Raw genomic sequence first — 57,671 nt, forward strand, 5'->3', positions numbered from 1 at the left:
TGCCGATTGACGAGGCAATTGTTTCTTAAGAAGGAAGAGGCTGAGTAAATCAGCCTCTTTTTTTATATTTTCGTGTTAGACTTTTTTGCTGCGTTTTCTAACTTGCTCTTTGGTTCCTCAGCAAATTCAGCATCCTGCCCATAACCCTGCGGTGTTACTCCTGGGGCCTTTGTTCCACGGTCGGAATTTTTATTTTTACTCAAAACGATCACCTCCTGTTTTGTTAGTATTTCCATCAAGAATAATAAAACACATCTTTCTTAACAATAATGGAAGAGGTGATGAAATGAATAAAGGTGTTTATTTAGCTCTATTTAGCATTGGGTTAGCCCAAGGATTAAAAATTCCTATCCATTATGTTAAAAAGAAGGAATGGCGTCCTGAACTATTCTTTCAAACAGGTGGGATGCCGAGCTCCCATTCAGCAGGGGTTTCTACTTTAACTACGTACATTGCATTAAAAAGAGGACTGCCCACCTTTGATTTTGCCCTTTCACTAGTATATGGGTTAATCGTTATGTATGATGCACAGGGCATTCGCCGTCAAACGGGGGAGCTCACCTTGAAGGTTAATTCCATGAATGATTTAATAGAGAAAATCCATAAAGAAGAGAGCCTTGAATTTAAACAAAATACTCCGAAAAGACTGAAAGAAATGTTAGGACATCAACCCGAAGAAGTAGTCGGAGGGGCGCTTTTAGGTGTACTCATTGGGATTGTGGGCCATTTATGTACAAAAAATCATAGAAAACCAAAGAAATTTACGTTAAGATTTTAGAGGGAATTTTTTTAAATAGAGAGGGGAAAGTCAGTGCAGTCGTTGGAGGATTATTTGGATTATCTGCAGGGAAAGGGCTTCCAATTACACGAAGATGCGATTGGATTTATTTATTTCGGAAAACGTTATACAAATGCTTCCGATGAAATAATCAATACAGCAGTAGAAATAACGTTAAAAGCGCAAAAGAGCTTTGATGGAAGTTTTTATATTTCTTTACTTGAAACGCTCATGGTTAACAAGGTAAAAAACAGAAAAGATGCAATTCAGTTTGTAAAGGAAAAAGAACTTCTTGCTATTTAGTGACAAAAAACTCCCTTTTATCAGGGAGTTTTTTGTTTTATCCTTCAATGGTTTTACTTTTTCTTAGAAAAGAAAATTTATCCGTAGGAAATTCAGCAATAATCATTCCCGCAAAAATAAGGATACAACCGAATAATGCGCTGATGGACAAACGGTCATGTGCCCAAAAATAACCTGCTACTGCAGCAAAAACGGGCTCCATGGCAAAAATTAGAGCAACTCTTGTTGCAGTTGTATATTTTTGAAAATTTGTTTGAATCAGAAATGCTGCAGCTGTTGCAAACACACTAGTAATAATGATGGCAATTAGTACATCATTGGATAATAAAATACCAGGCTCTAAAGATCTTTCCCAATCTTCAAAAATGAACGAAGAAATGATGGAAAGGACGGCAACCGTTGTAATTTGAATGACTGTTAATAAAAGGCTTGGATACTTACTGCTAAATTTGCCGGTCATGATGATATGCATTGCAAAACTTATGGCACAGACCAAAACAAAACCATCGCCAATATTAAGGCCTGTTACATCCGTCATTGTCAGGAAAAATAAACCAATAGTTGCGGTACACACACCAAAAATGGCATTACGGCTTGGATATTGTTTTGCTAAAAAAATCGACAGTAATGGCACCAAAACAACACTTAAGCCTGTAATAAAACCTGCTTTCGAAGAGGTTGTATATAAAAGGCCGATTGTTTGAGTTGCATATCCAAGAAATAACCAGAATCCGATAAAAACACCCGATAATAACATTTTACCATTAAGCAGTTTCAGTTGTTTTTTGTCAAAAAGGATAAGACAGATAAAAAGTAACAAAGCTGCAATTAAAAACCGAACTCCATTAAAGGAAAAAGGTTCTAGCAAATCAATTGCATTTTGGACTAAAACAAAGGTAGTTCCCCATACTAATGTAACAAGCAGCAAACTTATATCAGCAATAATCGGTTTTTTCATAATGATTATTGTTCCCCCACGTTATTTTTTCGGATTGCAAGCCTTGCTAGCTCATCTGCAACTTTATTTTCAATGCTTGGAATCCATTTCATAAAAAATAAATCGAATTTCTTCGATAGCTGCAGTGCTTTTTCTAACAACGGAACATAAAGTTTGTTTTTCGCAAACTCTTTTTCAACAGCTTTATTGACTAATTCCGAATCGGTTCGAAACGATACGACTGTATTGGTATAGCCTTTTTCTAAACAAATTTCTAATGCTTTTATAAAGGCATGGTATTCAGCTTCATGGTTGGACATGACCCCAAGCGGAATCGAATATTTATCTACAGTTCCCTGTCCTTTTATAAAAATGCCGGCTCCGCTTGGTCCAGGATTACCGGCACTCGCCCCATCAATATAAACTTCAATCAAGATAATTTCCTCCATTTGTAAGCTAATGAAAGTTTATCATAATTCATGACCATATTGGAGAAAAAGTTTTTTCTATCACAACTATTAATAACTGGGTATGATAAGAACATATCAACATAAGGTAAAATGAAGGATTAATATTTAAGAACGTATAAGTTGTTGCTTTAAAACCGAAATAGTATAAGAAAGGCTGGAAAAAATGAAATATCGAATTGAGTGGAAATATCAACCTAAGGGAAATGAAAAGGTACATTTTACCTCTGACTGGCTTTCCTCCGAATTAGCCATTCAAACTGGCGAAGAACTTGATAAGTCTGGAAAAGTATCAGAATTAACATATTATGATGAGATGGGGACATCATGGACTTTAAAGGAAATAAAAAAACTGACCGTTGAAATCGAAGAAGACCCCCATGAAGTGACGGTTTATTTTGATGGGGGATTTCACAAAGAAACAAATCGCGCCGGTCTTGGAGCCGTTATTTTCTTTCGGCAGGGCAAAAAGAAATATCGAATCCGGGCTAATGAACATATAGATCAAATGGATACCAATAACGAGGCAGAGTACGCTGCATTCTATTATACCCTAAATATTTTAGAGGACTTGGGCGTGCATCATTTACCTTGCGAATTTAAAGGGGACTCTCAGGTTGTTTTAAAGCAGCTAGAAGGAGAATGGCCATGCTATGAAGAAAATTTAAATCGCTGGCTGGACCGAATTGAGGAAAAAATCAAAGCTTTGGGAATCCAGCCGAGGTACACAGCTATTTCCCGTAATGAAAATAAGGAAGCAGATAAATTAGCTACACAGGCGTTGGACGGAAAAGAGATCTTCGCTAAAACACAAATTCTTTAAGGATGGGGGAGTAGAGTCAAGTGAAGGGTTCAGCACGAAAAGAAGTATTAACGCATGTAGAAACTCTGATGGCTCAATACTGTGAAGGGTGTTTTTTGCATCGCCAATTAATTAAAGACGGCGGGCGCAGGAGAGCGCATCAATTTTGTATTTCACAATGTACCATCGGGGAACAAATTAAGGAGTTTGGGAAAAAGCTTTCCTAAATGGCAAAATAAAAAGGCTGGCAAATGGCCAGCCTTAGATTATTTGAGATTATAGTTTTACCACGTTAGCAGCTTGTGGTCCACGGTTTCCTTCAACGATTTCAAAAGAAACTTCTTGACCTTCTTCTAAAGATTTGAAGCCTTCACCAGTGATAGCGCTGAAGTGTACGAATACGTCGTCTCCGCCTTCAACTTCGATAAAACCAAAACCTTTTTCATTGTTGAACCATTTTACTTTACCGTTTTGCATGTACTTCTTCCTCCTAAGCCTATCAAGACACATTCTTTAGTGCCTAAGTTAAATAATTATCATGCAGCTAATAGGGCAAAATTTTGCCAAGCAATTATATAACATGATGCTTTAAATATACAATAACAGAATTGGACAGTCAAGGAATGAAAGCGGTTTTTTATCCAAATTACAAGGGACTGAAGCTGGGAGGGACAACATCAGCGCGTTTAAACATAAAATTCAAGATTCAACATATGTATAATTATAAAAAAGTCTATGAAACAGGGTGAGGGGATGTTCCGATTTTCCATTGATGGAGAGGATTGGATATTAAGATTCTCTCCGCATTTACAAATCGAAACAGATGAAAAACAGGAAATTATGATGTCTTTGCTCCATATCGGGAACCATTTATCCAATTTTTCGCATGGTGAAGCATTTATTATGTTCTCCAAGAAAATTGGAGCGATTGTTTTTGAAGTTGAGAGAGTTCCGTCATTCATTCTGACGGTCTCCAATATTGTCGATGAAGACCATTGGTATATTCAGGATACCACTATTCAATTGAAGAGAAAATTGTAACTTTGGTAAATCCTTTCCAGAAACTAAGGTAACTGGAAGGGATTTTATTTTTTGAGTGATTTTTTACTCTTTACGTTGCGGGGGCAAAGTGGGAAAATGAATGTCGGATAGTTTGTAAAAAAAGGGAGCAATCTGCATGAAATTAATTATTGCCGAAAAACCGGACCAGGGCTCAACGCTTGCTTCAATTTTTAAGCATAAAAAACAAAATGGCTTTATTGAAATATTTCCTAATGAAATTTTTAAAAATGGTGCCTACGTGACTTGGGCTATCGGTCATATATGCCAATTAGTTTCACCCGAAAAGTATCAACCGGGCTGGAAAAAATGGTCGCTGGAATCCCTGCCAATGATTCCTGAACACTTTGAATATGAAGTGACAAGAGATAAAGCAAAGCAATTTGCAGTCATTAAAAAGTTAATCTCTGATCAGGCAGTTAATGAAATTATCCATGCCGGGGATGCTGGAAGGGAAGGGGAATTAATCATCCGGAATATACTTCGGTTAACTAGATGTAAAAAACCGATGAAAAGACTGTGGATCTCTTCCTTGACTGCAAACGCAATAAGAGAGGGTTTTACCAAGCTTTTAGATGAAAATGATACCAGAAGCCTGTATTTTGAAGCCTATACCAGGGCATGCGCCGATTGGGTAGTAGGGATGAACGCATCCCGACTTTATAGTCTTCTCCTGCAGAAACAAGGCTTTTCAGATGTATTTTCGGTTGGAAGAGTCCAGACACCAACCTTAGCCCTAATAGTGAAAAGAGAACTGGAAATTGAGAATTTTAAACCCGAACCGTTTTGGGAAGTAATCGCTCATTTTTTAATTAACGGAAAACGTTATAGCGGTAAATGGCAGAATGATGGAGAAACACGAGTAAAAACAAAGGACTTAGCCGAAAAAGTAGCTGCATTTTGTAAGGGAAAACCAGCTGAAGTTGCTGAGGTGGTTTCTGAAAGAAAAGAATTTTACCCACCGCTTCTTTATAATTTATCAGCCCTGCAAGCGGAGGCAAATAAACGTTATAAATTCTCACCGAAAAAAACACTGGATGTCCTTCAAAAGCTTTATCAAAAAGGAAATCTTTCCTATCCACGTTCCGATTCGCGCTATGTTACGAAAGAAGAGGCAAATATCTTCCCGGAAATATTGGGGAAATTAAGTCATATAAAAACATATCAATCATTCTTCCCTCTGCCTAATCCTTCTCTAATTGATAACAAACGGTATGTGAATGAAAAAAAGGTAACCGATCACTATGCCATCATACCGACTGAACAAATTCCCAATATTGAGAGACTGGATGCGGATGAACGAAAAATTTACGATCTGGTAGTAACAAGCTTAATTGCTGCTCATTATAACAAAGCAATTGCTGAATATACAACGGTAACGACATTAGTGGACGGGCGTGCTTCTTTTCAATCAAAAGGGAAAGTGCAAATCGAAGAGGGGTGGAAAAAGGTTTTACAGCCTCCAAAGGAACATGAGGATGAACCGTCACTTCCATTTTTAGAAAAAGGCGAGCAGGGCAAAACGGAAAAGATAAATGTAAAAGAAAGTCAAACACAGCCTCCAAAGCGCTATACTGAGGGCCAATTAATTACATTAATGAAGACGGCAGGTAAGCATATTGAGGATAAAGAGCTCGAAAAAGTTTTGACAAGAACGGAAGGACTTGGAACAGAGGCAACAAGAGCAGGAATTATCACTATGTTAAAGGACCGTCTTTATATTCAAGTGACCAAAAACTTGGTTTACGCAACGGCGAAGGCAAAAATCTTAATTGAGGCGATTGGACAGCAAATTCTGGCCTCACCGGAAATGACGGCAAAATGGGAGCAGAAATTAAAAGAAATCTCTGAAGGATCCGCATCACCCAAGCATTTTATGGAGCAAACCAATAAAATGGTTGTACATCTTATCAATACAAGTGTTGACCAATCAACAAATTGGAGCTTTTCGGATGAGATGAGGGACAATTTTTCACCGGGAAAGAAAAAAACAAAAACGGTGACTAAACTAGGATCATGTAAAAAATGTGATGGGTCTGTGATCGATAAAGGGAGCTTTTATGGCTGCAGTAATTTTCGTAAAAATCAATGTGATTTTACTATTTCAAAAAAAATTCTTGGGAAAAATATCACACAAAAAAATATTAAATTACTGCTTTCTGAGGGAAAAACGGACCTGATTGAAGGGTTTACAAAAAATGAAAAAACCTTTAATGCTCGGCTTTATTTAGATGACCAGGATAAAAAAGTGAAATTTTTATTTGATAAAGTTCCGCAAAGATAATCCCATAAAGTGACAAAGAACCTTGTCACTCAAATCTATCTATAGTACACTTTTAATGATGATTTATTTGGAGGGAACGGGATGCCAACACCAAGTATGGAAGATTATATTGAACAAATTTATAAACTGATTGAAGAAAAAACATATGCTCGAGTCTCTGATATTGCGGAAGCGTTATCAGTACATCCCTCCTCAGTAACAAAAATGGTTCAAAAGCTAGATAAAGATGGATATTTGGTTTATGAAAAGTATAGAGGTCTGACTTTAACTATAAAAGGACGGAAAATAGGAAAACGGTTAGTTTTTCGTCATGCACTTCTTGAGCAGATGTTAAAAATTATCGGTGTTAAGGACGAAAATATTTATAATGATGTGGAAGGAATTGAACATCATTTAAGCTGGGATTCGATTGACCGGATTGGCGATCTTGTTCAGTTTTTTGAGGAAGACATTTCAAGAATCGATGCATTAAGAGACATTCAAAAGCAGAATGAAAACGAATTGGAATAGCCGTAATTGCAAAAGGGAAGCACCTGGTTCGAAAGCCAGGTGCTTTTTAAAATAAATTTGGATACTGGTCAAAGGATTGTTGTAGCCCAGAGGTTAAGGTTAAATTGCCTTCAGAATCCTCTTCTGTTTGTATTCCAGCTATTAAGCCATTTTCAGCCTCCATTAACGCTTTCCGGTAAGAAATGACCCTCCCTTCCGAAGTAACGAAGCTAATAATTTCGCCAAAATGATTCCGGTGAAGCCCGACAATCGTCTCCATTCTTATTCCTCCTTTTTCCATTATTCTTTCTAAATGGTAGGGATAATAATCAAGAAGGGAATTTTTAATTTGAAACGAATTATAAATATAAATTCATTTTTGGAGGTTTAATGTGGAAATGCAATGGGTTGATGAAGCTGAAAAACAATGGGATAATCGGGCAGATAGCTGGCATTCCAGCAGCAGAGGGATGTGGGAAACGGGAAGCAGGAAGGACATCATCCCTTTTTTGAAAAAATATCTGCCTGATGAGTCTGCGATTTGTGACTTAGGCTGCGGGGATGGCTATGCTTCCGTTAAGCTTGCTAGAATGGGTCATCACGTAACAGGAATCGATTTATCAGAGCAAATGCTTGAAAAGGCATCAGTGCTGGCAGTGGGAAGTTCCGTTCAATTTATCAAGGCAGATATTTCAGAGGTTCCTCTGGAGCCAAATTCTCTCGATGCCGTTATGGCCATTAATTCTTTAGAATGGACAGAAAGTCCCTTAAAGGTTCTCTTCGAAATAAAACGGATCGTAAAAAAAGACGGCTTGGCTTGTATAGCCATTTTAGGACCGACCGCTATGCCGCGAATCAATAGCTTTCGAAGACTTTATGGAGAAAAGGTCATTTGTAATACGATGATGCCATGGGAATTCGAAAAGCTTGCAGAGGAAAATGGCTTTAAAAAAATAGCCGAAATGGGAGTGTACAAGCGTGAGGCAGAAAAACTGCCTGTTGAAAATCTACCACTCGAATTGCGGCAGTCCTTGTCCTTTATGTGGGTATTTATGTTCAAGATAAAATAAAACGAAAGCATCGGTTCACTCCGAACCGATGCTTTGTTTAATCCCATAAAAATGGTGTTTCTTGATAGACGTAATAATTCAGCCAGTTTGAAAAGAATAAATGTCCATGTGAGCGCCAGCGGTTTACCGGTGGGTTGCTTGGGTCATTATTTGGAAAATAATTTTCTGGGATATGGATATCCAGCCCTTTGTTAACATCTCTCGTATATTCTTCTGCCAATGATTCAGATTCATATTCTAAGTGACCTGTGATCATTACATGCTTTCTGTCGCGGGAGGATATTAATAATGGCCCCGCTTTTTCTGATGCGGCCAACAGCTTTAATTCAGGATGTTCTTTTATCTCTTCGATGGATACATCTGTATACCGAGAATGCGGTGCGTAGAAAACATCATCAAATCCGCGCAATAAGATATCATTCGCATCAAAAACCTGGTGTGAATAGATACCAGAACATTTACGCGGCAGCTCAAATTTACCAATATTAAAGTGGTAGTAAAGCGCAGCTTGGGCTCCCCAGCAAATATGTAACGTCGACGTCACATTGGTTTTTGACCAGTCCATTATCTCTGTTAACTCCTGCCAATACTTTACTTGTTCGAACTCTAAAAGTTCGACTGGAGCACCGGTAATAATCATCCCATCAAACTTCTGCGGCTTAACTTCGGGAAAAGTGGTATAGAATTGTTCAAGATGCTGTCTACTTGTATGGGTAGATTCATAGGAACGTGTTTTTAAAAATTTCACATTCACCTGAAGCGGTGAATTTCCTAATAATCTTAATAGCTGTGTTTCTGCCCTTTCCTTTATGGGCATTAAATTTAAAATTAAAATATTTAACGGACGAATGTCCTGGCTGATCGCACGTTCATCATCCATGATAAAAATATTTTCTTGTTCGAGTACTTCCCGTGCGGGTAAAAGCCTTGGAATATTAATAGGCAAGTGACCATCTCCTTCTTCTGTTAAACAAAATCATGTCTTAATTAAATATAAATTTTTAATATTTGGTCAATAACATTATAAACATTATCTCTCTTACAGAAAAGAAAATAATTTTAGATACAATAACAGTAATAAATTAAAAGAGGGTGAAATCTATGTTTGATCCAACTGCTTTCGATAACATGAAAGTTGTCATTGAGGGTGCTATATATGACTTAGACCTGGGCGGCGAAATCGTGATTACCGATCGCAACGATATCATTAATATGGCAAAAATGTCACGGAATTTTGATGTTTCTTTTAAAATGGCTGAATCTTCTGGGAAGAGTCCTTCGGTTAAAATTGAACTAGAATCTAGTATGGTAAATTTAGCAGCAGAACTAATTCCAGTAGTCGGGTCAGAAAAAATGGCGGGCTGTTCCCTGAAACTTGAATTCTGTTACGAGAGTCCCAATGTAGATCATAATGAAATTGAGAAACTATTTTCAGATATATGGGGACCTTCGAGAAAAATTACGCAATGGGTACAAATGAATCCAATTCACAAGGAAATAGAAGGGCTGCATACCGTTACGGTTGAATTTGATCGGATGGTACGGGAAGAACAATTAGATGATTTAGTTGAGATGATTGAATATATCATTTCATCGTTAAAGAGGCTTGAAATGCTAATTTAAAAGGGGGAAATAAAATGGCAATTTATGAATTTAATGCTAAAACTATTGATGGTGCTGACGTTTCACTTGAACAATTTAAAGGGAAAGTATTATTGGTTGTCAATACGGCAAGTAGGTGTGGATTTACCCCGCAATTTAATGAGCTTCAGCAAATCTATGAAAAGTATAAGGACAAGGGATTTGCCGTATTAGGTTTTCCCTGCAATCAATTTATGAACCAGGAACCTGCCAATGAAGAGGAAATCAAATCATTTTGTGAATTAAATTATGGTGTTACTTTTCCGATGTTTGCAAAAGTGGATGTAAATGGCAGTCAGGCACATCCGTTATTCAATTATTTAGCTTCACAAGCTCCCGGGGTCATGGGGTCTAAAGCAATAAAATGGAACTTTACCAAATTTTTAGTGGATCAAACTGGGAATGTCCATAAACGTTATGCTCCTAGTACAAAACCGATTGAGATTGTTAAAGATATTGAGGGTCTGTTATAGGTTATTTTGAAAATTTTAAATATTTACAATACTAATATGAGAGGTTACCATTAAAGTAATGATATTCCTAAAGCTATAGAGTATTGGGATAAGGAGTGATCATTTTTGTTCAAAACGGCTTGGGTAACCGACAGCACAGCATTTTTAGATGATGAACTAAAAAAACATCCGGATTTATATACGGTTCCGCTTTCGATTGTTCTTGATGGCGAGGAATATTTAGATGGCATAGATTTAACGGCGGGACAGCTTTTTGAAAAATTAAAAACATTAAAGACACCGCCAAAAACTTCGCAGCCCTCTGTGGGAGCCTTTAAAACGATGTATGAGCGATTAGAGAAAGAGTATGATCAGGTCATTACGGTACTCATCTCCGGAAAATTAAGCGGCACAGTTTCTTCAAGCGTTCAAGCGAGTAATCTAGTGGCAATTCCTGTCACGACGATTGATTCAAAAATTCTAACCTATCCACTAGCTGCCTTGATTAAAAAGGGGATGGGATGGCTCTCGGAAGGAAAAACCTTAGACTATGTCGTGAACAGGCTGGAAACGATTAGGGAAACAAATGAAGCCTATGTCTTGGTCGGCAGCCTAGAGCAGCTCCACCGCGGCGGCAGGATGACAGGACTGCAATTTTTCCTTGGCAGTATGTTGAATGTGAAACCTATTATTTCAATTGAGGACGGTGCTTTAACCGTTAGGGAAAAGGTCCGAAGCGAGAAAAAAGCAAAAGACAGGATTGTCGACTATTTGCGGCACTCCTATGAAAAATATCAGATGAAGGAAGTTTATATTTTGTATGGATTGCATGAGGATCAGGCAGAAGAATGGAAGAAGGAGTTAAGCAGACAATTCCCGGAACTTACGATTCTCCTCTGCCCACTGGGAGCAGTAATCGGCGTTCACGCGGGCGAGAACACCCTAGGAATTAGCTGGTTTAACGGAATGGAATAGTTGGTTGAATCCGCAGACTCCCTGCGGATTTTATTTTTTGAATTAGGAAGGTTTCATCCAAAGTTTTTCAACAATCCTTCTTTTTCATGATAGAATAGCAAGGATGAGGGTAGGTGTTTTATTTGAAAAAACAAATCATTGAACAAGCAGAAATGTTTGTCCAAAGTGAATTAGGTGAAGATGCGACAGGTCATGATTGGTTCCATGTCGACCGTGTCCGCCGTAATGCATTATATATAAACGAACAAGAAAAATCAGGAGATCCGTTCATTATTGAAATGGCAGCGCTCCTTCATGATATACCGGATGAAAAACTAAATGAAACCACAGAAACAGGCGAAGCAAAGCTGGATGAATTTTTAAAAACAATTGAATTATCAAAAGACGAAATACAGCAAATTAAAAAAATCATCGCTTCCATTTCTTTCAAGGGTGGAAGAAAGGTAAAGCTTGATTCAATCGAGGCAAAAATTGTCCAAGATGCGGACCGACTAGATGCAATCGGCGCCATCGGGATTGCCCGTGTCTTTGCCTATGGGGGAAAAAAGGGTCAGCAGATTTATGACCCATCCTACCAGATAAGAGAAGAAATGACGATAGAGGAATACCGAAAAGGGAAATCAACCAGCATTCATCATTTCTATGAAAAACTACTAAAATTAAAAGACTTGTTAAATACAGAAACGGCAAAAAAAATGGCTGAAGGCCGTCATCAAATGATGGAGATATTTTTAGAACAATTTTATCAAGAATGGAATGGTCAATCATGAAAATGCTCACAGTGGAAAACGTCACGAAGACCTATGGGGAGAAACAACTTTTTAACGATATCTCTTTTACAATCGGTGAAAAAGAGCGTGTCGGCCTAATCGGGGTAAATGGAACGGGAAAATCGTCCTTATTAAAAATCGTCGCAGGCTTGGATCAGCCGGACGAGGGGAAGAGTATTGCCGGTAAGGATTATACTATTGCCTTTTTGGCTCAGCAGCCCGATTTTGATGCAGACCGGACGGTACTTGAGCAGGTCTATCATGGAGAAGCTCCGATCTTAAAATTAATGCGTGATTATGAAAAAACGCTTCAAAGGCTCAACTCCTCTCCTAATGACTCCAAAATTCAGGACGAGCTATTTCACTTACAAAAACAAATGGATGCTCTGAATGCTTGGGATGCGAGTACGAATGCGAAATCCATTTTAACGAAATTAGGGATTGAGGATTTTGGAAAGAAGATAGGTGAGCTTTCCGGGGGACAGAAAAAACGTGTAGCAATGGCGCAGGTTTTAATCGCTGAGCCTGATTTACTTATTTTAGACGAACCGACCAACCATCTTGATTTTGATACTGTCAAATGGCTCGAGGATTATTTGAGCAGATATAGCGGTTCAATTTTACTCGTCACCCATGATCGTTATTTTTTAGACCGTGTTGCAAATCGAATGTTTGAATTAGATGGCGGAAATCTCTACAGCTATAAAGGAAATTATGCGGCCTTTTTGGAATCCAAAGCTATCCGAGAAGAAAATGAGGCAGCAACATTTGAAAAAAGAAAAAATCTTTTCAGACGGGAACTTGAATGGATCAGAAGAGGTGCAAAGGCGAGAACAACAAAGCAAAAGGCGCGGATTCAGCGCTTTGAGGAGCTGGACGATAAGCTTGCAGGCGGGAAACCCTCTGGGGAGAAGCTTGATATTTCTTTAAATGGGAGCCGGCTGGGGAAGCAGGTATTTGAATTAAAGGATGCTTCTAAACGATACGGGGCGAAAACAATCCTTAACCATTTTGACCTATTGGTGAAGCCTGGAGACAGATTCGGGATTATTGGACGAAACGGAACAGGAAAGTCAACTTTGCTCAATATACTTGCTAAGCGAATTCCACTTGATGAAGGGGAATTCCTGATGGGGCAAACGGTAAAAATCGCTTACTACACACAGGAAAGCGAAGACATGGATGAAAACATGCGGATGATTGAATACATTAAGGAAACGGCGCAAATTGTCGAGACTTCCGATGGAAAAACAATTTCGGCAGCGCAAATGCTTGAGCGTTTTCTATTTCCGCCGTTTAGTCACGGGACACCCATTCGAAAGCTTTCCGGGGGCGAGAAACGCCGTCTATATCTATTAAAAATATTAATGACAGCACCTAATGTTCTACTTTTGGACGAGCCGACAAATGATCTTGATACACAAACATTAACCGTTCTTGAAGATTATTTAGAGGAGTTTCCTGGGGTCGTTATCACTGTATCACATGACCGTTATTTCTTAGATAAGGTCGTCGACCAGCTGCTAGTTTTACAAGGGGATGGTGCAATTGATTCATTTTTTGGCAATTACACAGAATATCTTGAAAAAGAATCGATAGTTGAAGTGCAAAAAACGACTGGCGCCACCGCCCAATCAGCAAAATCTCCGGAAAAGGAAAAAAAGAAAAAAATGACTTACATGGAGAAAAAAGAGTGGGAAGAGATTGATGACGTGATTGCTAAAACAGAGGAGAAACTGGAAGAGACTTCAGCGGAACTTGCAAAGGTTGGCAGTGATTTTACAAAAGCACAGGATTTGATGAAACAAGAAGCAGAATTAAATGAGAAGCTTGAGCAGTTAATTGAACGTTGGACCTACCTCGCGGAGCTAGCAGAAGGACAATAATAGCTTTTGTACAATAAAAAAGTTGACGCAGATTCAATATCTGGGTCAACTTTTTTTGATTCGCAGATAAAATGGGTAGAACCGCTGATAAGGCCTGAAAAACCGCTGATAAAAAAAGTTTGAGTGTAACTTTACACCGAAAACCTGGACTTATTTTGCCTACATCGCCAATGTCAACGGATAGTAGTAGAAAATAAACGTAATGATGATGATAATAACGCCGCTGATCATTAAATAGGCAGGATATCTTTTTGTGATAGCCATTTCTTCTTTATCGTCTGCTTCAATCGGCCGTGTTAATATATTTGCTTGGAATTCTCGTTCTGCCGCAGAAATATCACCAACTTTAGAGCCCAACCAAAGAGCGATTAAACTTAAAATGACTCCAATAATCACTGGATCTAAATAAACAGGCAGTTTTACACCGTATTTTTTCAGGGATTCGCCGAGAATTACTCCTAAAAATCCAAATATGATACTCCACAGTGCACCTGTTTTGGTTACCTTTTTTGAGAATACACTTGCAAACGCAACAGGGCCCCAGGAAGCGGCAAATAACGTCGCCGCAAAATAGCCAATCCACATGATGGATGGCGGCTGCCAAAGCCCGATAAGAAGAATGACAATACTAGCAAGAATCATTGAAAATCTGCTAGTAACCAGCAGGCGTTTATCTGAGTATTTTTTGTTTCGGGACTGTTCCATGATATCTCGTGTAATGCTTGAGCCAATAAGTTGCAGGAAGCTGGCACAGGACGATAACGCTGCAGCCATGATTCCACTCACGATAATAATTCCCAGCCATTTAGGGACGATATTCATTGCTGCCCAAATGAACACTTTTTCCGTTGGTTTAATATCCGGATTAATCGTAGTGATCGTAGAAATGCTGATGTGAAGGAACAAGTAGATCGTAATGATAGAAATGGTTGCCCATACACCAGAGCGAATCGCGACATGTTCATTTTTAGCCATTAAATAACGGCTGCTTTGCCAAGGACTAATGGAAATAACCGCCGACCACACCAAACCTAAGATAAGTGCCCAAACAAAAGCTTCCCATGGCGCGCCCATATAGTTATTTGGACCGGTAATTCCATGCCAGCTTAATAAATCAGGACGTGCCGGGTTTGACGCTGCTTTCACAATCGCGTCCGGAAAACCTCCAGCAGAATGAATGATAAACGGGAAAGCTAAGTAGGTAGCAATCGAGAAGATGAAAAACATGATGGTATCATTAACCATAACCCCTTTTGCACCGGAAAGAACTGTAAAAGAAGCATACACAACCCACATAATCAGTAAAGCAAATGCGTAAGAGATTCCGGAAATTTCCGAGAGCAATACTGCAGCACCTTGTGTAACAGCGACCAAATAGGCGGCAATACCAAGAATCGTTGTGATGGCCGCGGCCATTCGCACTTTATTTGATTGGAAGCGGTTACCGAAATATTCAGGCACAGTCAAGGATTTACTCCGTCGTAAATACCGTCCGAAAAAGAACACACCCACTACATAGCCGGTTGCATTGAAAATAACCAGGATGAGTAAAAGGATCGGGTAGCCTTCATAGGAAAATCCAGCTTCGCCCATAAAGGAGACGGTACTTAAAAACGAAGCAACCAACGTACCAGTGACCATCAGCGTCGAGCCTTTTCTGCCGGAAACATAATATTCCTCAGAATTTTTAACTCGTCTGGAAAGAAAAACACCGATAAGGATGTAAACAAGGAAGGAGACAATTATACCGATTGTATAGATCATCTTTACATCCCCGCCTTTTCATCTTTTGATATATTTGTTGTGGTTATTACATCTTTTTCCATTCTGCTGACGAAAAATTTGGTAATAAGACCTAAAATAATTAGTGAACCTCCATAGCCAAAACAAAAAAGTAATTCTCCCACTCTCATCACTCCCTGTCATTTGATTGTTCACTGAAATATAATGCAATTTTTGTGCCAATATCTAAAAATTCAGTTAATTATAACAATCAAGTCGTTTCATTTGAGGTCATGTGATACTTATGTAGTTTTCTCATTATGGTGGTTTGATTTACTCCTAATGCCTTGGCCATTTTCCTTGTCGATTTATATTTCTTTAGTGCATAGGAAAGAACTTGTTTCTCTGTTTCTTCTACAGCCCTTTTCAATGGAAGCTGCTGCAATGAGAGACTGTTTTCATGAGGAATACGATGATCGATTGCAAACGGTAAATCTTCAATACTTATTAACGGTTTACTTGCAGTGACAACAATTTGTTCAATAAAATTCTCTAATTCTCTCACATTTCCACGCCATTCTTGGAGCTGCAGAAAGAGTTTGGCATTCTCATCTAGTTCAATTTGCTGTGAATATTTTTGATTAAATTGATTTAAAAAATAATCTGTTAAAACTAAAATATCCTGCTTCCGTTTTCTTAACGGAGGGATTCTTAATGGAACAACGTGAAGGCGGTAGTATAAATCCTGACGGAATTTTTTTTCCTCAATCAATTGTAATAGATCTTTATTGGTGGCAGAAATGATACGGATATCAACGTGCTTTTCAGTGGTTCCTCCCACTTTTTTAAAAGTTTTGTCCTGAACTAAATGGAGGATTTTCACTTGAAGATCAAGTGGCATTTCCCCAATTTCATCTAAAAACAATGTCCCGCCATCTGCCATCTCAACCAAGCCGGCCTTTCCCCGTTTGTTCGCCCCGGTAAATGCCCCAGCCTCATAGCCAAATAATTCTGATTCTAGTAAGCTTTCAGGTATTGCCCCACAATTCACTTGAACAAATGAATGCACATTTCTTGGGCTATTTTCATGAATGATCCGTGCTAATACTCCCTTTCCTACACCTGATTCACCATGTATGAAAATCGAGGAGTCTAAAGGAGCCACTTTTTCAGCTAATTTTAGTGTGTTGACCATGTTTTTAGATTGCGTAATAAACTTTTGGCGGCCAATCACTTTTTCGATTATGGCTTCATCAAGATTTTCCTGCTGTAAAGCATGAATCTCAGCCAACCTTCTTTTCATCTCAACTAATTCCGAAATATCACGGGAATTTGTGACAATCCGATACAATTTCCCTTCATCATCAAAAACAGGTTTAGCTGTCGCCAGAACGGTTTTTCCATTAGGGTAATTTTGTTCATACGATTGTACTGTCTGGGTTTGCATCGTTTTAATCGTGACCGAGTCGGTAATGATGCCTTTCTCCACTAATTCAAAGATATTTTTGTGGATAAAGGCTTCAGGCGGGAGTCCAGTAAAATATTTACAAGAATCACTTACAAATAAAACATTTCCTTCTGAATCTGTTACAAAAATTTCATCATAGGAGGAATTCAATATTTGTGTTAGTTCCTTTATTTTTCGTAATGCAATTTCTAGCTGTTCCTGAAGAGATACATTTAATTTCTCGATTCCAATAATTTTTTGTTGAAAGTTCCATTCAGTGATCATCTATCCAGCCCTCCTTTTAAAAGTGAACACATTTTGCAGCAACTTTAACCATGATTCCCGTATAAATTTGGTTTTAATAGATTATTAGGGGGAGTAAAGTTGCGGTGAACCTTTTTTGCACCGATTGATGCAAAAAACATTCACTTATTTCTTTTATTATACAATTAGTTCTAGTGAAAATTATGAATTTTTAAAAAATATATTGAAATGATGGCAACCTTACCGATTGGCACGTTTTTTGCTAGGTTACTTGTTAAATACAAACCAATAGGAGTGAGTAGCCGTGACGAATTATAAGCATTTATTTAGTCCAATCGAAATTGGTCACACAGAATTAAAAAATAGAATTCTTAGTACAGCACATCAGACAAATCATGTTGCCAACGGGATACCCACGCCGGAGATGACTGCCTATCATTCGGCCCGGGCAAAAGGTGGAGTGGGGCTGATTGTTTTAGAAGCAGCGGCTGTACACGAATCAGGAATGTTGACGACCCATACAATTGCAGGGTTTGATCAAAGGATTGTACCGGCCTATTTAGAGCTCGCAAATGAAGTCCATCAATTTGGAACGAAGCTATTCAGTCAATTATTTCACGGGGGAAGAGAGGTTGTTTCAAGTGATTATCGCACGGCAGCATTGGCTCCTTCTGCCGTGCCAAGTCTCCGGTTCGGAACGATGCCAAGACCGATGAGTATTGAGGAAATTAAAGATGTAATCAAAGGCTTTGCTCGATCAGCAAAACTTGCGAAGGAAGGTGGTCTGGACGGGGTAGAAATCTGCTGCTCTCACGGATACCTGCCAGCACAGTTTTGGTCCGGCCAAACCAATCATCGTACCGATGAATATGGCGGTTCGTTTGAAAAACGAATGAGGTTTATTGTGGAAGTGATGCAGCGGGTTTGGCAGGAAGTCGGCGAAGATTTCACGGTTGGGATCCGAATGAGTGCCGATGAAATGACAATGGATGGTTTGGATGTTAAGGATTCCGTAAAAATTGTTGAGTATTTAGTGGATCAAGTTCGTGTAGACTTCATCAATGTTACATCGGGTGATTCTAGTACTTTTGCAGGGTCAACACATATTGTGCCGCCATCTCCAATCAAACATGGCTATAATTCTCCGCAAGCTTTTAAAATCCGCATGGCGGGCGCAGTTCCCGTGTTTGTTGGTTCCCGGATTGTCGACCCAGTCGAGGCGGAGCAGATTGTTGCCACTGGGAAAGCAGATGTCGTTGGGATGACCCGTTCCTTAATTGTTGACCCTGAAATGCCGAATAAAGTAAAAGAGGGAAATCATCAATTAATTGATGCCTGTATTGGTTGTCTCCAAGCATGTATTGGCCATTATCATAAAGGATTAGCCATTGGCTGTGTCCAAAATCCAACAGCAGGGAAGGAACTGGAGGTGCAAGCACTTCAGAAGACACAACGTGAGAAAAAGAAAGTGCTTATTATCGGCGCAGGCCCTGCAGGGTTAAAAGCTGCCTTAACGTTAGATGAGCTTGGCCATGAAGTCATTTTAGCAGATAAATCAGATGAGGTCGGTGGGCTTTTGCATACCCTAAGGCGTGCTCCAATGCGACAAGAGCTTGCTGAAACGATGCTTGACAATTTTATAAAAAAAGTGTCCATCAGCAATGTAAGTGTAAAACTTGGCTGGAACATTGAACCCGAAGATATTAAGGAACTTGGCCCGGATGCGATTATTTGTGCAGTTGGCTCCCGCCCATATATTCCGCTAATCCCTGGGATAAAAGATCCAAGAGTTCGTACAGTTGATCAATTATTTAACCAACAAAGCAAAAATATTGGAAAAAATGTCTTGGTGTTCGATTTCGGCGGGGATTGGCCGGGAATGGAGTCAGCCATTGATTTGGCAGAAAAAGGGCACGAAGTAACATTAATTTCTTCAAGGCTATATATAGGTGAGGAAGTTCATCAATATTTAAGAAATGAATATTTAAAGAAACTCTATCAGTTAAATATTAAAATGATTCCTCACTATGATTTAGGCGAAATTAAAGAGGATGAAGTGGTAATTCGAAATTTATTTTCTTATGAGAAAGAAACCATTAAAAATGTGGACTCCATCATTCTTTCACTTGGGCGCGTTCCAAACGTGGAATTGTATGAGAAAATTAAAGATTCTGCTTCTGAAGTATGGCAAATCGGTGATTGCCTAGCCCCAAGAACACTTGAAGAAGCAACATTTGAGGGGCTAATGACCTCATTACAAATCGGACTTCAGGGCACAAAAAGTTTGCAAGTCAAACAATAACATAAATAACAGGAGAGTTTATCACCGCAAATGTGATAAACTCTCCTCTTTTTTTATGCCATATTGAAACAACTTGAGCGGAAATCAAACCAATTTTAACATTGCCTTTTAAGAACAGTATTTTAGGTATATGCATCAATAGTGAATTCAACTTATTCAATATGCTAAACTGTTTACAGAATACAAAGTAGGTGATCCTGTTGAAAATAAAAGCAATTGAACCAACTCCTAGTCCAAATACAATGAAAATCCTTTTAGATGAAGAACTCCCAATGGGAAAAAGTCATAATTATAAAAAAGAAACCAGCGCAGATGCACCAAAGGTGATTCAAAAGATCTTACAAATTGAAGGAATCAAAGGCGTATACCATGTAGCTGACTTCCTGGCAGTTGAGCGAAACGCGAAATTCGATTGGAAGGAACTATTGCCAAAGGTACGTCAGGCATTTGGTGAAAACGCTGAAGATGCTGCTAAAAATGAAAAAGTCATAGATGAGCATTTCGGTGAGATAAAAGTTGAAATCCAAATGTTTAAGGGAATTCCTTTGCAGGTTAAGCTCACTGATGGCACGACAGAAAAAAGGTTTGGGATGCCAGAATATTTTTTAAAGGCAAGAGAGCAGGCGCAGCTTCCAGAAGATAATTATATTTTATTGCGGAAATGGCAAAATCAAGGGGTACGGTACGGTGACTTTGATCAAATTGGCCAGGAAGTCGTCGAGGAATTGATTGCCGCTTATCCACAAAACCGGCTTGAAGCCTTGGTTGAAAAAGCACATTCAGGGGAAACATCTGATAAAAAAACAGTACTTTCACGAAAAAAAATCACAAAGAGCGATTTAAACAACCCAGATTGGCAGGTGCGCTATCAACTGCTTGAACAAATGGACGATCCTGAGCTTGAGGATTTGCCTGTTTTAGAAACGGCATTATCCGATGAAAAACCATCAATTAGAAGACTTGCAACGGTGTACCTTGGAATGATTAAGGATACCAAAGTTCTGCCGCATTTATATAGAGCGCTAAATGACAAAACTGTGACTGTCCGCCGGACAGCTGGAGATTGCTTGTCAGATTTAGGGTTCGCGGAGGCACAAGACGAAATGCTTAAGGCCTTAAAGGACCCAAGTAAATTGGTGCGCTGGCGGGCTGCAATGTTTTTATATGAAGTAGGAAATGAAAAAGCGTTGCCTGCTTTAAAGGCTGCTGAAGACGATTCTGAGTTTGAAGTCAGCATGCAAATAAAAATGGCAATTGAACGAATCGAGGGCGGCGAGGAAGCAAAGGGCTCAGTTTGGAAACAAATGACCGAAGCAAGGAAATTGGGGGAGTAAGCCCGGATTGCAATATAGCGATTTTTTATAGTATGCTTACACTGAAAACAGGAGGGATTATTAATGTCAAATGCCTATGAAGAATTTATGAAACAAATGGTTGTACCTATGCGACAAGAATTAACTAGAACAGGCTTCGAGGAATTAACTTCGGAAGAAGATGTGAAAAATTTTATTGATAATGTGAAGGGGACTACTCTTGTAGCAGTGAATTCCGTGTGTGGCTGTGCAGGTGGATTAGCCCGTCCGGCTGTTACTCAGGCAGTGTTGAACAGTGAGAAAAAACCGGATCACCTTGTAACGGTTTTTGCTGGCCAGGATAAGGAAGCAACAGCTAAAATGCGAGAATATTTTGCGGGTCATGAACCGTCATCTCCATCATTTGCTTTATTAAAGGATAAAGAAGTCGTCCATTTTATTCCACGCCATGATATCGAAGGCCACGCAATGGAAGAAGTCATGCAAAACTTAATCAATTCGTTTGAAACTCATTGTAAATAAGGATGTCCGCCGACATCCTTTTTTTCATTCAAAAGCTTATTTATATTAAAGAGGGATAATATGTTTGTTACAACAGCAGGACGAACAAACGAACAGATGATAAAAAAAGCAAGAAACTTAGCCGAAACACTCGATATTTCCTATATCCCTAGAAAAAAGAAATCGATTAACCAAATTCAAAAAGAGGAAGCTGGCAGCTGTCTTATTGTCGGCAAAGAACGGCTTGAGCTATATAATCAGGAACACAAGGAACCTTTCTTCTTTCATCCTAATTCTGCGATGTTTCGGATAAAAAGACTAATAAACGGGGAGAAAGATCCGTTTATTGAGGCCGCATATTTATCGATTGGAATGTCCATGCTAGATTGCACGCTCGGTCTCGCATCAGATGCCATTGTTGCTAGTTTTGTGGTTGGGTTCGAAGGCTCGGTAACAGGGATTGAAGGACAGAAATACCTTTCCTTTCTCGTAAAAGAGGGACTTCAATCCTGGGATTCTGGTTATTTAGAAATCAATTCTGCAATGAAAAGAATAAAGGTGAACACGTCTTTTTCTTTGGATTATTTAAAGAGTCAGCCTTCCTCATCTATAGATTGCGTCTATTTCGACCCGATGTTTGAAGAAAGCATTCTTGAATCGGATGGGATTAGGTCGTTAGGACATTTCGCTCTCCAACATGATTTGAATGAAGAAACCATTTCCGAAGCACGAAGGGTTTGCAAACGAAAAGTCATTTTAAAAGACCATTATAAAAGCCAGCGTTTTGAAAAATATGGCTTCACAGTTTTTCGAAGAAAAACCGCTAAATTTCATTTTGGGATACTTGAAAAATAACAACTGAGAGCCATTGGCCCTCAGTTTATTTTTTTATATAATTCGAAAAATATCCAATTCTATTTTTTCCAATTTCCATAAAAAAGAAGTATAATATTTTGTAAGAATAAAAATGGACTTCTTTACCCTTCCATTTCAAAAAGGGGCGTTTATTTTGAAGAATTGGATTCGTAAATCTTTTGTGGTGATGGTGTCGATTTTGACCTTTGGTCTTGTTTCACCATCCCAATTAATGAATAATATCAACGCAGGAAAACCATCAAACCAGGCTGCAGCACCTTCAGGCAGTTTTGTCCAAACTCCTACTCTTGCAGAAGAAACGGAGTTTAATCGGGACCACTTTATGGAAGAACTACTCAAACAAGCGGAGGAACAATCCTATCAAAAATTCGGAAGCAAAATAAAACCAATAATCGAGAACGAGTTTCGCACGATTATTTTACCTAATATTGAACAAGCCATTACAGAAACTGCCGCCCAATTTCCCGAGGAAGATTTAAGGAATCTTGCCATCACGGAACAGCCGAGCGGAGGACACTCAGAAAAAATCTTTCATATCAAAAACAGTGTAACAAACAAGGATATCCTTAGATTTCATGTTAGAAGGGATCAGCCGCCGCAAGAAGGCTACTGGTTTAATTTTCATTATCATACTTACCATGATGAGTATCAAAGCCATTATAATCTCGGTTCGATTTACTGGGCAAAAAATACACCTCCTAAATGGATGAGTTGATGATAAAATTTGCGAAGCAGTGGTAAAAAAATTTATTATAATAAATGAAACCTTTTTAAGAAAAACTCGTAAATAGATTATTACCTAAATTGGAGGAATGGAAAATGGCAATTAGTTTATCAAAAGGACAAAAAGTTGACTTAACAAAAACCAATCCGGGATTAACAAATGTCGTTGTTGGTTTAGGCTGGGATACGAATAAATATGATGGCGGTAATGACTTTGATTTAGACTCATCCGTATTCCTACTAGGAGAGAACGGGAAGGTTACAACTGAATCTGACTTTATCTTCTATAACAACCCTAAAGGCGCTAATGGTGCTGTCGTACATACTGGAGATAATCGTACTGGTGCAGGTGACGGTGATGACGAACAAATAAATATTAACCTAACAGCTATTCCTGCTTCTATTCAACGAATTGCTTTTACGATTACGATTCATGATGCAGACAGCAGAAATCAAAACTTCGGGCAGGTTTCAAATGCCTATGCTCGAATTTTTAGTGAAGCAACTGGGGAAGAATTGATTCGCTATGACCTTGGAGAGGATTTCTCTATCGAGACTGCATTAGTTGTAGGCGAATTATACCGTCATAATGGTGAATGGAAATTTAGTGCAATCGGAAGCGGCTACCAAGGTGGACTGGCAGCGTTAGCAACTGATTTTGGATTACAGGTTGGCTGATAATTAAAATAAAGAGACCCACCTTTTAAGGCTGGGTCTTTTCTAAAAACATATAGAACATCTGGGAGGAATTTTTTTAATGTCGGTTTTACAAGGAATATTAGACACATATTCACATTTCTTTGAGTGGGATATGTGGGTGAAGGTTTTATCAGATCCGGTAAGTTGGGGATTAATTGGAACTCTAATTATTCTAGAGGGATTGTTGTCTGCAGATAATGCCCTCGTTTTAGCGGTAATGGTAAAACATCTGCCTCCGGAAAAACGTAAAAAAGCACTTTTTTATGGATTATTAGGTGCCTATGCATTTCGTTTCATTGCGATTGGAATTGGGGTCTACTTAATAAAGCTGTGGTGGGTAAAAGCACTAGGTGCAGCATATCTAGCTTGGTTGGCTATTAAATACTTTATTGACAAACATAAAGAAAGTAAGGAAGAGGACGAAGAAGCAGAGGGAATCAACAAAAATGGTTTATTAATCCGGATGTTCGGAACCTTTTGGGGAACCGTTGCTTCAGTAGAATTAATGGATATCGCCTTCTCCGTTGACAGCGTACTGGCTGCTTTTGGGGTAAGCAATGAGATTTGGGTACTATTAATTGGCGGAATGCTCGGCGTATTAATGATGCGTGGAGTTGCTGGAGTCTTTCTTGCCCTTATTGACAAAATACCGGAACTTGAAACAACCGCCTATATCTTGATTTTAATTATTTCAGTTAAGATGTTTGCAGGTGTTCTATTCCATTATGAATTGGAACCACTTTATTTCTTTATTATTTTACTCTTTACGTTCGGTGCTACATTTATCGTCCATTTCATCAACAAGAAAAAAGAAGTTAGCAAAGAGAACGGTTAATAAGCATATTATATTACATGGGGGAGCTGACGAAAGTCCGGTCCCTTATTTTTATCATGAGGAGTAAGTTAAAAATGAAATTTTTCTCCTATTTTTATGATGAAATGGAGCATCTATTTTATCAAAAGCCAAAAGACTTCAATAAATTTGTGAACCGTGAGCTGTTAGCGTATGGCCTTGGAGCAACGCTTTATATGCCGGCAACCCGTCCGAATATTCATCAGGAAATCCTATCCAAAAAATATGAAGGATTGACATCCCTTGTGATTGATTTAGAAGATGCAGTCGGTGATCTTGAAGTCGGAAGTGCGGAAGGAAAACTTGTTAAGGAGCTTTCCAAACTATTTGAAGAGCTAAATAGGCAGTTTTTGCGGTTTGAAGATTTACCTTTAATGTTTATCCGGATTCGGGACTGTAAGCAGTTTCAAAGGCTAAAAAAACAGTTAGGAGAAGCGGTAAAACTGTTAACGGGTGTGGTGCTGCCAAAGTTTTCAGTAGAAGATGGCGCGGGGCTTTTAAAGGAAGTACGGGAAATACATAGTGAACAGCATCCCTTTTATGCCATGCCAATCCTTGAGACAGCAAGGATCATCCAAAAAGAGACGAGATTGGAAGAATTGCTAAAAGTCAAAAAACTACTTGATCAGAATCGTGAGCTGATTTTGAATATAAGGATTGGGGCAACCGATTTTAGCGGCTTGTATGGAATTCGCCGAAGTGTGGATACAACGGTTTATGAAATTGCTATTTTACGAGATTGCATTGCCGATATCATTAATATATTTCAACGAGGGGACGACCCCTATATAGTGTCTGGACCGGTTTGGGAGTATTTTTCTGCCAAAGAAAGAATGCTAAAGCCGCTGCTTCGGCAAACACCGTTCCGTGAGAGGTATGGTGACGAAGGATTGAAATTACGTGCTGAATTAATTGACCAAAATATGGATGGACTAATTCGTGAGGTTCTTATGGATATTGCAAACGGATTGACAGGAAAAACAGTAATCCATCCCTCGCATATCAAAACCGTCCAAGCGCTGAATGTCGTTTCATTAGAGGAATACATGGATGCCTGTACGATTGTAGAAGCGGCCGAAGGTCATCTCGGAGTGGTTAGAAGCGGCTTTGCGAACAAAATGAATGAAATAAAGCCGCATTACGTTTGGGCAAAAAAGATTCTTTTAAAATCACAGCTTTACGGGGTGTTACATGCAGAAGTTACAAACATCGACCTTATTAAAAAAGAAGTTTACGTTTAATATTTTGGATTCCATTGAGGTTCAAATGGAAGTGAGCGAAAATCCTTACAGTCTGCCGGTTGAGGATCTTTTCACGATGGCGGCAAGGATCAATAAAAAACGATCATTTTTATTCGTTAGTAAGGTTCTAGGGAAGCATTTGCCGATTGATGCGAATAAAGGACTTCTAGCAGCTGCACTGCTTGCTGCGCGATATTTGGAATCAGTAAAGGGAGTTAAATGTCCGGAAACTCCACATATATTAGCCGCGTTTATTCGAAATGAACCATTGTCGGGCAGCACTTTTATTCCATCATCGATCAATCCTATTGTCATTGGCTTTGCAGAAACTGCGACAGCACTAGGGCATGCTTTTTTTGACAGTTTCCAATCGGCGAATTTTTTTCATACGACGAGAGAAATACTCGTAAGCAGGGAGCCTGAAATAACGTTTGAGGAAGAGCATTCCCATGCTACCTCCCATCGCTGTTATATCCCTAAAGCTATGATTCAAAATAAGCGGGAGATTATCCTTGTTGATGATGAAATGACAACAGGAAAAACAGCTCTAAATATTATTCAATCGATTCAATCTCATTTTCCAAGAAAGATTTATACCGTTGTTTCAATATTGGATTGGCGATCGGATGAAGATAAGATGAAATTTACCCAACTGGAAAAAGAACTAGGAATTACAATCCGAACGGTATCCCTATTAGCGGGAAGGGTGGAAGTGAAGCAGCTGCGTGAGGTTCATAAAAAAAACAGGGGAAATGAATGGGAAAACCATTTAACTACTTCAAAAGAATTCATTCAATTAGGGCCATTTTTTTCAAGTTCCAATTATCAGACATCAAGAAATATGGCGTGTTTTATTCAGGAAACAGGACGCTTCGGGATCACAAGTAACGATAAGCAGATCAATCAACTGAAAATATCGGAAGCAGCATTATTTCTTCGTCAACAAAGGATAGGGGGAAAAACACTATGCCTTGGTACAGGGGAATTTATGTATATTCCCATGAAGCTTGCTGCTGAAATGGGTCCGGATGTTTCCTATCAATCTACGACGAGAAGTCCGATCCATATTGAAAACAAACAGGGGTATGGGGTGAGATTCGGTTTTTCCTTTCCAGCACCGGAGGATCCGGAAATCACGCATTTTGTTTATAATATTCCTCCATTTGAATATGATGAGGTATTTGTTTTTTTTGAAAGAGAAGTAGAATCTCGCCATCTTCAGCCAATCATAACAGAACTTGAAAAATTACAGATTAAATCAATCAAGCTCATATTTTTCTCTGCAAAAAGAGGTGAATGTAATGAATAAATTCATCCAGAATCCAGCAAAAATCGGATCCTACCGAGAAGACGATGTTGTTTTTCTCTTAAAGGATTTAAGTGAATACCAGCTTGAGGATTCCACTGCCAATCGTGAAAGGCGGGTACAGTCCGGACAGCACTATAGTGAATCGCTCCCTATCGAGTACCAGCCACCTAGGGCTTATGTAGACTTGTTCCGACAGTCATTAGATGACTATAAACGAAAAGTCGCTCTTTGTATTGGGATTGTGGCGGAGCAAATCTATCAGTTAAAAGAGGAAAACACCGTTCTTTGCTCGCTTGCCCGTGCAGGAACGCCAGTGGGGATTTTAATGAAACGCTATCTTCTGCTGCGATATAATGTCTCCCTGCCCCATTACAGTATTTCAATCATTCGTGACCGGGGGATTGACGAAAATGCCCTTCACTATATTCTGGAAAAACATCCGCAGGGAAAGATTCAATTCGTGGACGGCTGGACAGGAAAAGGGGCTATTTCTCTTGAACTCGAAATGGCCTGTCAACAGTACGAAAAAAAATATGGTGTGACGCTGGACGACCGGCTTGCTGTTCTTGCCGACCCTGGCCACTGTACACCGCTTTTCGGGACGAGGGAGGATTTTTTAATTCCCAGCGCATGCCTGAATTCCACCGTTTCCGGGTTGGTAAGCAGGACCGTTTTGAATGAAAAATACATCGGAAAGGATGATTTCCACGGAGCAAAGTTTTACCGTGAACTTCTCCCTTCCGATGTCTCAAATGAATATATTGATTCAATCACCGCAGAATTTCCTTTCATTACAACTGATGCCGTAAAAGCAGCAGCTAAAAGAAACCTAGAAACCATTGAGGCTGAATTTTTAGGGATGAAGGATGTAAAGAAAATTCAAGCGGAATTTTCGATTGAAAGCACGCACTATATTAAGCCGGGGGTGGGTGAAACAACCCGGGTGTTGTTAAGAAGGGTTCCGTGGAAAATCTTAATGCGTGACCCCTCGCGCCCTTATGTGAAGCATATTCTTATGCTTGCTAAAGAAAAGGGCGTGGAAGTGGTTATTTACCCTGATTTAAATTATTCCTGCTGCGGGTTAATTAAAACGGTAAAGGTGGATAAGAAATGATTATCGCCTCTGATATGGACCGTACGTTAGTTTATTCAAAAAGAGCCATCGAACAATTTGGACTGCCTGAAAAAACTTTGCTAAGACCTGTGGAAGTGAAGGATGGAATCCCTGTAGCATTTATGTCAGAAACGGCCTATCATGCCCTAGTTGAGCTTTGCCATAATTGTTTATTTATCCCTGTTACAACCAGGACCTCTGCCCAATATAAACGGTTTACCATTTTTGAAAAAGAAATTTCCCTGCCCTATGCGATTACGTTTAATGGGGCTACAATTTTATATAAAGGGGAACCCCTAATGGATTGGTCAGAGCATATTCTGTCTCAAATCCGGAGGGAATCGGCTCCGCTGGATGAATTACAAGCTGGATTAAAAAGGAGATGCTTTCATTTTAACGGAGTTCTTAAATCAGCCGATAATCTATTTTTCTATTATCTATTAGATAGTTCCCCATCACTCTCAGAAGTGCAAAACTTAAGTGAGACTGTTTCTAAATATGGCTGGAGGATCTCCTTGCAGGGGAGAAAGCTTTACTTAATCCCCAATGCTATTAACAAGGGTGCAGCTCTTGATTATATCTGCAGTCGCGAAGGTTCACCGGCTCTTGCAGGCGCGGGAGATTCGATACTTGACTGGGATTTTCTGAAAAATTGTCAAAACAGGTTCGTCCCGACTCACGGAGAACTTGCACAGTTCGGCCCAAAAAAGGAAGTTACCTATACGGAAAGGGCGGGCATCCTTGCTGGGGAAGAAATAATGCAGCAATTTCTAACAATTCTTGAACATTCGTTTAAAAATAAAGAAGTAAACACTAGTAAATAATACATAGCTGCTTGCGAAAAAGAGAATAAAATAGGTAACCGTTTGCAGAGCTGGGGTTAGCAGCAGAGAAAAGATCAGGCTTAGCCAAAATAAGTCTAATAGAATAAAAAGGTCAGAACTCATGACATCCATAAGGGTATCCAGTTCCTCGCTCACTTGCTCCATCCTCGGTCGCTTATAGAGAAATCTCATTAGAGTCACCTTCTTCATATATCAGTACTCAATGATATGTAAGGACAAGGAAAAAGGTGAAAAATCAGGAATATATATGATCTGTGAAACATTTTTTCGCTGCTTTCGTATTAAAAAATGAACGGACCCGCCAACTATGTTATGATGGAAGAGAAACCTTACATAATTTTCTATCTTATTTTGAAGCGTTTTGCTTTTTGAGGGAAGGGATTATGAATGAATCCAGCATATAACCAACTAAACGTCAAACAGGTATCCCTTTCATATGAAAATTGGCTTGATCTATTAAAAAAGCCGGTGAATGAGCGCCCAGAATTTTCATTAGAAAATGGATCTATTAACATTGGGCAGGTCCTTGGATCATTTCTTGGAATACCTTTAGACACGGATGAATACTATAATCAGCTTTTTGATTATGTGAATACCGAAGAAGTGCAATTACATTTATTGAGTGAAGACACACTGAACAAAGCGATCGATAATGCACATTTTCAATCGATTCAAAAAGTATTAAATATCTATCAGGAACAAAAGTTGTCCATCAATCGTTTTGCCGCCTTTCTCGATGGGGAGCAGCTGTTATTAAAATCAGCGGTTCCGGCGATACATCGAAAAATAAGAGAAGCGCTGATTGCTACACTTGAGCGTTTTTCCCAGCATGAAGACGGTGGCTTACGAAATCATGAATTAAGGCGTGTTCTTGTCGATGTGATAAAATGGTCCATCAATCACCTGCAGCATCCATTAGAAAAATCTGACCCTCAAAGGGAAATGCCAAAATTTATATGGTACGGCGATTTCAAAAAAAGCCATCAATATTTCCTATATTATTTAATTAAGCTCGGCTGTGATTTAGTCATTTTTCATCCGGAGGGACAGGATGTTCTATCTGGCTTTATAGAAGAAGATGTATTCACTCACCGCTTTCAAAATAAAAGGCATGCTGAACCATTTCCAATCGAAAAAAGAAGCAGGAAAACGACGGTGGCCTACCGGGCTTCACGGGAAATTGAATCGATTCTCAACCAAGAGGGGTCTGGTCTATATAAACCTTGGCAGTTACGGGATTACACTCCTTCATCGCTGACACTTCGAACGACCTATGATGAACTGTATCTCATCGGGAAGGAAATCGCGATGATTCGGCCGGATTTTGAAGTGGCAAATGGACAAGTTAAAATTCCGACGATTTTTGCCAAGATAAAGGGTGTTAGTAAAAACAAAAAAGAGTACTGGGAACGTCTGCATGCGCTTTCAGAATCAGAGTACAGCCTACTTATCCGCAAGCTCCCATTTACAATGCCTGGCACGAGTGATTTCCGTTTTCATTATCGAAATGCTTTAGATCGGGACGGATTATTGAATGTCGAAAAAATGATGGAAGCCCACTACTGGCCCTATTCATTTCTCGCCTCCGGCTTACAAAATGGAATTGCCCATTCCGTAAGAAGAATCTGTGAAAAGCCGGATTTAAAACCGCTGCATTCTGAAAGTGAGGAAGAAGTAAAAATCTACTTGTTCAACCAGGCGATGCACATGCCGAAAAGCATGATTCAACTGCTAGAACGGTTTGACTATTCCCAGCATGTGCCGAAAATCATTCTTTACAATAATGAATTAACTGGGATGCTTTCAAGGTCAGATGCCGCCCTCTTACTGCTTCTTAACCATTTTGGGATTGATATCATGATATACAATCCACCGGGACATAACGATATCGAAAATTACCTCGATGAGAGTCTTTATGATACCCACTGGCTGGAAGAGGTTGTTTTTGAACTGGAGTATAGAGAACCGTCAATTTTAAAAAGAGTTCTTTTTCAAGGGATATTAAAAAATTTAAGGGGAGATTAAAAAGTGGACCAATCACTAAATCCTTCTGGAAACTTAATAACCACGACCAAGGATGATCAACTATCAGAAACAAAGGTATCTGATATAAAGCTTGCACTTCGGAAGGAACCGGAAATTCAAAACTTGGCCAGCACGATTGACGAACGAGACCAGATTCAAATCTTGGAGTTTGGAAAAGAGCCGGCCGTGCAAATTTCCCGATTCTCCGATCAAATATTAGGCAATATGCGGACGACAAAAGTTGAGGACTCCGGAGAGCTGTTAAAACAGCTTGGCCGAATCATGGATAAATTTGATGCTAAAGATTTTCAAAAAACGTCAAACGGATTTTTCGGCAAGCTTTTCAAAAAAGGCGGAAAAATGGTTGAAAAGCTGTTTGGAAAATACCAAACGATGGGGCAAGAAATCGATAAAGTATATGTTGAAATTTCCAAATATCAAAAAGAGATGGTTGACTCAACATCCATGCTCGAGCAAATGTATGAGCAAAACTATCAATATTATTTAACACTTGAAAAATATATAGTCGCTGGTGAACTAAAGTCGGAGGAGCTGAAAAACAATCAGCTTCCTCAGCTTGAAGCACGTGCAGCATCTGGTGATCAGCTTGCATCGATGCAGCTGGACTCACTACGAAATGCAATCGAGTTATTAGACCAGCGGGTTTATGATTTAGAAATGGCGAAAATGGTCTCCTTACAGACAGCACCGCAAATTCGTTTGCTGCAACGAGGAAACACGAAACTAATTGGAAAAATCAATTCGGCTTTTGTAACCACGATTCCGATTTTTAAAAATGGCTTAATTCAAGCAGTTGCTGCTAAAAGGCAGAAGCTGGTAGCAGACTCCATGAGCGAGCTTGACCGCCGAACAAATGAAATGCTCTTGAAAAATGCCCAGAATATTTCCCAGCAAAGTGTTGATATTGCGAGACTTGCCGGCGGACCGAGCATTAAAATCGAAACCGTCGAAGAGTCCTGGAATATTATCATTAAAGGTATGCAGGAAACGAAAGCAATTGAAGAAGAAAACAAGCGCCTGCGTGAAGAAGGAACAAAACGATTAGAACAGCTGCAAGATAATTTTAAAAAGATAAAATTACAAAGTTAAATATTTTGATGAGGTGATTTAAAATGGCGATTAATTTACAAAAAGGTCAAAGAATCGATTTAACAAAATCAAATCCAGGATTAACGAAAATCATGGTAGGCTTAGGCTGGGACCCTGTTAAAACGGGTGGAGGCGGTTTACTAGGCTCCTTGTTTGGTGGCGGAGGCAGTTCAGCAAATGTGGACTGCGATGCATCTGTCATCATGCTTGGCGAAAATGATAAACTGCAAAACAATAATGACGTCGTATATTTTGGTAATTTAAAAAGTAGAGACGGCAGTGTTCAGCACTCTGGAGACAACTTGACCGGCGCCGGCGATGGCGACGATGAGCAGATCATGATTGATTTGAGCAGGGTCCCGTCAAATATCCATAAGCTTGTTTTTGTCGTTAATATTTATGATGCAATAAAAAGAAAACAGCATTTCGGAATGATTCAAAATGCGTTTATTCGAATTGTCAACTCCAGCAGCCATACAGAATTGCTGCACTATAGCTTAACAGACAACTACAGCGGTAAAACATGCCTCGTAACTGGGGAAATCTATCGTCACGGAACAGAGTGGAAGTTCGCTGCGGTTGGTAACGGAACAAATGCCGGAAGCCTTGGCGAAGTGGTTCGTTCTTTTAGTTAAAAAGATTAAAATGTTAGCGATGGGGTGATCAGTTTGGGGATTAACTTAGCAAAAGGACAAAGAATTGATCTTACGAAAACCAATCCCGGCTTAACGAAGGCGATTATCGGCCTTGGCTGGGATACAAACCGGTATCATGGCGGAAATGATTTTGACCTTGATGCTTGTGCATTTTTAACGGATGCCAACAGCCGGGTTATTAATGATTCCGATTTTATTTTTTACAATAATTTAGTTCATTCCTCCGGTGGCGTCGAGCATACCGGGGATAACCGAACCGGCGAAGGTGACGGGGATGATGAACAAATTAAAATTGATTTTAGCAAGATTCCTCCAAGTATCCACCGTATTGCGATTACCGTTACTATCCATGATGCAGAGGCAAGAAACCAAAACTTCGGTCAGGTTTCAAACGCGTTTGTCAGAGTGGTTGATGAAGAAAGCGGCAGGGAAATTTTACGTTTTGATCTAGGCGAGGATTTTTCGGTTGAAACCGCTATCGTTGTGTGCGAATTGTACCGCCACAACGGGGATTGGAAATTTAATGCGGTTGGTAGTGGATTCGCCGGCGGTTTAGCTTCTCTATGCCGGAACTTTGGGTTGGAAGTATAGAAGTCGTCTATTTGGACGGCTTCTTTTTTTTCGAAAGGCTGTGTTAAAGGATAATGTTTATTTGAAAAACGTTGATTGGAGCGGAAGGTGCGAGACTCCAGCGGGAGCAGCGGGACAGGTGAGACCCCACAGGCGCAAAGCGCCGAGGAGGCTCACCGCCCGCCCCGCGGAAAGCGAACATCCTGGAGCGGAAATCAACAACCAAGTTTAACAGAGCTTTTCGAAAAATAACAAAACGTTTTTGTATATAGCTTTCAAAATGACCTAGTCATTGTTAAAATATTATAATGATGTTTGGACAGGAGAGTGGAAAAAATTGAAGCAATATTTACAGCTATGCGAGCATGTTCTGAAAAATGGTACCGTTAAAGGAGACCGCACGGGTACCGGCACGATTAGTACTTTTGGATATCAAATGAGATTCAATCTCGAAGAGGGTTTCCCGCTGTTAACAACAAAAAAACTTCATCTAAAATCTATTATCTATGAATTGCTTTGGTTTTTAAAAGGGGATACGAACGTAAAGTATCTTCAGGACCATGGCGTGCGTATCTGGAACGAATGGGCTGATGAAAACGGGGAATTGGGTCCGGTTTATGGACATCAGTGGCGTTCTTGGACTGGTGCAAATGGAAAAACTGTCGACCAAATCAGCGAGTTAATCGACCAAATCAAAACCAATCCAAATTCAAGAAGACTTCTCATTAATGCATGGAACGTAGCCGAAATCGATAACATGGCGCTGCCGCCATGCCACTGTATGTTTCAGTTTTATGTTGCCGACGGGAAACTATCCTGCCAGCTCTATCAGCGTTCAGCCGACGTTTTTCTTGGGGTCCCCTTTAATATTGCATCCTATGCTCTTTTAACATACATGATTGCCCAGGTCTGCGATTTAAAACCAGGTGAGTTTATCCATACCTTTGGTGACGTTCATATTTACCAAAATCATTTAGAACAGGTGAAGATGCAACTGGGAAGAGACCCTCGCCCACTGCCGCAATTAAAGATGAATCCTGCAGTGAAAGATATCTTCGGGTTTGAATTTGAGGACTTTTCATTAGAAGGCTATGATCCGCATCCACACATTAAAGGAGTGGTAAGTGTATGATTTCTTTTCTCGTAGCAATGGATGATCATAGAGTGATTGGCAAGGACAATCAATTACCTTGGCATTTACCGGAGGATTTAAAATACTTTAAAAGAGTCACGATGGGCCATCCAATTGCAATGGGGCGAAAAACACATGAATCTATCGGACGAGTCCTTCCGGGAAGACAAAATATCGTGATTACCCGTCAGAAAAATTACCGGGCTGAGGGCTGCACCATGTTTTACTCTGTAGAGGATTTTGTGGGCTACTGCCGCAAACAAGAAGATGAAATCTTCATTATCGGCGGGGCAGAGATTTTTAAAGAAACTTTCCAATATGCGGACCGTTTGTACATCACCGAGATACATTCTGAATTTAAGGGAGATACATACTTTCCGGAATTCAATCACTCAGAATGGAAGCTCCTAACCTCTGAAAAAGGAATAAAAGACGAAAAAAATCCATACGATTATGAATTTAAGGTCTATGATCGAAAAATATAGCCACTAAAAAAGCACCAGCTGAAAAATGCTGGTGCTTTAAATGTCTCTTATAATGTATATGTTCCCGTTAGCTCATATTCCGCTATTTTGGCAAGCATGCCTCTAAATTCATGTGGGTGACAGAACTCCTCCTCGTGAAAATGCGTTTTCACCCATTGAATTAATTCCTTTGGGCTATTAAAATATTCTCCGCTCCGGTCACTTTTGCGAATGGTATATCTTCCGTTGTCATCATCAATGGTTACCTCAACCGGAAGGGCACTATCAAAACTACAAAGAGAAAATTCCATCGGATTACATCCTCCATTCAAAATTTACAAACAATATGTGACTTTAACTTCAATTATAATCGAGGCATTGAATAATTACCAAAATATTTTAAAAATTAAATAAGTTGTAATGTACATTGACTTACAGAATAGTTATTGTTAAATTGACTATAGTGATTATTAGCTTTCTATAGTATTTCTGTTGATGTTGAATCGTTTATCGTTGCAAATGTGAATTTATTATGAATTATCAGCGTGAATGATTTCAAATTGATTTTTTAACACTATAATTGTAGTAGTATTGAACAACTGAAAAAGAGGAGGTTATTCCATGTTATCTAATATTGGAGTACCTGGATTAATTTTGATTTTAGTGCTTGCATTAATTATTTTTGGCCCTAAAAAATTACCAGAAATCGGTCGTGCCTTCGGTCAGACGTTAAAGGAGTTTAAAAAATCAACACGTGAACTTGCAGATGATGTCATGCCAGATATCGATGAGGATAAGAAAAAATTGACTAAATAAGGTGTAAGATACCGTGTCTTGCACCTTTTTCTACTTATTGTTTAATAGTGGTAAATGGCAAAACATATTTATTTTTACCTTTGAAATTGGCAGGGGAAGTTAATGGATGATAAAGAATTACAGTTAGTCGATCATTTAGAGGAATTACGCAAAAGGATTATCATAACCGTACTTGCATTTCTTGTTTTTTTTATTGCTGCTTTTATTTATGTTGATGATATTTATAAATGGTTTGTCCGCGGCCTTGATATGAAATTAATGGTGCTCGGTCCTAGTGATATAATCAGGATCTATTTTATGCTGGCAGGTGTTGTAGCCGTTGCGGGAACGATTCCAGTTTTAGCCTTACAAATTTGGATGTTTGTCAAACCTGGATTAAGACCGTTGGAAAGAAGAGTTACCCTTTCCTATGTACCTGCGTTGTTCATCTTATTTATTATCGGTCTTTGCTTTGGCTATTTTGTTATTTTCCCAATGGTTTTTAAATTCTTGATTGGAATTGGGGGAGACATGTTTGTCACCAATTTCACGGCAGACCGTTATTTCAGTTTTATCATGAACATGACTTTACCGTTTGGAGTATTGTTTGAACTGCCGGTTGTCGTAATGTTCTTAACGTCACTGGGGATTATTAATCCTTTTGTGCTTACAAAAATTCGCAAATATGCCTATTTTATTCTAATTATCATAGCAGTAGTTATCACACCGCCTGATTTTATGTCCGACTTTGTAGTGACACTCCCACTTTTGCTCCTATATGAAATCAGTATAAATTTATCGAAATTCGTTTATCGGAAAAAATTGAAAAAACAGCAGGACGAAGAATTACTGGAAGCATAATAAAACGACCTTAAGAGTATTCTTAGGGTCGTTTTCTATTTTATTGGAAGGATCACGGCGACAGACGTTCCATTTTCATCACTATCAATTTGAATTCTGCCTTGGTGATTTTCAATAATTTTCTTGCTAACTAATAGTCCCAAACCGGTACCTTTTTCCTTCGTCGTAAAAAAAGGATCGCCAATTCTTTTCAAATGCTCGGGAGGAATTCCGCTTCCTGTATCAATGCAGCGAATGATCATTTCTTTTTTATCCGTGCATTCTGTTTGAATCGTTATATTTCCACCAGCAGGCATTGCTTCAATCGAATTTTTAAGAAAATTAATAAACACCTGTTTCAATTGATTCTCATCACAAAGGATTTCCGGAAGTGGGGAAAGATAGACCGTCCTAATTTGAACATTGGTCATAATGGCTTGTGTATCAATAAGGGTTTTCACACCTTCGATTACTTCCTTAATATTAGTTTTGGCCGTTTTCATAGTTTGTGGTTTTGCTATGACCAACAACTCAGATAAAATCAATTCAATTCGATTAATTTCAGAATGAATAATATCGATATAATCCTTCTGTCTTTGATCTACATTCAATAATTGCAGGAATCCTTTAATAGCAGTTAATGGATTTCGAACCTCATGGGCAATTCCCGCAGCAAGCTGTCCGGCAACGGAAAGCTTTTCTGATTGTAATAACAATTCCTCGGTCCGTTTTTTGTCCAAATCGGCATTAATTCTTTCGGAAATATCTCGTAATACGGAAATCACTCGCACTTCTTTGTCACTATTACGGTAGGAGTTACTTAGAATTTCCATATAAATAAAACTGCCGTTTTTTTTCCGCAAACGATATGTATCTAATGATTTAGGCTGAATATGAATCGCTTTCTGATAATTTAGGAGATAGCGATCAATATCGTCTTTATGGATATATTCTAAGCTTGATTGGCCGACCAGTTCTGCAGGTGTGTAGCCGAGAATTTGTTCGCAAACAGGTGAGACATAAATAAAATTTCCTGCAGCATCTGTTTTTACAATAATATCCATTGAGTTTTCCATTAAAATCCGATAAAGCTCCTCACTGTCCTTTAAGCGTCGTCTCTTTCGTTTAATTTCAGTAATATCCTTAGCCACACCATAGACGCCGATCATTTCGCCATTGACAGTAATGGGTAGATTGGTGATATTTAGATCCACAAGCTGACCATTTTGCTGAATGAGTTTGCAATCATAGTTTTGAAGGCTGCCTTCTAAAGCTTGGTAATAGTAAGACGAAACCTTAGCCACATCTTCAAGTGCAAGGATCTCAAAGAATTTCTTATTCGCAATTTCTTCCTGGCTATACCCTGTTATTTGCTCACAGGCTGGATTAAGAAATACATAATATCCAGCTAAATCAATGGCAAAAAGGGCATCTGAGTTGCAGGCTAATAATGATTGATAACTATTTAGTCCATCTTTTAAATATTTTTCTAATATAATTCTTTTTTCGATTAAAATTGCAGAACTGTCCATTTGTATCTACCCAGTTCCTTTCGATTTATCTACTATTATAATAATATTAAATTTTATTAAGTTATTTTTCAAGCGTATATCCCTACTTTTGGCATATTAATTGGAAAACTAAAGGAAATTGAGTTTGATCTGCAGGAATACATTGCTATAAAATGTGTTCTCAATAACTATATAGAAGAAAAAATGATTCAGTAAAAAATTCACAAATATTTTTTTGATACAAGCACAATTAGACACATTTCGAGTTGGGGAAGGTGTATAATAGTATCAAACGGGTAAAAAGGATTGATATTTTTGTTACTAAAAAGCCTAGAGTTCAAAACGATTGTTGGACAGAAGGTTAAAGTCATGGAAATTCCTGTATTGGAGGAAGATAGCCCTTTTAAATTTATGATCCAAGTCCGTTTACAGACGTTTATCACGTCCATCAACAAGGAGTCAGGCCCCAAAAAATGCTACTCCTTCAGAGAGTATTTGAAAAAGGTCATGAAATGGCCAGACTATGAAAAACTATTTAAAGTAGATGAATTAAAAAACAACGCATAATGTCTTCGAGCATCGGCTAACCGGTGCTCTTTATTTTTATGCTTTTTGAAATCTAATTATTGACTAAATGACTTAGATTGGAGCGGAAGGCGCGAAGACTCCTGTGGGAGTACGGGGCAGGGGAGACCCCGCAGGAGCGAAGCGACGAGGAGGCTCCCCGGCACGCCCACGGAAAGCGAAGCGCCTGGAGCGGAAATCAATCGACAATTTTAACAAAGTCTATTTTTTAGAAAAATTAAAAGAAAATGAGAGATTGTGTTTCCATCAAAAGTCCTAACCTGTATAATACAAAGCAGTAAGAGTGGGGAAGTGACTAAATGAGCAAAATTAAAATTGTAACCGATTCAACCATGGACATGCCTCAAGAAGTGATTGATCAACTTGGTGTTGAGGTGGTACCGCTTTCGATTACGATAAATGGAGAAACCTTCTTAGACCGGGTGGAATTAGAACCGGTTGATTTTATAAAAAATATGAGTCAAACAGATGAATTACCGAAAAGTTCACAGCCATCAACGGGTGCTTTTCTTGAAGTATATGACCGCTTAGGAGAAGAAGGCTTTGAGGTTCTCTCCATTCACATGACGGGGAAAATGAGTGGGACTGTCCGCTCAGCAGAAAGCGCTGCCCAAATGGCGAAAACAAAAGTGACCGTTGTTGATTCCAAATTTATTTCAAAGGCTTTATCCTTTCAAGTAAGGGAAGCGGCTGAAATGGCCAAACAGGGAAATAGTTTGGAAGAAATCCTTGAACGTCTTGAAGCAGTACAAAACCATACTAAATTATATATAATGGTAGATACATTAGAGAATCTTGTAAAAGGCGGCCGGATTGGCAAAGGCAAAGCCTTTATTGGTTCGCTGTTAAATATTAAACCAATAGCATCACTTGAAGGTGCAGAGTATACTCCTGTTACAAAGGCGAGGAGTTACTCCCAGGTGGTAAAGTTCTTTACGAAACAATTTACCGAGGATATCAAGGGAAAAACCGTTCGAGGCGTAGGGATTGCTCATGCCGGGGCATATGAGCTTGCGGTAAAAATAAAAGAGAGTATTTTTGACTTGACCGGTGTTCAGGATGTTGAAATTGACTATACGGGTCCAACTGTAATTACACATGCAGGTCCTGGTGCGATTGCCTTAATGTATTACTATGAATAAGAATTGTAGATTGGATGGTGCCTAAACACCATCCAATTTTTATAGGGGAAGTAAATTATGAAAAAAGTAGAACGAAACGAACGAATAGATACACTAGATTACTTAAGAGGTTTCTCCCTTTTAGGAATCATCCTGGTAAATATCCTGGCAATGTTATCTGCGCAAAAGCCGCTCCCGAACACCCAGGATGCTTTCTATCAGAGGTTTTTATTTCTGTTTGTCGAAGGGCGCTTTTATCCGATCTTTTCCTTTTTGTTTGGTGTCGGAATGTATATTTTTCTAACAAGAGCAGAGAGGAAAGGGAAAAATGCAACCATTTTATTTTTGCGGAGAATCATCGTTCTTTTTATCTTTGGTTTTATTCACTTTATTTTTCAGCCGGGAGAAGCTCTTACCGTTTATGCAAGCTGCGGTCTGATTCTATTGCCTTTTTATAAAGTAAGAAAAGAGATTAATCTGGCAATTGGGATTTTATTGCTCATTCTATTCGCCATCTTGGCAATGAAAATATTTATGACAGTGCCCCTCATCTTATTAGGTCTTGCAGCTGGTCAATATCGAGTGTTTGAAGAGATTACTCATAAACGAAAACAAATTACTATTTTTACAGTGTCAGCATTTCTCTTGGCTGCCCTTGGTCTATTTTTTCAATATCAACATATGCCTTTGGCTCCATTTAATCCGTTTCATATTAATCGGTTTTTAACCATCGGTATTATGATTGGTCCAATAGTTTCCGCCTTTTATGTTGGGATCTTGATATTACTTTTACAATCTCAATTTTTTCAAAAAATATTATCTCCTTTAAAAAGTTATGGACGGATGTCGCTCACCAACTATGTCTCACAAACCGTCTTCATATTAGTCGTCGGAAAGGCCTTCGACTTGTTTAGGCATATAACCTATTTGCATACCCTTTACATATGCTTAGTAATCTATTTCATACAGCTGTTATTTAGTGCTATTTGGCTGCGTTTCTTTCAATATGGGCCGCTTGAATGGATTTGGCGGTTGGCAACATACAAAGAAAAACCATAAACAGGATGGTGCTGGTCACCATCCTGTTCTTTGGTTAAATATAGATTATTTGGTAATGCTAAAAAAAATTGAAGTTCAAAGGTGTTGCCAATGTTTAAATGGATGACGGGGAAAAAAACTTCAGAAGAAACGAAAACACATAGCTTAAGTGTGGAGGAACTGAAGGAAGAATTAAAGCAGGAGCTAAATGCTTGCTCGGATTTAACCTTTAGAACCCTTACAAAAGAAGGAAAAAAGATTTTATTTTGCTACTTAAGCAGCTTAATTGATAAAAATGGATTGGATCAGGATATTCTAGATCCAATTATTAAAAGTACACAATCCAAATGGACTCCTGAATCTCTGGCACAGATTCTCCCAATTGCTCAGCTTTCTGCTGTTAATAAACTGAAGGAAGTCATTCAGGCATTAATTGAAGGCCAGATTTATATTTATATTGATGGTGAACCATATGGTCTGTTAGCAGATGCAGCGAAAACAGTTGAACGATCACTGGAAAAAGCGGAAACAGAATCGCTTGTTTACGGTCCGAAAATCGCTTTTACGGAATCACTCCTTGGGAACATCAACATTTTAAGAAATAATTTAAAAGATCCGAATCTGTGTATGGAGGACCTTACAATTGGTACGAGATCCAAAAAACAGGCAAAGCTTGTTTATATAAAAGGTGTTGCCGATGACGAAAATGTCAACACATTTAGGCAGCGGATCAATGATCTGGATATTGATCATGTAGCTGATAGCACTGTACTTGGACAATTGTTAGAAAGTAACAGCTGGACTGTATTTCCGCAGTTAATTACAACGGAATTGCCAGACCGTATTTCGATTGCTTTACTGAGTGGCAAGGTAGCGGTTCTTATGGACCGAAGTCCGGATGCACTCTATGGTCCTACACCCTTCTTTACTTTTTTTGAATCAACAGAAGACGTTTATATGCGTTGGAATATGGGCTTTTTTCTTCGCATGCTGCGTTTACTGGCAACTTTTTTATCTGTTTTGCTTACACCAGCATATGTTTCGGTTTTGACCTACCATTATGAGGTAATTCCGTCACCTCTACTTGTTTCACTGGGGCAATCACGTTCACAAGTTCCATTTCCTCCAGTTTTTGAAGCCCTTCTTCTTGAGTTCATTATTGAACTATTAAGAGAGGCTGGTGCAAGGCTGCCGACCAAGGTAGGTCAAACCATGGGTATTGTAGGTGGTATCGTAATTGGACAAGCCGCAGTTGATGCGGGTTTTACCAGTAATATTCTTATTATTATTATTGCCCTAAGTGCTCTTGGTTCTTTTACGACTCCAAGCTACCTAATGGGTACAGCTATTCGAATCATTCGCTTTCCGATAATCATTATGGCGGGATTATGGGGGGGGATTGGCATAATGGTTTCGTTTTGTTTTTTCCTCATTCACCTTATAAAATTGGATACGTTAGGAAGACCCTATCTTGCACCAATTTATCCCTTTAGATGGAGAGATTTAGGATATAGTGTCTTCAGAATTCCTCCTAAATATCTTCCATACAGGCCCGTAACAAACCATCCTGAGAATCATTATCGATTTCCACCAAAAAAAGCAAAGCGTAAAAAGGATGTAGATGAATAGGGGCGAGATCATGAAGGTAAATTTACGTCCAAGAGAAGGTTTACTATTTAATGCCTTTCTTCTAATGTTTTTTATTCATTCCGTACAAACGGGAGTTGGATTAATTGGACTGCCGCGGATTGTGTATCTGTCTGCTAAACACGACGCTTGGATTTCTGTGTTATTGACGGGAATCCTAGCGGGCTTTGTCTTAGGGTTGATGGTGTTGATTCTAAAACAATATGATAGTGCCGATTTATATGGAATTCACATCGATGTTTTTGGAAAATGGATCGGGAATGGACTAAATATTCTTTATATGCTTTATTTAACTGCTGATTTTTTTGTTATTTTTATGAATTATATTGAAATTGTTCGAGTGTGGATTTTTCCAGATTTGCCGACTTGGCAGTTAGCTGGTGTTCTTATTCTATTAGCCGTTTATTCGGTATATGGGGGCATTCGGGTTGTAATTGGAGTTGCCTTTCTTTCGGTAGTAGGGACCATCTGGCTGGGTGCTCTGCTCCTGGTGCCGATCCATTATTCAGATTTTACTCATTTGTTTCCAATCATGTCAGCCGATATGAAGCAACTATTGAATGGAATACATGACTCCTCCCTATCTATCATGGGATTTGAACTACTGTTATTTGTTTATCCCTATGTGAAGGAAAAAGAGAAAGTCTTTCTTTTTACCCAAATTGGAAATTTATATACAACGTTGTTATTTGGGATCGTAACCCTTGTATCTATAACGTTTTTTGCAGAAGATAGTCTGGCCCGTACCATCTGGCCAGTATTGTCGATGTTTAAAATTGTTCGGCTCCCAAATCTTGAGCGCTTCGAATTTATTGCCGTTTCCTTTTGGATGTTAATTATTTTGCCCAATATGTGTGCGTATCTCTGGGCAGCGTCAAAAGGATTTATGAGGATTTTTAATAAAAAACAAAAACATGGGATCTGGATTTTTGCGATCCTAACTTGGGGAGCCACCTTTTTTTTTAAAGCCAGATATCAAATGAATATGGCTACAGATTATGTAGCAAAGGCTGGATTTATAGCCGCCTTCTGTTACCCGATTCTGCTTGCAATGATTGTCTTCGTGAAAAAATGGTTTCAAAGGAGGAAGAAAACCAATGTGGCCTAAATGGAAACTATTGCCGATGATGATTCTTTGTATAGTATTGAACACTGGATGTGTAGAACCAAGACAATTAGAAAAATTAGCTTTGGTCACAGCAGCTGGGTATGATTTGGAGAAGGAAAATGTAATTAAAGGGACAGTTGTCGTCCATCGGTTCGATCCGCTGGCTCAAAATGTGACAAAATTAATTACAGTTGATGCCAATACAAGTAAGGGGTTAAAACAAAAGCAGAATCTTCAATCGAACCAACGACTCGTTACTGGCCAAATGAGATGTGTCATATATAGCAAAGAGCTTGCTGAGAAGGGGATTATCCAGTTGGTGGATGCATTGAACCGTGATGCTACCGTGGGGAATATGGTTTATTTAACCGTTGCAGATGGAAAGTCATCGGATTTAATGCAATCAGGTGTCACCCATAATAAAGTCAATCTGGGAACCTACTTGTATAACTTGATAAAACAAAATGTTGAAAGTGAACAAATTCTTTCTCCTACACTTCAGGAATTTAATCATACCTATTATGATTTTGGCAAGGATCCTTTACTGCCTATTTTAAAACTTAAAAACAATGATATCAAAATAAAAGGAATGGGTTTGTTTAAGGATGACCGATTAGTAGCTGAAATAAAGCCTGACAAGCTGTTTTATGTAAAACTCTTATCGGATAAATATAATGCCGGATCAAAAGACCTCGGTTTTGATCGTTCCCAATTTGAAAAAATTAGGATGAAAACAGGTGAGCATGCAATTCGTAATTTATATAATAAATTATTTGTAAATATAGATAATATTCAAAGCAGTGGCAAAATCAAATTGATTGATAAAGAAAATCTGCGTTTTCGGATAACAGTAAAGATAAAAGCCCGATTATTGGAAACAACAGAGCCGTTAACTGTTGGGGATCCAAAGGCAATTAAGTTGATAGAAAAGAAAATAAATAAAGTGATGGAACATGATATTACAAAATTACTCAATTATTTTCAATCTTTAGGTTCAGATCCTGTCGGGTTTGGAAATGAATACATGACCCATTTACGAGGAAAAAGACTATCAAAAGATGAGTGGAAAGAACGATACAAGCAGGCGTCATTTGAGGTCAAGGTAAAAAACACGATTGTTCAAACAGGAGTAATCGATTAATTCAGTCACAAAGCTTTCTTCTTATCCAAAACTTTGTTACACTATTCACGGAATGAAATAGAAAAGTAATGGGTGATATCATGAAAGTTCGGAATTGGCTGGTGGTAGTACTATTATCTACACTAATTTTGTCAGCATGTGGAAAGAAAGAGATCAAAGATGCGGTGAATTGGCCAATAAAGGATTTTTCAGCCACATCTCAAGCCGGTAAGCCCTTTGGATTAAAAGATTTAAAAGGGAAGATCTGGATTTCTGATTTTATTTTTACAAGCTGTGTGGATATTTGTCCGCCGATGACGGCTAATATGCAAAAGCTGCAAAAAAAGGTGAAGGATGAAGGCCTGAAAAATGTTGAGTTTGTTTCTTTTAGTGTGGATCCAAAAGTAGATACCCCTCAAAAGTTAACAGAGTTTGCCAACCAATATCAAATTGATTTTAAAAATTGGACATTCTTAACCGGTTATTCCCAGTCGTTTATTGAAAATTTTGCCTTGAAAAATTACAAGGCATTGGTCAAAAAGCCGGAAGAGGGGAACCAGGTGATTCACGGTACCTCCATTTATTTAGTTGATCAGGATGGAAATATTAAAAAATCCTATAACGGATTTAAAGAAGTTCCATATGATGAAATTATCAATGATATTAAAGCACTGCAATAGACCTAATTAATAGGTCTATTTTTTTACTGTCAAACCCTATATTGAAAACGTTTTCAATTATGAGGTTGTTAGTTTTTGTCAATCCGGCTTGAATGTTTTTTCACATGTTATAATATTTATAGTTTGAGAGGAAGGTGAAGTCTTATGAAAAAGTTTTTCACTCTTCTAATTCTCTCCTCCTTATTCCTTTGTTCTTGTAGCGGTTCCACCCAATGGATGCCGCACTCCTATAAAAAAGCTGCAAAGATTGTTTATAAGCAGGTGCCGGCTGATTTTATTCCACGAAAATTAACCGTTGTTTCTGCAGGTGATTCCTTAACACAAGGTGTTGGTGATAGTACAAAAACAGGCGGTTATTTGCCCTATCTGAAAAAAATGCTTGAAAAGGAAAAGGGCATAAAAGAAGCGGAATTTTATAATTTTGGTGTTCAGGGAAACCGGACAACACAATTGATGAAGCGACTGCAATCGCCGGAAGTGAAATCGGCCATTTCTCAGGCCGATTTAGTAATCCTAACCATTGGCGGCAATGATATTGTAAAAGTTCTTAGAGACAATATCACCGATCTGCAATTTTCCGATTTCACGAGAGGCAAAGAGGAATATATCGTCCATTTGACGCAAATAATGGAGAGCATAACAAAGGAAAATCCCAACGCCAAAATCGTTTTGGTCGGATTGTACAATCCGTTTTCTAAATGGTTTGGCAATATTAAGGAACTCGACCAAATTGTCGGGGATTGGAACAGCGCTGGTCAGTCTGTAATTGCTCATTACCCCAATGCCTACTTTGTCCACATTGACGACTTGTTTAATGAGACCTCGGAAAATCTTTTGTATAGGGATAATTTTCATCCAAATGATAAAGGATATAAATTAATTGCACAAAGGCTTAACCAGACATTGGGAGAACGCACATTACCTGATCTGGAAAGGAATTCGTTGATGGTCAGTAAAGAGGAGAATTAGTTTTGTATGAAAAATAAGTGGAAAAGGGGATTCTGGCTTTTATTAGGGATTGACCTTTTAGTTGTCATAATAATTGCCGGCTTACTATTATCCCCGTCATCGGAGAAGCACGAAAGCCTTGTTAAAGGGCAAAATGGGGAATATGTTTCATTTCGGATTCGATCGAATAAGCAGGATTTGAATCGGCTTATCAACCATTATTTACAAACAGAAGCGGCTGATTCCCCAATAGCTTATCGTGTTATATTAGGAGATGAGGTTGAGCTTTACGGAACAATCCCGTTTTTTAGTGAACAGCTTAATTTAAAAATGACCTTTAAGCCGAAAGCATTGTCAAACGGTGATTTAGTTCTGAAGCAAAAATCGATTAAAATCGGTAACCTGAATCTGCCTGTTTCCTATGTACTGAAATTCATTGAAGAAAACTATAAGCTGCCTAGGGGAGTGGACATTCAGCCGGACAACAAACGCGTCTACGTTTATATGCAGCAATTGAAACTCAAAAGTGATCTAAAAATAAAAGCAGAGAAGTTTGACTTAGAAAAGGATGATATCTCCTTTATCATCTTAGTTCCAGTCGAATAATAACAGGGTGCCTCCTTTGAAAAGGCACCCTGTTTATTATTTTTGGATTCGAAGTCCTTTTGGGTAAAAATTCTTCAATACCCCTTTCGCTTCTTTCCCCCAGCCGAGTGGGTAGTCATCGATAGTTACGAGCATCCAGCCTCGGTCGTTTCCCGTTGTTAACGTTTCTCCTTTTAAGTAATGAAACCACTGATCATCTTTTAACGGAAAACAGTGCTTTGCCTCATTTGCCATTAACCCCAATGCCAGCGCATGGTTTGGTTCAAAACGATTCTTCTTTAACTCGCCAAGATGAAGCCCTGCCCGCAGGATTTTTAACCCCTGAAAACTAGGACAATGATCCGGTAATGCATAGAGCTGCTGATTAAAAAGATAGAAGTGATCGAATGTTATTCCTTTTATGGTTTGGTTGGTAAATTCATAGAAATCCTTCAGCTGTGCCCTGCTGGCATTCGAGGATATCTCTTTTATTTTTGCTGGGTCTTCAACGGCCGTTTTATGAATTTTAGCTACAAAATGGCCTTCCCCTTTAAGATGATGCGGCCATAAGCGGGCCGTTTGTTCAAGCTCGTTCATTTTGCTGGTTGACCATTCCGGCCGGCCATTTTGGATTCCATTTGTCTTTTCAATTGGCAGCAGCTCTAAATCAGGATATTTTTTCAAAAAATATTCAATTGTTTGTTCATTTTCTTCCGGTGAGAAAGTACAGGTAGAATATACAAGGATACCGTCTTCCTTCAACATGGAGTAGGCCGCATCAAGAATATTTTTCTGCTGCTTCGCACATGCTTCTACATGGGCTTCAGTCCAAAAGGCAATTGCTTCCTCATCCTTACGGAACATTCCTTCGCCCGAGCAAGGTGCATCGACAAGAATCTTATCGAAATAGCCTTGAAATCTTTCCGCAAGCCGTACCGGTGTTTCATTAGTTACTAAAGCATTGGAAATTCCCAATCTTTCAATGTTTTCTGACAAGGCCTTTGCCCGTTTGGAATTGATTTCATTGGCAACAAGAATTCCGCTTTGCTTCATCATCCCTGCGAGCTGTGTCGTTTTTCCTCCTGGCGCGGCGCATAAATCAAGAACTCTTTCACCGGGATTTGGTGCAAGCTGTTCCGCGACAAACATTGCGCTTGGCTCTTGGATATAATAAAGGCCCGCGGCATGATAGGGGTGTTTTCCCGGCTGGTCCTGTTCAGGGTCATAATAATACCCATTTGGGACAAATGGTATTTTATTTAGTGTGAATGGTGAGAGTTGTGACCATTTTTCTTCTGTTATTTTAAGCGGATTTATCCGAAGTCCGCTCATTCTTGTTTCTTTATATGTATGGAAAAAATCGTGGGATTCCTCTTTAAGTAAATCGGTAAACTTCCGAATAAATTCGGAGGGAAGTTGCATGATAAAGCTCCTCTCTTGTTTCAAATCCTATCATGATTATTGGGGTTTGGCCGCTAGAAGTCAAGCGGCAAAAAAGACTGAGATTTGTACTCAGTCTTCGTTACTCTTTGATCACAATCGCTTGCAGCTCGGGACTTCCTTTGGACAAACCGACCAAAGCAATCGTGTAGACTTCATTTGCCTTAAATTGCGAGTTCGGCATTGGAAGGATCACGTTCTTTGTACCAGCTTCCCTTGCCTCTAGGTCCACTGTCATCGGCGATAATGCCAGGTATTCTGTCGCTTGCTTATAGGCTACCTTTGGAAAAATAACATCTCGGTCCTTGACGGCCATGTCTAATGCATGAGTATCAGGTGAAAGGTGAATAAAACGTACCTTTGCTTCATTCATTGGCACCTCCGGTTGGTTGAGGTATACGAGGAGACGCATTTTTTTTACAGAATCAATGATGGCCCAGGTGTATGATTGACCGGGTTCAATCGTAATTTTTTTATTTAAGACACTATTGACCATGTTGCCTGCCGGATAAATATCGACATGATATTTACCGGGCTTAAAGGCTAGTACCTGACTCGCTTCCTTAAAGGGCAGGTCTCTTGCTACCCGCTTTCCGTTAACATAAATGTCTAAATTAGGTGCATCCGGAGAGGTGTTAAGAATGCGGATGTTTGCCTCTGTCTGCATTTGTTGCGCCTGTATCCTCATTGTATTGAATGCTTTATTGATATATTTCATGTGTTTTAAGTAGAACTGCATATGAAGTTCTGGATTCGAGTATTTATAAAATTGGGAGAGTGTATCATACATTGCCGCCCTTTGAAGATAATCAGAATGAGTTCGATTTTCGGACATACTGCTCGCTCCTATTCTCTAATTTACTAGTACTTTATTCAGTTGGGGATAGGTAGGTGTCTATTTCGTTTCAGCTGTAATCGAGTTATTTTATTTTTTAAAAGACATTCTGTATACTTGGGGCAAGAAGAAAATTCGTGGGGTGAGTAGATTGGAAGAGAAAGTACAAGTAGCAACCTTTGCCGGCGGCTGTTTTTGGTGTATGGTGAAGCCATTTGATGAGCAGCCTGGAATAAAAAGTGTGATTTCCGGATACACAGGCGGAACGGTAGAGAACCCAACCTACGAACAGGTTTGTTCGGATACTACAGGTCATTATGAAGCCGTCCAAATTACCTTTGAACCGAATATTTTTCCATATGAAAAATTGCTTGATTTATATTGGCAGCAAATTGATCCAACCGATCCGGGAGGACAATTTTATGATCGCGGTCAATCCTATCAAACCGCTATTTTTTATCATAATGAAACACAAAAAGCGCTCGCTGAAGAGTCAAAACAGAAATTACAGGAAAGTGGCAGGTTTTCGAAGCCAATTGTCACGCCGATCTTACCAGCGAAACCCTTTTATCCTGCAGAGGATTATCACCAGCATTATTATAAGAAAAAACGAGCTCATTATGAGTCCTATCATGTAGGCTCAGGCCGTGCAGGCTTTATTGAAAGATATTGGGGGAATCAAGATGGTAAATAAGGATGAGTTAAAAAAGCGGCTGTCACAAATCCAATATGAGGTAACTCAAAATAGTGCAACAGAGCCCCCGTTTCGAAACGAATATTGGAATGAGAACCGGGAAGGCATTTATGTAGATCTTGTTTCAGGAAAACCACTGTTCAGTTCGCTAGATAAATTTGATGCCGGCTGCGGCTGGCCAAGCTTTACAAAGCCGATTGAAGAGGAAGAGGTAATCGAAAAGGAAGATTACAGCCATTTTATGATTCGGACCGAGGTACGAAGTAAAACGGCGGATTCTCATCTTGGTCATGTATTTAATGATGGCCCAGGACCATCGGGTTTACGCTACTGCATTAACTCCGCCGCGTTGCGGTTTATTCCGAAGGATAAGCTGGAAGAGGAAGGGTACGGGGAATTTACAAGTTTATTTGAAAAATGATGAAAAGCCGCCATTAGTTGAGCGGCTTTTTATCATTTATGGGTATATGCGGATTGATTTTTGAAAAAATAGGCGAATGCACATACGGGACAACTGCCCAGCTCATAAAGTACCTGTAGAAAGTAACAAATTTTCAAGGAGTGAAAGTGCGAATGTATGGTTATGGATATGATGGCTGCTGCGGGTACCCGTATGGAGGATATGGTTATCCAGTAGGCGGCGTAGGCTTTGGATATGGATTTGGCGGATTTGCATTAATCGTTGTGCTCTTTATCCTGCTGATCATCATTGGAGCAAGCTGGGCGTAATAAAATTTAAAAACGAACTGCTGACTCTAGGGTTTATAGGGTCAGTTTTTTATTTATTTATCCACGGAAGAGTGGTCGGATAATACATCATGAGTCTGTATTTTCCAAAATGGAATAGTGGTGCGGACTTTAGTAATCTTTTAGATGTATCAATGGATTGAATATGGATAAAATCCCGAAACTGCTTATTTGTGATTTTCGAGTCCATCACTAAAAAATAATCTTGTAGTGCGTATAAGTGAGCATCAGTAGAGAATTGATCACAGGAAGGGCAGTACCATTTTCTTTTTTCGCGTTTAAGAGGCAGGGAAAAACAAAGTGGGCAATGTACTCCAGTTAAAAGTTCGTGTTTTTGAATTCCATATTTTTTGAGAATAAAATTAGTCGGCGGAGTGTTCAATTTGAGAAGGAGTCTAGTTAGTTTCCTGAGATCTTTACTATCGAGGATGCTGATTGAATACCTATTTTCGAAGAATTTGAACCTTTTAAGGAAATTGTCTGCTTTACATACGCGCTGTTTTATTTCTGTACAGCTTTTTCTAAATTCAAGAATTGAGTAGGGATTACTGACCACGACTATATAGTCAACGGGTACAGGCGGGAGATGATGAATAGCTAAAAGGTTTTTTATGTAATCCCGGTGCCTTTCTGACTGGGAAATCGGATCGGTGTATCCTTTTTCTTTGCCTGCAATAATTTGAAAGAATTGACCATTTTCTGAATCAAATACTAATTTTCCTGCCATATTCTTGATTTCAATGATTAGGGCAAATTCAGGTGAGAGGATAAGTGTATCAATTTGGCAGTTATAGTCCCCATCCGGAAGATTAAGGTCGTGGAATATCATTATTTTCTTTTCATCGAGCTTGCTAAAATAATAATCGAGGGATTGTTCCCCTTTGAAACCAGCTTTTCTTCTGTTTAGTTCTTCGAAAATTTGAGGTCGTCTTGGGTCGCTTAGAGGTAATCGTCGAAGTAATACCTCTAATATAAGAATTACCAATGGGATAGTTCTTTTCTTTTGAATCAAAATAGTCACTCCTTTCCTTGTCGAATATAATTTCTAAACTTTAATAGGAACTCCTGCCTATGTTTGATTGTAAATCGTGAACTTTTCGTGAAAACTTTTAGATTAAAATTTATTTCCTGTGGCCAATCAGCGAAAAAACGGATTCTATTGGCGAAAAAGTGAGTTCCATCAGCGAACCCAGTCGTTCAATTGGCGAAAATTGCGATCCAATCAGCGAACTGCCTAAATCCAGTGGGGAGTCTCCGCAAAATATATCCGCTAGATCCGTATGAAGTCGCCAATCAGCGAAAAAACGGATTCTATTGGCGAAAAATCGAGTCCAATCAGCAAAACCAACAACGCACATATCTCTTCAAAAACCACAACCTTCGTGCGAGCGCTTTATAAAATTTCAGACTTCTCGCAGGGGTTGAAAAATTTGCAGCGAACATTATTGAATGTACCCTAATCCCAACTAATAAGCACCAGGAAAAAATCTGCCCACCACATATGCACCAACATCGGGTCATACAATTTAGTAAAGCAGACTTAGCTAAAAGGGAAGTGGTGTCAATGGTGGAACGCACCTATTTAATTAAACCAATGATGGACGAAATATACCCCGTTATCGATTATGGCAAAGGGGTCTATCTATACGATTTAGAAGGAAAAAAATATCTTGATGCCGCTTCAGGAGCAGTCACAGCAAATATTGGGCATGGAGTCCAAGAAATAATTGAAGCAATGAATAAACAGGCAGAAAAAGTATCATTCGTTTATCGTTCGCAGTTTACCAGTCATCCCGCAGAAGAACTAGCTAAAAAAATAGCAGAAATGACACCCGGGGACCTTAATTGGAGCTTTTTTGTCAACAGTGGGTCGGAAGCAACCGAAACTGCTATGAAAATGGCCATTCAATACTGGCAAGAAAAAGGGATCCAAACGAAAACAAAAATTTTATCAAGGTGGGTGAGCTATCACGGCATCACAATGGGGGCCCTTTCCATGTCAGGGCATACCGCCAGAAGGGCTAGATTTGTACCATTACTAGAAGACTTCCCTGTAATCAATCCGCCCTATTGTTATCGCTGCCCCTATAATCTTGAACCAACAACCTGCGCCTATCAATGTGCGCAAGAATTAGAAACGGCAATCAATCGGATTGGTGCCGAAAAAATTGCTGCCTTCATAGCAGAGCCTGTCATTGGAGCAGCCGGAGGCGCGATTACCCCGCCAAAGGATTATTTTAAAGTTATAAAAAATATCTGTGACCAATACGATATTCTTTTTATCGCAGATGAAGTCATGACCGGTTTTGGTCGTACTGGCACAATTCTTGCATTAGAACAATATGGGGTAATACCGGATCTTGTTACCTTTGGAAAGGGTATGGGGGCCGGATATGCTCCAATTGCTGCTGCCGTTGCAAGCGAGAAAGTTATGGAGCCCATCTTAGCTGGTACGAAATCCGTCATGAGTGGTCATACCTTGAGCGCAAACCCGCAAACCTGTGCCGTTTCCCTGGCTGTCCTCGAATACCTTGAAAAAAACGAGATTGTAAAAGAAGTAGAATGTAAGAGTGTTTATTTAAGAAATCTACTAGAAAAACTACAAACTCAATTCTCATTTATTGGCGAGGTACGGGGAAAAGGGCTTTTGCTCGGACTAGAGTTTGTTGAGGACAAAACAACAAAACGGCCCTTCCCAAGAAAAGCCGCCGTAACTCAAACGATTGTCACCCTCGCAAAGGAAAAAGGGCTTCTCGTTTACCCTGCCGGAGCGGGTACGGATGGGGTGAACGGAGATTCCATTATCATTTCCCCTCCATTAACCATAACCAAAAGGGAAATGGAAGAAATCTTTAGTTTATTAAAAGCAACATTTGAAGCGTTTTCAAAACAACTAGCTGAACAAGTTTAGGATGGTGGTGTTGGGATGGAAAATCCATTTGGGAAAATTACAACACTGGAAAAAGTAATGGAGTTTTTCCATGACGGAATGTCATTGTTGTTCGGAGGCTTTGGCGGGGTTGGATCGCCCCCGACACTTATCGATGGGATCTTAGAAAAGGGAATTCGAGATTTAACGCTAATAGGGAACGATACAGGATTTCCTCACATCGGGATAGGGAAAATTGTCAGTCAAGAGCGGGCGGTGAAAGTGATTGCCTCCCATATTGGTTCAAATCCTATTGCAGGGAATTTAATGCATGAAGGGAAGCTTGAGGTGGAATTTTCACCTCAGGGAATTTTATCCGAACGAATCCGCGCAGGTGGAGTTGGCCTCCCCGGGATTCTATCCGATATCGGGATGGACATTGATATGGTCGCAAAAAACAAACCGGTTATGACCTTAAATGGAAAGGATTATCTCGTTGAAACCCCGCTGACGGCGGAAGTTGCCATCATTTATGCTAAGAAAGCAGATGAATATGGGAATTTAATTTATGACAAGAGTGCTAGAAACAATAATCCACTCGTAGCGATGGCAGGAGATTTGACGATTGTGGAAGTAGAAGAAATCGTCCCAATGGGCTGTCTGAATCCGGAGGAAATTATCACTCCGGGTGTGTTCGTAGATTATATTATTCCTTCTAAGGGGGTGAATTGGAAATGGGCATGGGAGTAGATATCCGCAATCAAATGGCAAGACGCGCCTCCGAAGAAATTAAGAATGGTATGGTTGTCAACCTTGGGATTGGAATCCCTTCGCTCGTGCCCAATCACCTTCCTAGAGATATGAAAGTGATGTTTCATGCTGAAAACGGAATCACCGGAATGGGCCCTAGTCCACAAAAGGGGTCAGAAGATGAAAATTTATGTAATGCCGGTGGATTTCCGGTCACACTTACCAGCGGCGGGTCTTACTGTGACAGTGCGATAGCTTTTGGCATGATCCGCAGGGGCAGAGTCGATATCACTGTACTGGGTTCCCTCCAGGTTAGCCAAAAAGGTGATCTTGCAAACTGGATTGTTCCAGGGAAAAAGGTTCCGGGAATGGGAGGGGCAATGGAGCTTGCTCAAAAGGCGAAAAAGGTCATCGTCTTAATGAATCATTGTGATAAGTTTAGCAATCCGAAAATAGTAAAAGAGTGCACATTGCCATTAACTTCCTCTGCCTGTGTGGATTTGATTATTACAGAGATGGCTGTTTTTAAAGTGACAGAAAAAGGGTTGATCCTAAGCGAACTATTTGCCCCATTTAATTTAGAATATGTTAAAGAAAAAACGGGCTGTGAATTTATCGTTAGTGAGCAGATTCGGAAGATACCTTATTAATTTTTTCATTTGGCATCAAAGGAGTGAATCGATTGAAAACGAAAGAAGATCGAGTGAAAAATTGGCTGAATGATAACCGGAACCGGGGTGCTAAGCTTTTACAATTAATGGTTCAGGAAAACAGTACCAGAGGAAATGAAAGCGGTGCCCAGGCCATCGTGATCGAAAAGTGCCGGCAGCTTGGGCTGGATTTGGATATTTGGGAAATTAACAATGATGAATTAAAAAATCATCCAGCCTTTTGCTGTGACCGTCAAAGCTTTGAAGGCAATCCCAATTTAGTTGCCGTATTAAAAGGTACGGGCGGGGGAAAATCAATTATCCTTAATGGTCACATCGATGTAGTGCCTGTTGGGGATGAAAAAAACTGGTCGCATGACCCTTTTAGCGGGCGAATTGAAAAGGGAAAGTTATTTGGACGCGGGTCGACAGATATGAAAGGCGGTTCAGCAGCCCTTCTTCTTGCAATCGAATCCTTAATCGAAACAGGAATCAAGCTCAAGGGAGATGTCATTTTTCAGAGTGTGATTGAAGAAGAGAGCGGCGGTGCCGGAACGCTCGCAGCCGTTTTAAGGGGATATCGTGCCGATGGAGCAATTATTCCTGAGCCCACCAACATGAAGATTTTTCCTAAACAGCAAGGCTCCATGTGGTTTCGGATAACGGTGAAAGGGCGGGCTGCCCATGGGGGAACAAGGTATGAGGGAATTAGTGCGATTGAGAAATCTGTTCGTGTCATTGAGCGCCTGCAGCAATTAGAGAAAGACCGAAACGCGAGAATATCCGATCCCCTTTTTGATTCGATTCCAATTCCCATTCCAATTAATATTGGAAAAATAAATAGTGGGGAATGGCCTTCCTCTGTTCCGGATTTAGCCTTTATCGAAGGTAGAATGGGAATTGCTCCTGATGAAACCATTCCATCAGCTAAGCTGGAAATGGAAAATTGTTTACAGGAATTAAATCAGTGTGATGAATGGTTCAGGGCAAACCCCCTTCAGATAGAATGGTTTGGCGGACGATGGATTCCTGGGTCTCTTGAAAGTGATCATCCATTAATGAAAGAATTATCGGCTAGTTTCCAAGAAATTACCGGTGAAGCTCCCGTAATTGAAGCAAGTCCTTGGGGAACGGATGGGGGAATTCTGTCATCTGTTGGGAATACGCCAGTGGTCGTATTTGGCCCTGGAATTACCGAAACCGCACATGATGCCGATGAACATATCGAACTTGAAGACCTATATATCGCAAGTGAAATTATCGCACGAACCTTAATAAAATGGTGCGTGGTTAGTGAATAATTGGAAAAAGAGCCCTAAATCTTTAGATTATGTAAAGGCCTGACTTTTTCCAGTCAGGTATTTTTTTATGGCAATAATCTGCTAATATTAAAAAATAGGAGTGATTGAAATGACTGAAACAGCTACAACTATTATCATTGAGGAAAATAATTTTTATTTAAATGCTTACGTAGACCTATTTAATAAACGAATTCGCGTTGATGATTATCGAGGGAATACTAGTTTAGTATTAAAGCAGGCAGAAGAACTTGTTCATCAACACAAAGCGGAAAAATTAATTGTTAAAGGCCGTGCGGAGGATCTTCAATTATTTTATGAAAAGGGCCTGCAGCCTGAGGCTATTCTTGATCGTTATTTTCTCGGTTCAGATGCGTATTTCTTTTCGAAATTTTACACAGTAGAACGGAAAAAGAATGAGTATTGGATAAAAGAGGATGAAATCCTTCAAGGCATCTATCAATTGAACCCTTCAGTTGAAAAACCTTATCCGCCAAAAGAGTACGAGTTGAAAAAAGCCGATGAAAGCTTCGCTGAGCAACTTGCAACCCTTTATGGCCAGGTTTTTGAAATTTATCCAACTCCAATGAATGACCCGGAATATGTGAAAAAGACGATGCAGGAGGGGACGGTTTATTATGTCTTCTTCCATGAAGGAAAAATTGTCAGCGCCGCATCCGCCGAGATTAATGCATTTTACAAAAATGCTGAGTTAACCGATTGTGCGACACTTCCAGAGTACCGAGGAAAATATGGTTTAATGAAAATCCTCCTTAAGGAGCTTGAAGGGGAATTAAAGAGACAAGGTGTTTTTTGTGCTTATTCCATTGCAAGATCACTTTCCTTTGGCATGAATGCTGCTTTATTTCAACTGGGATATGGCTACCGGGGAAGATTTATGAATAATTGCTATATTTACGACAAGCTTGAAGATATGAATATGTGGGTGAAGAATCTGACAAACTGCTAAATTTTCGGCTTTAGTGACGAATTTTCGGCACCTCGTTTTGTAATGAATTTTGGCAGGTGAAAATAGTTGATTCAATTAACAGCGTTAACATCAGAAGTTCTTACAGCCATATTAAGTAGCATTGACGAAGGAATTCACGTCGTTAATACGAATGGGGAAACTATCTATTACAATGAAGTAGCAGCAAAACATGATGGAATGGAAGTAAAAGAGGTACAGGGCAAGCATTTATTTGACGCCTTTCCTTCCCTGACGGAGGAATCAAGTACCCTTCTAAAGGTCATTAAGACCAAGAAGCCTATTTATAATCAAACACAGGTCTATGTAAATTTACATGGGACAAGGATTGATACCATCAATA

At 39.3% G+C, this 57,671-nt stretch carries 65 protein-coding genes (2 of these 65 only partly in view); 51 read left to right on the forward strand and 14 right to left on the reverse strand.

Translation table 11 applies throughout. The features are described 5' to 3' along the window. On the forward strand, positions 1–29 hold the 3' end of the coding sequence (locus tag E2K98_RS16615) for a 5'-3' exonuclease (protein ID WP_133336011.1). The gene continues 865 nt to the left of window position 1, outside the view; only the last 29 of its 894 coding nucleotides appear in the window; its start codon lies off the left edge, out of view; its stop codon occupies positions 27–29. Positions 30–62: 33 nt separating this feature from the next. On the opposite strand, the gene sspL is transcribed toward E2K98_RS16615, so the two are convergent. Further along, positions 63–203: a small, acid-soluble spore protein L gene (gene sspL, locus E2K98_RS16620; protein WP_026573211.1), complete on the reverse strand. Its 141-nt coding sequence runs from the start codon at positions 201–203 to the stop codon at positions 63–65. An 83-nt stretch (positions 204–286) separates the two neighbouring features. On the opposite strand from sspL, the gene E2K98_RS16625 reads away from it, so the two are divergent. Both E2K98_RS16625 and E2K98_RS16630 read left to right on the forward strand, forming a co-directional pair. Further along, positions 287–778 carry a divergent PAP2 family protein gene (locus E2K98_RS16625; protein ID WP_133336013.1) on the forward strand — a complete coding sequence of 164 codons (492 nt, stop codon included), beginning with the start codon at positions 287–289 and terminating at the stop codon, positions 776–778. A gap of 33 nt (positions 779–811) precedes the next feature. Continuing rightward, a complete protein-coding gene (locus E2K98_RS16630) occupies positions 812–1,081 on the forward strand; it encodes a DUF6123 family protein (protein WP_133336015.1) in 270 nt (89 codons plus the stop codon). 37 nt (positions 1,082–1,118) lie between these two features. Here E2K98_RS16630 and E2K98_RS16635 read toward each other — a convergent pair whose 3' ends face one another. Further along, a complete protein-coding gene (locus tag E2K98_RS16635) occupies positions 1,119–2,039 on the reverse strand; it encodes a DMT family transporter (protein WP_133336017.1) in 921 nt (306 codons plus the stop codon). Positions 2,040–2,044: 5 nt separating this feature from the next. Continuing rightward, positions 2,045–2,452, reverse strand: a complete 408-nt coding sequence (locus E2K98_RS16640) for a reverse transcriptase-like protein (RefSeq protein WP_133336019.1) — start codon at positions 2,450–2,452, stop codon at positions 2,045–2,047. A gap of 199 nt (positions 2,453–2,651) precedes the next feature. On the opposite strand from E2K98_RS16640, the gene E2K98_RS16645 reads away from it, so the two are divergent. Both E2K98_RS16645 and E2K98_RS16650 read left to right on the forward strand, forming a co-directional pair. Then, positions 2,652–3,308: a ribonuclease H family protein gene (locus E2K98_RS16645; protein WP_133336021.1), complete on the forward strand. Its 657-nt coding sequence runs from the start codon at positions 2,652–2,654 to the stop codon at positions 3,306–3,308. Positions 3,309–3,328: 20 nt separating this feature from the next. Next, positions 3,329–3,514: a zinc-finger domain-containing protein gene (locus tag E2K98_RS16650; protein WP_133336023.1), complete on the forward strand. Its 186-nt coding sequence runs from the start codon at positions 3,329–3,331 to the stop codon at positions 3,512–3,514. Between the two features lie 49 nt (positions 3,515–3,563). Here the strand turns inward: E2K98_RS16650 and cspD are convergent, their stop codons facing one another. Further along, positions 3,564–3,764 carry a cold-shock protein CspD gene (gene cspD, locus E2K98_RS16655; protein WP_026563856.1) on the reverse strand — a complete coding sequence of 67 codons (201 nt, stop codon included), beginning with the start codon at positions 3,762–3,764 and terminating at the stop codon, positions 3,564–3,566. Positions 3,765–4,040: 276 nt separating this feature from the next. Here cspD and E2K98_RS16660 point away from each other — a divergent pair, with 276 nt between their 5' ends. From E2K98_RS16660 to mntR, 3 genes are all read left to right on the forward strand, one after another. Next, positions 4,041–4,328 (forward strand): hypothetical protein, encoded by a 288-nt coding sequence (locus E2K98_RS16660; RefSeq protein WP_133336025.1) that lies wholly within the window; start codon positions 4,041–4,043, stop codon positions 4,326–4,328. Positions 4,329–4,464: 136 nt separating this feature from the next. Continuing rightward, a complete protein-coding gene (locus E2K98_RS16665) occupies positions 4,465–6,630 on the forward strand; it encodes a DNA topoisomerase III (RefSeq protein ID WP_133336027.1) in 2,166 nt (721 codons plus the stop codon). Positions 6,631–6,711: 81 nt separating this feature from the next. Continuing rightward, positions 6,712–7,140, forward strand: a complete 429-nt coding sequence (mntR, locus tag E2K98_RS16670; protein WP_133336029.1) for a transcriptional regulator MntR — start codon at positions 6,712–6,714, stop codon at positions 7,138–7,140. Between the two features lie 46 nt (positions 7,141–7,186). On the opposite strand, the gene E2K98_RS16675 is transcribed toward mntR, so the two are convergent. Beyond that, a complete protein-coding gene (locus tag E2K98_RS16675; protein WP_133336031.1) occupies positions 7,187–7,399 on the reverse strand; it encodes a DUF3892 domain-containing protein in 213 nt (70 codons plus the stop codon). Positions 7,400–7,517: 118 nt separating this feature from the next. On the opposite strand from E2K98_RS16675, the gene E2K98_RS16680 reads away from it, so the two are divergent. Then, positions 7,518–8,189 carry a class I SAM-dependent methyltransferase gene (locus E2K98_RS16680; RefSeq protein ID WP_133336209.1) on the forward strand — a complete coding sequence of 224 codons (672 nt, stop codon included), beginning with the start codon at positions 7,518–7,520 and terminating at the stop codon, positions 8,187–8,189. Positions 8,190–8,226: 37 nt separating this feature from the next. Here E2K98_RS16680 and metA read toward each other — a convergent pair whose 3' ends face one another. Next, entirely contained in the window at positions 8,227–9,135 is a 909-nt protein-coding gene (gene metA, locus E2K98_RS16685; protein WP_133336033.1) for a homoserine O-acetyltransferase MetA, read from the reverse strand. A 155-nt stretch (positions 9,136–9,290) separates the two neighbouring features. Between metA and E2K98_RS16690 the strand changes: the two genes are divergently transcribed. The 5 genes from E2K98_RS16690 (at position 9,291) to E2K98_RS16710 (ending at position 13,913) form a co-directional block, all read left to right on the forward strand. Next, a complete protein-coding gene (locus E2K98_RS16690; protein WP_133336035.1) occupies positions 9,291–9,812 on the forward strand; it encodes a hypothetical protein in 522 nt (173 codons plus the stop codon). A gap of 14 nt (positions 9,813–9,826) precedes the next feature. Then, entirely contained in the window at positions 9,827–10,303 is a 477-nt protein-coding gene (locus E2K98_RS16695) for a glutathione peroxidase (protein WP_133336037.1), read from the forward strand. A gap of 105 nt (positions 10,304–10,408) precedes the next feature. Then, positions 10,409–11,257, forward strand: a complete 849-nt coding sequence (locus E2K98_RS16700; RefSeq protein WP_133336039.1) for a DegV family protein — start codon at positions 10,409–10,411, stop codon at positions 11,255–11,257. 152 nt (positions 11,258–11,409) lie between these two features. After that, positions 11,410–12,027, forward strand: coding sequence for an HD domain-containing protein (locus tag E2K98_RS16705; protein ID WP_208025378.1), 618 nt, complete (start codon positions 11,410–11,412; stop codon positions 12,025–12,027). Next, entirely contained in the window at positions 12,024–13,913 is a 1,890-nt protein-coding gene (locus E2K98_RS16710; protein WP_133336041.1) for an ABC-F family ATP-binding cassette domain-containing protein, read from the forward strand. The genes E2K98_RS16705 and E2K98_RS16710 overlap by 4 nt, the downstream gene beginning before the upstream one ends. A 159-nt stretch (positions 13,914–14,072) precedes the next feature. On the opposite strand, the gene E2K98_RS16715 is transcribed toward E2K98_RS16710, so the two are convergent. The 3 genes from E2K98_RS16715 to E2K98_RS16720 all read right to left on the reverse strand — a co-directional run bounded on the left by E2K98_RS16715 (position 14,073) and on the right by E2K98_RS16720 (position 17,367). Next, positions 14,073–15,677, reverse strand: a complete 1,605-nt coding sequence (locus E2K98_RS16715; protein ID WP_133336043.1) for a sodium:solute symporter family protein — start codon at positions 15,675–15,677, stop codon at positions 14,073–14,075. Between the two features lie 2 nt (positions 15,678–15,679). Then, a complete protein-coding gene (locus tag E2K98_RS31015; RefSeq protein ID WP_165976300.1) occupies positions 15,680–15,820 on the reverse strand; it encodes a hypothetical protein in 141 nt (46 codons plus the stop codon). A gap of 86 nt (positions 15,821–15,906) precedes the next feature. Beyond that, positions 15,907–17,367: a sigma-54 interaction domain-containing protein gene (locus E2K98_RS16720; RefSeq protein WP_133336045.1), complete on the reverse strand. Its 1,461-nt coding sequence runs from the start codon at positions 17,365–17,367 to the stop codon at positions 15,907–15,909. A 283-nt stretch (positions 17,368–17,650) separates the two neighbouring features. Here E2K98_RS16720 and E2K98_RS16725 point away from each other — a divergent pair, with 283 nt between their 5' ends. From E2K98_RS16725 to E2K98_RS16805, 17 genes are all read left to right on the forward strand, one after another. Beyond that, positions 17,651–19,648, forward strand: coding sequence for an oxidoreductase (locus tag E2K98_RS16725; RefSeq protein WP_133336048.1), 1,998 nt, complete (start codon positions 17,651–17,653; stop codon positions 19,646–19,648). Between the two features lie 200 nt (positions 19,649–19,848). Then, positions 19,849–20,982, forward strand: coding sequence for a conserved virulence factor C family protein (locus tag E2K98_RS16730; protein ID WP_133336049.1), 1,134 nt, complete (start codon positions 19,849–19,851; stop codon positions 20,980–20,982). A gap of 63 nt (positions 20,983–21,045) precedes the next feature. Continuing rightward, positions 21,046–21,483, forward strand: coding sequence for a BrxA/BrxB family bacilliredoxin (locus tag E2K98_RS16735; RefSeq protein WP_133336051.1), 438 nt, complete (start codon positions 21,046–21,048; stop codon positions 21,481–21,483). A gap of 60 nt (positions 21,484–21,543) precedes the next feature. After that, the gene (locus E2K98_RS16740; protein WP_133336053.1) at positions 21,544–22,317 is read left to right on the forward strand and encodes a class I SAM-dependent methyltransferase; all 774 of its coding nucleotides are present in this window, start codon (positions 21,544–21,546) and stop codon (positions 22,315–22,317) included. Between the two features lie 154 nt (positions 22,318–22,471). Then, positions 22,472–23,053 (forward strand): YpjP family protein, encoded by a 582-nt coding sequence (locus E2K98_RS16745; protein ID WP_133336055.1) that lies wholly within the window; start codon positions 22,472–22,474, stop codon positions 23,051–23,053. Between the two features lie 104 nt (positions 23,054–23,157). Continuing rightward, positions 23,158–23,739: a TerD family protein gene (locus tag E2K98_RS16750; RefSeq protein WP_133336057.1), complete on the forward strand. Its 582-nt coding sequence runs from the start codon at positions 23,158–23,160 to the stop codon at positions 23,737–23,739. A gap of 79 nt (positions 23,740–23,818) precedes the next feature. Further along, positions 23,819–24,595, forward strand: a complete 777-nt coding sequence (locus tag E2K98_RS16755; protein WP_026574267.1) for a TerC family protein — start codon at positions 23,819–23,821, stop codon at positions 24,593–24,595. Between the two features lie 74 nt (positions 24,596–24,669). Further along, a complete protein-coding gene (locus E2K98_RS16760; protein WP_133336059.1) occupies positions 24,670–25,854 on the forward strand; it encodes an HpcH/HpaI aldolase/citrate lyase family protein in 1,185 nt (394 codons plus the stop codon). Then, positions 25,805–27,163 carry a phosphoribosyltransferase family protein gene (locus E2K98_RS16765; protein ID WP_133336061.1) on the forward strand — a complete coding sequence of 453 codons (1,359 nt, stop codon included), beginning with the start codon at positions 25,805–25,807 and terminating at the stop codon, positions 27,161–27,163. Before E2K98_RS16760 ends, E2K98_RS16765 begins: the two co-directional genes overlap by 50 nt. After that, positions 27,156–28,277: a cysteine protease StiP family protein gene (locus tag E2K98_RS16770; RefSeq protein ID WP_133336063.1), complete on the forward strand. Its 1,122-nt coding sequence runs from the start codon at positions 27,156–27,158 to the stop codon at positions 28,275–28,277. Before E2K98_RS16765 ends, E2K98_RS16770 begins: the two co-directional genes overlap by 8 nt. Further along, positions 28,274–29,101: a hypothetical protein gene (locus E2K98_RS16775; RefSeq protein ID WP_133336065.1), complete on the forward strand. Its 828-nt coding sequence runs from the start codon at positions 28,274–28,276 to the stop codon at positions 29,099–29,101. The genes E2K98_RS16770 and E2K98_RS16775 overlap by 4 nt, the downstream gene beginning before the upstream one ends. A 408-nt stretch (positions 29,102–29,509) precedes the next feature. Beyond that, positions 29,510–31,147, forward strand: a complete 1,638-nt coding sequence (locus tag E2K98_RS16780) for a YceG family protein (protein ID WP_133336067.1) — start codon at positions 29,510–29,512, stop codon at positions 31,145–31,147. A 3-nt stretch (positions 31,148–31,150) separates the two neighbouring features. Continuing rightward, on the forward strand, positions 31,151–32,257 hold the full coding sequence (locus E2K98_RS16785) for a toxic anion resistance protein (RefSeq protein WP_133336069.1): 1,107 nt from the start codon (positions 31,151–31,153) through the stop codon (positions 32,255–32,257). A 23-nt stretch (positions 32,258–32,280) separates the two neighbouring features. Continuing rightward, complete coding sequence (locus tag E2K98_RS16790) at positions 32,281–32,892, forward strand: TerD family protein (RefSeq protein ID WP_133336071.1); 612 nt, start codon at positions 32,281–32,283, stop codon at positions 32,890–32,892. A 33-nt stretch (positions 32,893–32,925) separates the two neighbouring features. Beyond that, a complete protein-coding gene (locus E2K98_RS16795) occupies positions 32,926–33,504 on the forward strand; it encodes a TerD family protein (protein WP_133336073.1) in 579 nt (192 codons plus the stop codon). Positions 33,505–33,820: 316 nt separating this feature from the next. Further along, positions 33,821–34,615, forward strand: a complete 795-nt coding sequence (locus E2K98_RS16800) for a thymidylate synthase (RefSeq protein WP_133336075.1) — start codon at positions 33,821–33,823, stop codon at positions 34,613–34,615. After that, entirely contained in the window at positions 34,612–35,100 is a 489-nt protein-coding gene (locus E2K98_RS16805) for a dihydrofolate reductase (RefSeq protein WP_133336077.1), read from the forward strand. Before E2K98_RS16800 ends, E2K98_RS16805 begins: the two co-directional genes overlap by 4 nt. Positions 35,101–35,147: 47 nt before the next feature. On the opposite strand, the gene E2K98_RS16810 is transcribed toward E2K98_RS16805, so the two are convergent. Beyond that, positions 35,148–35,390: a hypothetical protein gene (locus E2K98_RS16810; RefSeq protein ID WP_133336079.1), complete on the reverse strand. Its 243-nt coding sequence runs from the start codon at positions 35,388–35,390 to the stop codon at positions 35,148–35,150. A gap of 310 nt (positions 35,391–35,700) precedes the next feature. Between E2K98_RS16810 and E2K98_RS16815 the strand changes: the two genes are divergently transcribed. After that, positions 35,701–35,895, forward strand: coding sequence for a twin-arginine translocase TatA/TatE family subunit (locus E2K98_RS16815; RefSeq protein ID WP_133336081.1), 195 nt, complete (start codon positions 35,701–35,703; stop codon positions 35,893–35,895). A gap of 102 nt (positions 35,896–35,997) precedes the next feature. Further along, positions 35,998–36,735 carry a twin-arginine translocase subunit TatC gene (gene tatC, locus E2K98_RS16820; protein WP_133336083.1) on the forward strand — a complete coding sequence of 246 codons (738 nt, stop codon included), beginning with the start codon at positions 35,998–36,000 and terminating at the stop codon, positions 36,733–36,735. Between the two features lie 35 nt (positions 36,736–36,770). Here the strand turns inward: tatC and E2K98_RS16825 are convergent, their stop codons facing one another. Then, positions 36,771–38,246 (reverse strand): PAS domain-containing sensor histidine kinase, encoded by a 1,476-nt coding sequence (locus E2K98_RS16825; protein WP_133336085.1) that lies wholly within the window; start codon positions 38,244–38,246, stop codon positions 36,771–36,773. 294 nt (positions 38,247–38,540) lie between these two features. On the opposite strand from E2K98_RS16825, the gene E2K98_RS16830 reads away from it, so the two are divergent. The 9 genes from E2K98_RS16830 to E2K98_RS16870 all read left to right on the forward strand — a co-directional run bounded on the left by E2K98_RS16830 (position 38,541) and on the right by E2K98_RS16870 (position 47,078). Further along, complete coding sequence (locus E2K98_RS16830) at positions 38,541–38,792, forward strand: DUF2535 family protein (RefSeq protein WP_026576625.1); 252 nt, start codon at positions 38,541–38,543, stop codon at positions 38,790–38,792. A gap of 317 nt (positions 38,793–39,109) precedes the next feature. Further along, positions 39,110–39,952, forward strand: coding sequence for a DegV family protein (locus E2K98_RS16835; protein WP_133336087.1), 843 nt, complete (start codon positions 39,110–39,112; stop codon positions 39,950–39,952). Between the two features lie 57 nt (positions 39,953–40,009). Further along, positions 40,010–40,990 carry a DUF418 domain-containing protein gene (locus E2K98_RS16840; RefSeq protein ID WP_133336089.1) on the forward strand — a complete coding sequence of 327 codons (981 nt, stop codon included), beginning with the start codon at positions 40,010–40,012 and terminating at the stop codon, positions 40,988–40,990. A gap of 90 nt (positions 40,991–41,080) precedes the next feature. Next, the gene (locus E2K98_RS16845; RefSeq protein WP_133336091.1) at positions 41,081–42,598 is read left to right on the forward strand and encodes a spore germination protein; all 1,518 of its coding nucleotides are present in this window, start codon (positions 41,081–41,083) and stop codon (positions 42,596–42,598) included. A gap of 10 nt (positions 42,599–42,608) precedes the next feature. Next, entirely contained in the window at positions 42,609–43,724 is a 1,116-nt protein-coding gene (locus E2K98_RS16850; RefSeq protein ID WP_133336093.1) for a GerAB/ArcD/ProY family transporter, read from the forward strand. After that, positions 43,714–44,865, forward strand: a complete 1,152-nt coding sequence (locus E2K98_RS16855; protein ID WP_133336095.1) for a Ger(x)C family spore germination protein — start codon at positions 43,714–43,716, stop codon at positions 44,863–44,865. Before E2K98_RS16850 ends, E2K98_RS16855 begins: the two co-directional genes overlap by 11 nt. Before the next feature lie 80 nt (positions 44,866–44,945). Then, complete coding sequence (locus tag E2K98_RS16860; protein WP_133336097.1) at positions 44,946–45,524, forward strand: SCO family protein; 579 nt, start codon at positions 44,946–44,948, stop codon at positions 45,522–45,524. Positions 45,525–45,668: 144 nt separating this feature from the next. After that, positions 45,669–46,493, forward strand: coding sequence for an SGNH/GDSL hydrolase family protein (locus E2K98_RS16865; protein ID WP_133336099.1), 825 nt, complete (start codon positions 45,669–45,671; stop codon positions 46,491–46,493). Positions 46,494–46,499: 6 nt separating this feature from the next. Further along, positions 46,500–47,078 carry a YpmS family protein gene (locus E2K98_RS16870; RefSeq protein ID WP_133336101.1) on the forward strand — a complete coding sequence of 193 codons (579 nt, stop codon included), beginning with the start codon at positions 46,500–46,502 and terminating at the stop codon, positions 47,076–47,078. Positions 47,079–47,114: 36 nt separating this feature from the next. On the opposite strand, the gene E2K98_RS16875 is transcribed toward E2K98_RS16870, so the two are convergent. Together E2K98_RS16875 and E2K98_RS16880 are read right to left on the reverse strand one after the other, a co-directional pair. Next, complete coding sequence (locus tag E2K98_RS16875; protein WP_133336103.1) at positions 47,115–48,479, reverse strand: RsmF rRNA methyltransferase first C-terminal domain-containing protein; 1,365 nt, start codon at positions 48,477–48,479, stop codon at positions 47,115–47,117. A 100-nt stretch (positions 48,480–48,579) separates the two neighbouring features. Beyond that, a complete protein-coding gene (locus E2K98_RS16880; RefSeq protein WP_133336105.1) occupies positions 48,580–49,332 on the reverse strand; it encodes a DUF4397 domain-containing protein in 753 nt (250 codons plus the stop codon). 202 nt (positions 49,333–49,534) lie between these two features. Between E2K98_RS16880 and msrA the strand changes: the two genes are divergently transcribed. The 3 genes from msrA (at position 49,535) to E2K98_RS16895 (ending at position 50,755) form a co-directional block, all read left to right on the forward strand. Further along, on the forward strand, positions 49,535–50,026 hold the full coding sequence (gene msrA / locus E2K98_RS16885) for a peptide-methionine (S)-S-oxide reductase MsrA (protein ID WP_372512774.1): 492 nt from the start codon (positions 49,535–49,537) through the stop codon (positions 50,024–50,026). Beyond that, positions 50,016–50,447 (forward strand): peptide-methionine (R)-S-oxide reductase MsrB, encoded by a 432-nt coding sequence (gene msrB, locus E2K98_RS16890; protein WP_133336109.1) that lies wholly within the window; start codon positions 50,016–50,018, stop codon positions 50,445–50,447. The genes msrA and msrB overlap by 11 nt, the downstream gene beginning before the upstream one ends. 152 nt (positions 50,448–50,599) lie before the next feature. Next, positions 50,600–50,755, forward strand: a complete 156-nt coding sequence (locus E2K98_RS16895; protein WP_133336111.1) for a YjcZ family sporulation protein — start codon at positions 50,600–50,602, stop codon at positions 50,753–50,755. A 49-nt stretch (positions 50,756–50,804) separates the two neighbouring features. Here the strand turns inward: E2K98_RS16895 and E2K98_RS16900 are convergent, their stop codons facing one another. Then, positions 50,805–51,785 (reverse strand): nuclease-related domain-containing protein, encoded by a 981-nt coding sequence (locus tag E2K98_RS16900; protein ID WP_165976301.1) that lies wholly within the window; start codon positions 51,783–51,785, stop codon positions 50,805–50,807. A 555-nt stretch (positions 51,786–52,340) separates the two neighbouring features. Here E2K98_RS16900 and E2K98_RS16905 point away from each other — a divergent pair. The 6 genes from E2K98_RS16905 to E2K98_RS16930 all read left to right on the forward strand — a co-directional run. Next, complete coding sequence (locus E2K98_RS16905; RefSeq protein ID WP_133336214.1) at positions 52,341–53,684, forward strand: aspartate aminotransferase family protein; 1,344 nt, start codon at positions 52,341–52,343, stop codon at positions 53,682–53,684. A 15-nt stretch (positions 53,685–53,699) separates the two neighbouring features. Further along, the gene (locus tag E2K98_RS16910) at positions 53,700–54,392 is read left to right on the forward strand and encodes a CoA transferase subunit A (protein ID WP_133336115.1); all 693 of its coding nucleotides are present in this window, start codon (positions 53,700–53,702) and stop codon (positions 54,390–54,392) included. After that, positions 54,377–55,042, forward strand: a complete 666-nt coding sequence (locus tag E2K98_RS16915) for a 3-oxoacid CoA-transferase subunit B (RefSeq protein ID WP_133336117.1) — start codon at positions 54,377–54,379, stop codon at positions 55,040–55,042. The genes E2K98_RS16910 and E2K98_RS16915 overlap by 16 nt, the downstream gene beginning before the upstream one ends. A 32-nt stretch (positions 55,043–55,074) precedes the next feature. Beyond that, positions 55,075–56,343, forward strand: coding sequence for a peptidase (locus E2K98_RS16920; protein ID WP_133336119.1), 1,269 nt, complete (start codon positions 55,075–55,077; stop codon positions 56,341–56,343). Between the two features lie 109 nt (positions 56,344–56,452). After that, a complete protein-coding gene (ablB, locus tag E2K98_RS16925; protein WP_133336121.1) occupies positions 56,453–57,310 on the forward strand; it encodes a putative beta-lysine N-acetyltransferase in 858 nt (285 codons plus the stop codon). A 66-nt stretch (positions 57,311–57,376) separates the two neighbouring features. Beyond that, on the forward strand, positions 57,377–57,671 hold the 5' portion of the coding sequence (locus E2K98_RS16930; RefSeq protein WP_133336123.1) for a sigma-54 interaction domain-containing protein. 1,106 nt of this gene lie beyond the right edge of the window; 295 of the gene's 1,401 nt are visible here — the first part of the coding sequence; its start codon is at positions 57,377–57,379; its stop codon lies off the right edge, out of view.

The sequence above is a fragment of the Bacillus salipaludis genome, assembly GCF_004358205.1.

What these genes read in the sequence shown, in the direction of transcription:
- E2K98_RS16760 (WP_133336059.1), top strand. Translation starts at nt 24,670, where the DNA reads ATGAAATTTTTCTCCTATTTTTATGATGAAATGGAGCATCTATTTTAT.
- E2K98_RS16865 (WP_133336099.1), top strand. Translation starts at nt 45,669, where the DNA reads ATGAAAAAGTTTTTCACTCTTCTAATTCTCTCCTCCTTATTCCTTTGT.
- E2K98_RS16825 (WP_133336085.1), bottom strand. Translation starts at nt 38,246, where the DNA reads ATGGACAGTTCTGCAATTTTAATCGAAAAAAGAATTATATTAGAAAAA.
- cspD (WP_026563856.1), bottom strand. Translation starts at nt 3,764, where the DNA reads ATGCAAAACGGTAAAGTAAAATGGTTCAACAATGAAAAAGGTTTTGGT.
- E2K98_RS16645 (WP_133336021.1), top strand. Translation starts at nt 2,652, where the DNA reads ATGAAATATCGAATTGAGTGGAAATATCAACCTAAGGGAAATGAAAAG.
- E2K98_RS16710 (WP_133336041.1), top strand. Translation starts at nt 12,024, where the DNA reads ATGAAAATGCTCACAGTGGAAAACGTCACGAAGACCTATGGGGAGAAA.
- E2K98_RS16815 (WP_133336081.1), top strand. Translation starts at nt 35,701, where the DNA reads ATGTTATCTAATATTGGAGTACCTGGATTAATTTTGATTTTAGTGCTT.
- E2K98_RS16910 (WP_133336115.1), top strand. Translation starts at nt 53,700, where the DNA reads ATGGAAAATCCATTTGGGAAAATTACAACACTGGAAAAAGTAATGGAG.
- mntR (WP_133336029.1), top strand. Translation starts at nt 6,712, where the DNA reads ATGCCAACACCAAGTATGGAAGATTATATTGAACAAATTTATAAACTG.
- E2K98_RS16690 (WP_133336035.1), top strand. Translation starts at nt 9,291, where the DNA reads ATGTTTGATCCAACTGCTTTCGATAACATGAAAGTTGTCATTGAGGGT.
- E2K98_RS16875 (WP_133336103.1), bottom strand. Translation starts at nt 48,479, where the DNA reads ATGCAACTTCCCTCCGAATTTATTCGGAAGTTTACCGATTTACTTAAA.
- E2K98_RS16840 (WP_133336089.1), top strand. Translation starts at nt 40,010, where the DNA reads ATGAAAAAAGTAGAACGAAACGAACGAATAGATACACTAGATTACTTA.
- E2K98_RS16705 (WP_208025378.1), top strand. Translation starts at nt 11,410, where the DNA reads ATGTTTGTCCAAAGTGAATTAGGTGAAGATGCGACAGGTCATGATTGG.
- E2K98_RS16855 (WP_133336095.1), top strand. Translation starts at nt 43,714, where the DNA reads ATGTGGCCTAAATGGAAACTATTGCCGATGATGATTCTTTGTATAGTA.
- E2K98_RS16880 (WP_133336105.1), bottom strand. Translation starts at nt 49,332, where the DNA reads ATGTCCGAAAATCGAACTCATTCTGATTATCTTCAAAGGGCGGCAATG.
- E2K98_RS16660 (WP_133336025.1), top strand. Translation starts at nt 4,041, where the DNA reads ATGTTCCGATTTTCCATTGATGGAGAGGATTGGATATTAAGATTCTCT.
- E2K98_RS16695 (WP_133336037.1), top strand. Translation starts at nt 9,827, where the DNA reads ATGGCAATTTATGAATTTAATGCTAAAACTATTGATGGTGCTGACGTT.
- E2K98_RS16810 (WP_133336079.1), bottom strand. Translation starts at nt 35,390, where the DNA reads ATGGAATTTTCTCTTTGTAGTTTTGATAGTGCCCTTCCGGTTGAGGTA.
- msrB (WP_133336109.1), top strand. Translation starts at nt 50,016, where the DNA reads ATGGTAAATAAGGATGAGTTAAAAAAGCGGCTGTCACAAATCCAATAT.
- E2K98_RS16680 (WP_133336209.1), top strand. Translation starts at nt 7,518, where the DNA reads ATGCAATGGGTTGATGAAGCTGAAAAACAATGGGATAATCGGGCAGAT.
- E2K98_RS16805 (WP_133336077.1), top strand. Translation starts at nt 34,612, where the DNA reads ATGATTTCTTTTCTCGTAGCAATGGATGATCATAGAGTGATTGGCAAG.
- msrA (WP_372512774.1), top strand. Translation starts at nt 49,535, where the DNA reads ATGGTGAAGCCATTTGATGAGCAGCCTGGAATAAAAAGTGTGATTTCC.
- E2K98_RS16790 (WP_133336071.1), top strand. Translation starts at nt 32,281, where the DNA reads ATGGCGATTAATTTACAAAAAGGTCAAAGAATCGATTTAACAAAATCA.
- E2K98_RS16665 (WP_133336027.1), top strand. Translation starts at nt 4,465, where the DNA reads ATGAAATTAATTATTGCCGAAAAACCGGACCAGGGCTCAACGCTTGCT.
- tatC (WP_133336083.1), top strand. Translation starts at nt 35,998, where the DNA reads ATGGATGATAAAGAATTACAGTTAGTCGATCATTTAGAGGAATTACGC.
- E2K98_RS16845 (WP_133336091.1), top strand. Translation starts at nt 41,081, where the DNA reads ATGTTTAAATGGATGACGGGGAAAAAAACTTCAGAAGAAACGAAAACA.
- E2K98_RS16750 (WP_133336057.1), top strand. Translation starts at nt 23,158, where the DNA reads ATGGCAATTAGTTTATCAAAAGGACAAAAAGTTGACTTAACAAAAACC.
- E2K98_RS16765 (WP_133336061.1), top strand. Translation starts at nt 25,805, where the DNA reads ATGCAGAAGTTACAAACATCGACCTTATTAAAAAAGAAGTTTACGTTT.
- ablB (WP_133336121.1), top strand. Translation starts at nt 56,453, where the DNA reads ATGACTGAAACAGCTACAACTATTATCATTGAGGAAAATAATTTTTAT.
- E2K98_RS16635 (WP_133336017.1), bottom strand. Translation starts at nt 2,039, where the DNA reads ATGAAAAAACCGATTATTGCTGATATAAGTTTGCTGCTTGTTACATTA.
- E2K98_RS16915 (WP_133336117.1), top strand. Translation starts at nt 54,377, where the DNA reads ATGGGCATGGGAGTAGATATCCGCAATCAAATGGCAAGACGCGCCTCC.
- E2K98_RS16715 (WP_133336043.1), bottom strand. Translation starts at nt 15,677, where the DNA reads ATGATCTATACAATCGGTATAATTGTCTCCTTCCTTGTTTACATCCTT.
- E2K98_RS16850 (WP_133336093.1), top strand. Translation starts at nt 42,609, where the DNA reads ATGAAGGTAAATTTACGTCCAAGAGAAGGTTTACTATTTAATGCCTTT.
- E2K98_RS16755 (WP_026574267.1), top strand. Translation starts at nt 23,819, where the DNA reads ATGTCGGTTTTACAAGGAATATTAGACACATATTCACATTTCTTTGAG.
- E2K98_RS16720 (WP_133336045.1), bottom strand. Translation starts at nt 17,367, where the DNA reads ATGATCACTGAATGGAACTTTCAACAAAAAATTATTGGAATCGAGAAA.
- E2K98_RS16860 (WP_133336097.1), top strand. Translation starts at nt 44,946, where the DNA reads ATGAAAGTTCGGAATTGGCTGGTGGTAGTACTATTATCTACACTAATT.
- E2K98_RS16735 (WP_133336051.1), top strand. Translation starts at nt 21,046, where the DNA reads ATGTCAAATGCCTATGAAGAATTTATGAAACAAATGGTTGTACCTATG.
- E2K98_RS16770 (WP_133336063.1), top strand. Translation starts at nt 27,156, where the DNA reads ATGAATAAATTCATCCAGAATCCAGCAAAAATCGGATCCTACCGAGAA.
- E2K98_RS16775 (WP_133336065.1), top strand. Translation starts at nt 28,274, where the DNA reads ATGATTATCGCCTCTGATATGGACCGTACGTTAGTTTATTCAAAAAGA.
- E2K98_RS16740 (WP_133336053.1), top strand. Translation starts at nt 21,544, where the DNA reads ATGTTTGTTACAACAGCAGGACGAACAAACGAACAGATGATAAAAAAA.
- E2K98_RS16780 (WP_133336067.1), top strand. Translation starts at nt 29,510, where the DNA reads ATGAATCCAGCATATAACCAACTAAACGTCAAACAGGTATCCCTTTCA.
- E2K98_RS16835 (WP_133336087.1), top strand. Translation starts at nt 39,110, where the DNA reads ATGAGCAAAATTAAAATTGTAACCGATTCAACCATGGACATGCCTCAA.
- E2K98_RS16675 (WP_133336031.1), bottom strand. Translation starts at nt 7,399, where the DNA reads ATGGAGACGATTGTCGGGCTTCACCGGAATCATTTTGGCGAAATTATT.
- E2K98_RS16895 (WP_133336111.1), top strand. Translation starts at nt 50,600, where the DNA reads ATGTATGGTTATGGATATGATGGCTGCTGCGGGTACCCGTATGGAGGA.
- E2K98_RS16870 (WP_133336101.1), top strand. Translation starts at nt 46,500, where the DNA reads ATGAAAAATAAGTGGAAAAGGGGATTCTGGCTTTTATTAGGGATTGAC.
- E2K98_RS16625 (WP_133336013.1), top strand. Translation starts at nt 287, where the DNA reads ATGAATAAAGGTGTTTATTTAGCTCTATTTAGCATTGGGTTAGCCCAA.